This is a genomic window from Lentzea sp. CC55 (assembly GCF_021056325.1).
Classification (GTDB): Bacteria; Actinomycetota; Actinomycetes; order Mycobacteriales; family Pseudonocardiaceae; genus Lentzea; species Lentzea jiangxiensis.
In genome coordinates this window covers 345,644-399,935 of the sequence record NZ_JAJCXE010000054.1, presented here as the reverse complement: position 1 = coordinate 399,935, position 54,292 = coordinate 345,644, and the positions used below count along the sequence as shown (strand labels likewise).

Genomic DNA, 54,292 nt, shown 5'->3' with positions numbered 1-54,292 from the left:
TATGCCGGGGTCGAGCGGTTGAAGACCGAGTTCGGCGAGCGCGTCACGTTCGACGTGCGGCACTTCCCCATTCCCAGCCACCGCAACTCCGAACTGGCCGCCGTCGCGGTCGAGGCGGCGGGGGCGCAGGGCAAGCGGGACGACATGTTCCGGCTGGTGTTCGACGCGCAGCAGGAGTGGGCCGGGCAGCAGACGTCGCAGCGCGCGGTGTTCAGCGGGTTCGCGCGGGAGCTCGGGCTCGACGCCGCGGCGTTCGAGAAGGCTCTGGACGACCCGGCGCTGCGGGAGCGCGTTCTCGCCCAGCGGTCGGAGGGCTCGCAGGCCGGGGTGCAGGCCACGCCGACGTTCTTCGTCAACGGCACCAAGTTCACCGGGGCGCCGAGCTACGACAACCTGAAGGCCGCCATCGAGAAGGTGCTGCCGTGAACCGGATCGTCGCGTGGGTGCTCGCGGTCGGCGGGGCGGTCGGCTTCGTCGCCTCCCTCGTGCTGACGATCGAGAAGATCGCGCTGCTCAAGGATCCGTTCTACGTGCCGACGTGCAGCATCAACCCGGTGCTGAGCTGCGGCTCGATCATGAAGACCGCGCAGGCCGAGCTGTTCGGGTTCCCGAACCCGCTGCTCGGCATCGCGGGCTTCGCGGTGGTGACGACGCTCGGTGTGCTGCTGCTCGCGGGCGTCGAGCTGCCGTCATGGGTGTGGATCGGGCTGCAGGTCGGCGCCACGGCCGGGGTGGCGTTCGTGCACTGGCTGATCGTCGAGTCGCTGTACGTGATCGGTGCGCTGTGCCCGTACTGCATGGTGGTGTGGGTCGTGACGATCCCGATCTTCTGGTACACGACGCTGCGCAACATCAAGCCGACGTTCCAGTACCACAGCGCCGTGCTGCTGCTGTGGTACCTGCTGGTCGCGGCCGCGGTGCTGCAGGCGTTCTGGTTCTACTTCTCGTCGCTGGTCTAGAGGCGGGCCCCTGGGCCGAGGACGCCGAGCAACGCGAGCGCCTCGGCATCAGGGGATCCCTGCGGCGCGCTGTAGAGCACGAGGTGCTGGTCGCGGTCGGTGAGGGCGAGCGAGTCGCAGTCGACGGCGACCTCGCCGACGACCGGGTGGCGGAAGGTCTTGCGGAGCGTGGGCGCGGCCTGCACGTCGTTGCGCTCCCAGAGGCGGGCGAAGTCGGGGCTGCCGGTGCGCAGTTCCTCGACCAGACCGGTCACCTCGGGGTCGGACGGGTAGCGCGCGGCGGTGGCGCGCAGCTGCATGACGACGTGCAGGCGGAACTCGGCCGCGTCGGAGATCCCGTAGAGCGGGGTGCCGGCCGGTGCCGGTCCGAGGAACGCGCGGCGGGCGAGGTTGCGGTCGCGCGGGCTGACCTCGGCGAAGTCCTCCATCAGGGCGGCCGCGAGGTCGTTCCACGCGAGCACCTCGAACACCGCCGACGTCACGAACCCGGCCGTCTGCGGCAGTCGTTCCAGCAGCGCCAGGATGCTCGGGTGCACGTCACGGCGGTGCGTGCGGGTGCGGATCGGCGCGGTGCCCGCCAGCAGGTGCAGGTGGTCGGACTCGGCGTCGGTGAGCTTCAACGCGCCCGCGATCCCGGCCAGCACGTCACCGGACGGCCACGGCGCCCTGCCCTGCTCCAGCCGCACGTAGTACTCGGTGGAAATGTGCGCGAGCACCGCGACCTCCTCGCGGCGCAGGCCCGGTGTGCGGCGGCGTGGTCCGGACGGCAGGCCGACGTCCTCCGGGCGCAGCCGCTCGCGGCGGCTGCGGAGGAACTCCCCGAGCTCCTGTTTGCTCATACCCCGAGTCTGCCCTCCGAACGGCCGCGGATCCTGGTACAGCCTGTACCTGAATGCGCTCCGGCGAACGCGGTGACATGGGTGCCATGATCAACGACATCGCACCCATCGGACTGCTGACCGGCAAGGTCGTCTTCATCACCGGCGCCAGCCGCGGCATCGGGGAGGCCGCGGCCAGGCTCTTCGCCGCCGAAGGAGCCTCGGTCGTGCTCGCCGCCCGCGGCACGGCCGCCCTGGACAAGATCGTCGGCGAGATCCGCGCCGACGGCGGCGTCGCGGACGCCGTGGGGCTCGACCTCGCCGACCGGGCGAGCGTCCGCGCCGCCGTCGGCCGGGTGGAGGAGCTGCACGGACGGCTCGACGGCGCGTTCAACAACGGCGCGGCGATCCAGCAGCCCGGTCCGCTCGACACCACCAGCGACGACGACATCGACCTGCAGTTCGCCGTGAACTTCCGGTCGCACTGGACCGCGATGAACGCCGAGGCCGCGCTCATGCGCCGCGGCGGTGGCGGCGCGATCGTCAACACCTCGAGCATCGGCAGCCGCCGCGCCAACCCCGTCCTGCCCGCCTACGGCGCCATGAAGCGAGCGCTCAACAGCATCACCGAGTCGGCCGCCGTCACGTGGGGCCCCGAGGGCATCCGGGTCAACGGCATCACCCCCGGCGGCACCGACACGCGGATGATCGAGGAGTGGGAGGCCGCGACCCCCGGGGTCGCCGGGCACATCACGGCCACGACCCCGCTCGGGCGCATGGCCGAACCCCGCGAGGTCGCCGAGGTCGCCGCGTGGCTGCTCAGCGACCGCGCGTCGATGGTGAGCGGCGCGATCGTGCCGGTGGACGGCGCCGCCGGCGCGTGAGTCAGGGGTGCGCGGCGAGGAGCGTGCGCAGGCCGTCGATCCCGGTGAAGTGGTGGCCTCGCATGCCGACCAGTTCGGCGGCGCGCACGTTCTCGAGCCGGTCGTCGACGAACAGGATGTCGTCGTCGCCGAGCCGGTCGCGGCACCACTCGAAGGCGCCGCGCTCCGGCTTGGCGTGGCCGATGCGGCACGAGAACGCGCAGACCTCGAACAGGTCGAGCCACGCGTGCGTGCGTTCGAAGTTGCGTGCGAGGTCCTCGGGGATGTTCGACAGCAACGCGATGCGCCGGCCCGCGTTGGACAGCTCGTGCAGCAGGGCGACCATCTCGTAGTCGACGCGGCTCCAGCTGGCGACGTCCTGCTCCACCAGCGGCGGGTGGCCGACGCGCTGCCAGTACTCCTGCGCGGTGACGTCGCCGCGGTCGTAGGCGGGGCGGTGCGCCCAGTAGGCGTCCCAGAACTCCGGCGCGGTGCTCATCTCGCGCATGACCTCGGGCGACTGGTCGCGGGCGATCACGCCGAACATGTCGAACAGCACGATCATGCCGTCACCACCGGAACACCCGCGGCCGTCAGTCCCGCGTCGCCCTCGGCGTCGGTCACCACGGCGTCCAGCGCGGACACCGGTGCGACGAACGCCAGCGCGGTGCGGGTCAGCTTCGAGGCGTCGACCGCGGCGATCACGCGCCGGGCCGAGGCGATGGCGGTGCGCTTCACCGAGGCGTCCTCCAGGTCGAAGGCGGTCAGGCCGTGTTCGGCGGACAGGCCGCAGCAGCCGATCACGGCCGTGTCGAAGCGCAGGGCCTGCAGCGAGGCCAGGGTCAGCGGGCCGGTCAGCGCGAGTTCGCCGGGCCGGGGACGGCCGCCGGGCACGAGCAGCGTGAGCGTGACCGACGACGACAGCGCGTTCACGGCGTGCAGCGACAACGGCATGACGGTGAGCCGTCGGTCGTGCAGCAGCCGGGCCACCTCCAGGCAGGTGGTGCCGCTGTCGAGCACGACGGACTCGCCGTCGGCGATCAGGCCGGCGACGGTGGCGGCGATGCGGCGCTTGGCGTCCATGTTCTCGTCGGCGCGGAGCGCGAACGGGGGCTCCTCGCCGCGCAGCAGCAGGCTGCGCGCGCCGCCCCGGTAGCGTTCGAGGACGCCCTGGGCCGCGAGGACCTCCAGGTCGCGGCGGATGGTCATCTCGGAGGCGCCGGTCAGCGACGCCAGCTCCGCGACGCCGAGGGAGCCGGCGTCGCGGACCGCCTCGGAGATCTGCTTCAGTCGGGACACGATCGCGATTGAACAACAGTGACGTTCGAAACTCAACCTTTCGAACATTCGACGCGTTCGTTAGCGTGGGCGTGTGAACGCTCTCAGGGCCGCGCGGGCCGCCACCTTCACCTACTTCGCCCTCAACGGGTTCCTGCTCGGGCTCTGGCTCGTGCACATCCCGACGGTCGAGGACCGCACCGGCATCACCCACGCGGAGCTCGGCCGGTTGCTGCTGCTGCTCGGGCTGGGCGCGTTCCTCGGCATGCGCGCGGGCGGCAAGGTGACCGACCGCATCGGCGTGAAGCTGATGGTGCCGATCGCCGGTGTCGTGTGCAGCGTGACGGCGTTCCTTCCCGGCGTCGCCGTCAACCAGTGGACCCTCGGCGCGGCACTGCTCATCTTCGGCTTCGGCAACGGCCTGATCGACGTCACCATGAACGCGCACGCCGTCGTCGTGGAGCGGCACTACCGGCGTCCGGTCATGTCGGCCTTCCACGCCACCTGGTCCCTCGGCGGGGTGGCCGCGGCGCTGACCGGCGCACGCTCGTTGAGCTGGGAGCTCTCCCCCGGCACCACCCTCGGCGCCGCCGCGGTGCTCGGTGTCGTCGTCAGCCTGGCGACCGCGAGGTTCCTGCTCGACGAGAAGGAGGAGCAGCACGCCGCCGCCGAGCAGACCGGCAAGCGCAAGGTGCCGCGCAAGATCTGGGTCATGGCGGTGCTGGCCCTGCTGGTGATGCTCAGCGAGGGCGCCGCGAACGACTGGAGCGTGCTGCACCTGCAGGACGTCCTGGACGCCTCGCCGCAGATCGCGGCCCTCGCCTACGGCGCGTTCGCCACGACGATGACCATCGGCCGCCTGCTCGCGGACCGCGTCACCGCGAAGATCGGCCCGATGGCGGTGCTGCGCTGGGGTTCGGTGATCGGCGCCGCCGGCATCGCGACCGCCGCGCTCTCGCCGTGGATCTGGCTCGCGCTGGTGGGCTGGGCGATCGCGGGCATCGGCCTGTCGGGCACCGTGCCGCAGCTGTTCAGCGCGGCGGGCCACCACGAACCGGGTGCCGCGGCGGCCAACGTCTCCCGCGTCGCCGGGCTCGGCTACCTCGGCGTGCTGGCCGGACCGGCGGTGATCGGCTGGCTGACCCACGTCGTGCCGCTCAACATCGCGTTCCTGCTCCCGGTCGCGCTGTGCCTGGTCGCCGCGCTGTCCGCAGGCGTTTTGCGCACCGAACCCTCCGAGGAGAAGGTCTCGGCGTGACAATGCCCGCATGGATCTCACCGAGACGGATCTCACCGCGCTGGACCTCACCACCGCGCACCTGACCGATGCCTGCATCCGGGCGAACATCCCGGTCCGCACGGTCAGCCTGACACCGGTCATCCCCGGCACCAGGACCTCCGGCCGCGTCCTGCCCGCCCGGCACGCGGGCAGCGTCGACGTCTTCCTCGAGGCCGTCGAGCGCGCTCAGCCCGGCGACGTGCTCGTCGTCGACAACGACGGCCGGACCGACGAGGCCTGCGTGGGCGACCTGATCGTGCTCGAAGCACAGCAGGCGGGCCTCGCGGGCGTCGTCATCTGGGGCCTGCACCGAGACACCCAGGACATCCGCGCGATCGGACTGCCGGTGTTCAGCCTCGGCGCCAACCCGACCGGCCCGCTGAGCCTGCGCGACCGCGCCCCCGAGGCCCTCTCGACCGCCGAGGTCGACCAGTGGACCGTCACGTCCGACGACGTGGTGTTCGGCGACGACGACGGCGTGCTGTTCGTGCCCGCCGCGGACGCCGCCGCGCTCATCGAGAAGGCGCGCGGCATCCGTGACGTCGAACGAGCGCAGGCCGAGCGCGTGCGGCAGGGTGAGTCCCTGCGCAGCCAGCTGCGGTTCGCCGACTACCTGGCGAGCGGGCTCACGTTCCGCGAGCACCTGCGCAAGATCGGCGGCGCGGTCGAGGAGTGAGCGACATGATCGCGGACAGGTACGCGGCCCGTGCCGACGCCTTCGAGGCCAAGGTCGCGAGGGTGCGGGACGACCAGTGGGACAACCCGTCGCCGTGCGCGAAGTGGACCGCGCGCGAGGTGGTCGACCACGTCATCGACATGCACGGCGTGATGCTCGGTGCGGCCATCCCGCGCACCGGCAGTCCGCTGGACGACTTCCGCGAGGCCCGGCGGCAGGTCCACGCCGCCCTGACCTCGGACCGCGCTTGTTCGGAGGTCGCCACGCCCGCCGGCCCGATGACGCTCGAGGACCACATCGACCAGGTCGTGAGCGACGACCTGGTCCTGCACGGCTGGGACCTCGCCCGCGCCACCGGCCAGGACGAGACCATCCCGCCCGCCGACGTGCAGCGCCTCTGGGCGACGGCGACCTCCGTGCCGCCCGAGCTGATGCAACGCTTCCGCACCCCCGGCGCGTTCGGTCCCGGCATCGAGGTCTACGGCGCCGAGGTCCCGGTGCCCGCCGACGCTCCGCTGCAGGACAGGCTGCTCGGGTATGTGGGCAGGGACCCCATGTCGAAAAAGTCCTGAGCACTTCGACGACTGTTCGGAAGGCCACCGCTCGAGAGGAGCTCAGCAACATGGACTGGACCCTGGAAGTCGTCGTCGTGCCCGTGTCCGACGTGGACCGGGCGAAGCACTTCTACGCCGAGCAGCTCGGCTTCACCGTCGATCACGACACGGCGTTCGGCGAGGACACCCGCGTCGTCCAGCTCACGCCGCCCGGATCGGCCTGTTCGATCGTGATGGGTCGCGGCATCGCGAAGGGCGAACCCGGCTCGCTCAAGGGCGTGCAACTCGTCGTCTCCGACCTGGAGAAGGCCCGTGCGCAGCTGCTCGAACGCGGCGTCGAGGTGGGCGAGATCGTGCGCATGAACGACGTGGACGGAGGGTCGTTCGTCTTCTTCGACGACCCGGACGGCAACAGCTGGGCCGTGCAGGAGATCAAGGCCCGCGCGGCCGGTGGGGAGTGGAAGTGAAGTACGTGCTGGTCAGCTACGGCGGCAGCCAGGAGGACTGGGAGGGCCTCGCCGCCTGGTCCGACGAGGACATGCACCGCATGATCGCCTACATGCGCGACCTGGACGCCGAGCTGCGCGCGTCCGGCGAGCTGCTGCAGTCCGAGGGGCTCAGCGGTCCGGCGCGGGCTTTCGTGGTGCGCGGCAGTGACTCCGGACCCGTCGTGGTGGACGGGCCGTTCGCGGAGTCCAAGGAGGTCATCGCCGGGTACTGGGTCGTGGACGTCGCCAGCCGCGATCGGGTGCTGGAGATCGCGCAGAAGTGCTCGGCCTGTCCCGGGCCGGGTGGGAAGGTGCTGAACCAGCCGATCGAGGTCCACCCGGTCATGGGAGCGCCGGACGTGGACGCCCAGACGCTGGCGCCGTACCAGCGGTGAGCGGTGAGGGGCCGGGTGCGCACCCGGCCCCTCACCGCTCACCTCAGGTCGTAGGCGCGGATGATCGTCTGCCGCACCTCACCCCCGGCGTCCGCGACCTGGGCCTGGAACGACACGTTCTTGGCCCCGTGCGGGTGGATCAGCGTGACCTCCCAGCCGCCACGGGTCTTGCGCAGCGGCACCGGCTTCCACGAGACACCCTCGTCGTAGGACACCCGCACCGCCGGCGTCTTGACGTCGGTGACCTTGCCCGTCCCGTTGCGCTCCACCGTGATCGGCACGGTGACGACACGACCGGCGCGGTTGTGCTCGTCGAGCCTCGGCGCGAACCGGACGGCCAGCAGCGGCACCGGCTGGTAGTCCTCGCCGGCGACGTGCTGCGAGGTGAACGTCCAGTCGATGGTGATCCGCGACGACTGCGAGTCGCGGGCCGACTCGGTGTGCACCTGGTAGCGCTTCTTCTCCGCCGGCAGGCCCGGCAGGTAGGCGTAGCCGGAGTAGGGCTGGTCGGAGATGACCTCTCCGTCGAGCGTCACGGTGGTGCGGGCGGCCGTCTCCCGGGCGTGGCCGATCATGTTCTCGGCGCCGTGCAGGCCCACGTCCAGGCGCAGCAGGTCGCCGTAGCGGCCGGCGTGGCGGACGTAGCGGGCGTCGTGCGGCAGGCTCGGGCCGTAGACGGCGCTGTTCCAGTGCTCGGTGACGGTGCGGCCGAGCCGGAACACGCGGCCGGCGCCGGAGTACTGGCTGCCGTGGGACGGGTACTCGCCGAGCTTCGCGAACTCCACCAGCGAGCCGTCCCAGGCGACGCCGGGCGTGTAGTACTCCTCCAGCCGCAACGGCAGCGGGCCCGAGGCGCCGTTGTCGCGCTGGCCGATCGAACCCGGTATGCGGGCGTGCGTGATCGAATCGACCTTGGCCAGTTCGCGGTCCTTCACCGAACGCTGCAGGTCCACGGGCACGCGGGTCGTCTCGGCGATCCGCACGTGGTACTGGTACGGGCTGCCCGCGAAGCCGCCGTTGCCGTCGGGCCGGGCCAGGACGCTCTGGGCGTGGAACCGGAACTTCGGCCACGACGTCGTGGACGGGCGGACCATGATGCCCTCGAAGTTGTTGAGGAAGTACGAACCGCCGGTGGCGCCCCAGTTGGCCTGCATGTCGAAGACCAGCTCCGAGGACGCCGGAGCGGCTTGTTTCTCCACCGTGATCGCCGGCTGGACGCCCTGCCGTGCGTCGAGGACGAGGTCCACGGGGCCGTTGACCTGCAGCGCCGGTTCGGTCAGCACGGTCGTCGAGCCGCGCTTGGTCGGGTCGGCGTCCGGGGTGTAGATGGAGCCGTCGAGGAAGAACGTGCCCTTGGGCAGGCGCTGCACGAGCGTGTCCGCCGGCAGCGACCGGAAGTAGGCCTTGGGCTGGTTCACGTCCACGAAGCGGTAGGTGTAGTTCGTGGTCGGCTGGCCGGTGGCGTCGACGAACCGGACCTTGACGTCGTAGCTCTCGACCTCCTTGTTCACGCCGATGGTCACGCGCGCGCCGTCGGCGGAGACGATCGCCGCGCCGTACACGCCGTCGGGCACGTTGGCGCGCGTGTCGGCGGTGATGGTGGCGTCGGCGGTGCCGCCCGCGGGGATCGTCAGCTTGGCGGGCGTGACGCTGAACAGGCCCTCGACCGCGGGCTTCACGTCGGCGACGCGCAGGTCGAGCGTCACGTCGGTGGAGCCGGTGTTGCGGTAAGTCACCTTCTGCGTGATGGGCTTGTCGTCGTCGTGCGGCCACTGCGCGGTGCCGAGCGAGAAGCCGCCGTGGTCGGTGGAGACCGCCGCGGACGCGCCACGGCCGATGTCGAGCCGGCCCGCGCCCTGGTCGTAGACCGTGAGCGACGGATTGGGCCGGGCGCTGTTCATCAGCGCCGCCTTGAGGTCCTCGGCCTTCCACGTCGGGTTCTTCGCGGCCAGGACCGCGGCCGCGCCCGCCACGTGCGGGGTGGCCATCGAGGTGCCGGACAGTGCGACGTGCGCCTCGCCGACGGGCGTGCCGATGCGGCCGTTCTTCGCCTTGGCGGCGACGATGTCGACGCCCGGCGCGGTGATGTCGGGTTTGACGGCGTTGTCGACCCAGCGCGGGCCTCGCGAGGAGAACTCGGCGAGCTTGTCCTCGCGGTCGACGGCGCCGACGGTGAGGGCGGCGTCGGCGGCGGCGGGCGAGCCGATCGGGCCGCCGGAGTTGCCCGCGGCGACGACGAACAGCGCGCCGGTCTGCGCGGTGATGCGGTTGAGCGCGAGCGACATCGGGTCGGTGCCCTCGTCGGGCCACGAGCTGCCGAGGCTCATGTTGACGATCTTGGCCTTGGTGGCGGCCCACTCCATGCCGGCGATGATGTCGCTTTCGTAGCCGCCGCCGTGGTCGCCGAGCACCTTGCCGTTGACGATCTTCGAGTCGGGCGCGACGCCCCGGTACCTCCCGTCGCCACCGACGGTCGCGGCGACGTGCGTGCCGTGGCCGACGCGGTCGTCGGTGGTGTCGCTGTCGCTGAAGTTCTTCGACTCCACGACCGCACCGGCGAGGTCGGGGTGTGTCTCGTCGACGCCGGTGTCGAGGACGGCGACGGTGACGTCCTTGCCGGTGAAGCCCTTTTCCCACGCCAGGGGCGCGCCGACCTGCGCGGCGCTGCGGTCCAGTGACGCGGTGACCCTGCCGTCCAGCCAGATCCTGCCGGTGCCCGCCGTCCGCGCACCGGCCCAGAACCCGCCGTCCTTGCCGACCGCGAACGCGCGGGCGTCGATGCTGGGCAACGACTCGGCGCCCGCCGCGCTGATCCCCTGCCCCTGCACGATCAGCGGGATGGTCCGGCTCGACACGTCGTCGTAGCCGGAGCGGGCGAGCAGCGACACGTCGAACAGCCGCTCGTCCAGTTCGCCGGAGCTCAGCCGGGCCTGGGCGTCGAGCGGGACGACGTGCAGGTCGCCCCGCGGGTCCTTGAACGTGCGGAACCCGACGTCCTCCCGGCCGCGGGCGGCTCTGGCCCGCACCTTGCCGTTGTCGACGGTGACCTCGTCACCGGTGATGAGCGTGACCTTGGTGGTCAGCCCGTCGGCACGCACCTCTTGCGGCGGTGGTGCCGCCGAAGCCGGGACGGCCGCCGTGGCGGCCACGACGGCAGCCGTCAGGCCTGCGGCCAGATGTGATCGTTTCAACGCGAACTCCCCTAGTTCACCGAAGCAGGAATAGCTCTCGGTGATTAGGACACTTCGCACAGTGGCGGAGTTGCAGCGTCCGGCCCGTCAGGTGTTCACAGAACTGTCTGGACGGCCCGTTCGACGGCGGCCTCGATGTGCAGGCGGGTGGTCGGGAACACCGGCAACGGCACGTCTGCCTGCGAGATCAGCAGTTCGATCTCCGTGCAGCCGAGGATGACGCCCTCCGCGCCTTCGAACCGGGCGATCACGTCTCGATAGGCGCGGCGGGACTCCTCACGGACGATGCCGACGCACAGCTCGTCGTAGATGATCCGGTGCACGGTCGCGCGGTCCTCGGGCGACGGGAGCAGCACTTCCAGCCCGTGCGACTCCAGCCGTTCGCGGTAGAACGGCTGGTCCATCGTGAACCCGGTGCCGAGCAGCCCGACGGTGGTGAGCCCCGCGGCCTTGATCGCGTCGGCGGTCGTGTCGCCGAGGTGGACGACCGGGATGTCGACGGCGGCGTTGACCTGGTCGTAGACCTTGTGCATGGTGTTGGTGCAGATCAGCAGGAGGTCGGCTCCGCCGGCCTGCACCCGTGCGGCAGCCTGCGCGAGTGCCTTGCCCGCGTCGTCCCACCGGCCCTCGACCTGCATGCGCTCGATCCCGGCGAAGTCGACGGAGTGCAGCACGACCTTCGCCGAGTGCAGTCCGCCGAGCCGTTCGCGCACGAGCACGTTCGCCAGCCGGTAGTACTCCGCGCTGCTCTCCCAGCTCATCCCGCCCAGCATCCCGATCGTCAGCATGGCGCCAGTCAAGCACTCCAGCGCGGGTCGCGGCCGGTGGTGGCCAGCAGCCGCTCGAACGGCGACGCGTCCGCGGGCACCTCGGCGGGCTCCTTGAAGACCTTCCACCCGACGGCCATCGGCCCCATCTGACCGACCAGGTCCGAGACCGCGGCGAACACCTCGGGGTCGGGCTCGAAGCGCTGCCCCGTGGCCTGCGCGAGGTCGGAGGCGTGGATGGTGAGGTCGAGCAGCGCCAGGCCGCCGACGGTCCGCGCGGGCAGGTTCATGTTCCCGGCGATGCCCTCGGTCGCGCCGGGCTGCCCCCACGCCTGCACGAGCTTCGCGGACTCGGCCGGATAGCGCTCGCGCCAGTCCGGGTAGGTCGGGGTGTGGCTGAAGTCGGCGTCCTGCTTCGCGGCGAGCTGCTGGAACTCGACGACGACGTGCAGCAGGTGGTCGAGCAGGGCGCGGACGTCGTAGTCGGCGCACGGGGTGGGCTTGGTCAGATCTTCGTCGGTGATGTTCGCGATGATGGGCAACGCGTGGTCGCGCGCGCGATCGAGCAGAACGCTGAGCTTCATGCCGTAGACGCTATTTCGGCGTGTGCGGGCGTTCTTGAAAAAACGCGCCAACCTAGGATCGCGCTGTGCAGGGGCCGCGCCGGGACACTCGGGGGATCGTGGACGCGCGCGAGCTGTTCGCCCGTGTCCGGTTCCGCCGACGTCTGCCGTGCGCCGAGCTTCAGCCGTACCTGGAGCACTACTGGCTCGTCGACGGTGAGCTCGACACGCCCTACACCACACACGTCGTGCCGCATCCGTGCGTGAACATCGTCTTCGAGCACGGGCACGCACAGCCGGAGCTCGCGGGCGTCGGGCTGGGGTTGTTCAGCCGCGTGCTGGACGGACGGGTCCGGGTGGCGGGCGTGCAGTTCCGGCCAGGCGGGTTCCGGCCGTTCCGCCCGGAGCCGGTGTCGGAGTGGACCGGCCGGCACGTGAGGCTCGACGTCCCGTCCGCACTGGTGCTGGACGTCGAGGACGAGGACGATCGGGTGGCCGCGCTCGACGGGTTCCTGCTGGGTCTCGGGCCGACTCCCGATCCGCAGGCGACGCTGGCGATGGAGCTGGTCCACCGCATCCGGGCCGACCGGGAGATCCGGAAGGTCGCCGACTTCGCGCGGACGTGCGGCGTGGCGGTGCGGACGTTGCAACGGCTGTTCGCGGACTACGTCGGTGTGAGCCCGAAGTGGGTCATCCTGCGGTACCGCATCCACGAGGCGTTGGAGCGCGCCGAGTCGGAGGTCGAGTGGGCCCGGCTGGCCGCTGACCTCGGCTACAGCGACCAGGCCCACCTCGTCCGTGACTTCACGCAGACCGTGGGTGTCTCGCCCACGGCGTACGCGCGCGCTCTCACCTGAAGTACTCGCACAGCTCGATGAGGATGCCCTCGGGTCCACGGACGTAGCAGGTCTTCAGCATCTCCTGGTAGGTCTCGACGTTGCGGACGACTTCGGCGCCGTGCGGCTTGATGCGGGTGAGGGTGGCGTCGAGGTCGTCGACGACGAACGCGACGTGCCGCAGGCCCAGGGCGTTGATCGGTGCGTCGGAGCTGCCGTCGACGCTCCGCGGGGTCCGGAACTGGCTGAACTCGATCCGGTACCGCTCGTCCGGCGTCTTGAGCATGGCGATCTCGCTGACCGAGCCGTCGAGCCCGATGACGCCGTCGACGAACTCGCCCTCCATGTGCGCCTTGCCCTCGAGCTCCATGCCGAGCGCCTCGAAGAACGCGACGGCGGCCGCGAGGTCGCTGACCGTGATGCCCACGTGGTGCATGCTCTTGATGCTCATGTCCTGGAGACGGAGCCGCCGCCGCGTTCTCGACGTCGAAAGTGGACCAGTTTCGCGAGCGGGTTTTGGCTCTCCTGGCTGGACCGCTTCGGCGGCAGAGTCGTCGGCATGACTCTCGCCTTCCTGCTCACGACGTTGCTCGCCGTCGCCACCCCCGGCACCGGTGTGCTCTACACGCTCTCGGCCGGTCTCGCGCACGGCCGCAAGGCGAGCGTGATCGCCGCGTTCGGCTGCACGCTGGGGATCGTGCCGCACGTGCTGGCCACCATCACGGGCCTGGCGGCGCTGCTGCACGCGAGCGCGCTGGCGTTCGAGGTCGTGAAGTACCTCGGTGTCGCCTATCTCCTCTACCTGGCGTGGGCGACGTGGAGGGACAGGGCCGACCTGGTCGTCGACACCTCGGCCGCCCCGGCGTCCGCGCGCAAGGTCGTCGTGTCGGCGGTGTTGCTCAACCTGCTCAACCCGAAGCTGACGATCTTCTTCGTGGCGTTCCTGCCGCAGTTCGCGACCGGGTTCGGTCCGATGCTCGCGTTGAGCGGGGTGTTCATGGCGCTGACGTTCGTGGTGTTCGCGGTCTACGGCGTGTTCGCCGCGTCGATGCGCGACCGGGTGCTGGCGCGGCCGCGCGTGGTGGTGTGGCTGCGGCGGTTCTTCGCCGCGTCATTCGCGGCGCTGGGCCTCAAGCTCGCTCTGGCCTAACCGCAGGCGGCGGCGCGGTCGAGCAGCAGGACCTTCTCCCGTTCGTTGCGGGTGAGCGCGGCGGCCTTCTCGAACTCGGCCCTCGCCTCCTTCGTGCGGCCGAGCTTGACGAGGAGGTCGCCGCGCACGCTGGGCAGCAGGTGGTAGCCCTGCAACGCCTTCTCGCCGGCGATCTCGTCGACCAGCGCGAGTCCGGCGGCGGGCCCGAAGGCCATCGACAGCGCCACCGCGCGGTTGAGCTCGACGACCGGGGACGGCGAGATCCGCGCGAGCACCTGGTAGAGCGCGGCGATGCGCTGCCAGTCGGTGTCCTCGGCGCGGCGCGCACGGCCGTGGCACGCGGCGAGGGCGGCCTGCACGTAGTACGGGCCGGGTGGCTGGTTGAGCGCTTCGGCGCGTTCCAGTGCCTTCAGGCCGCGGCCGATGAGCAGCCAGTCCCACTTGCCGCGGTCCTGCTCCAGCAGCAGCACGGGTTCACCGCCGGGGCCGGTGCGGGCGCGGGAGCGCGAGGCCTGGATCTCCATCAGCGCGACCAGGCCGTGGACCTCGGCCTCCTTCGGCGCGAGCTCGGCCAGCACGCGGCCGAGCCGCAGCGCCTCGGCGCACAGCTCCGGCCGCATCCAGTGGTCGCCCCTGGTGGCGGAGTAGCCCTCGTTGAAGATCAGGTACAGGACCTCGAGGACGCTCGCGAGCCGGGTCGCCAGCTCGGGACCCTCCGGCACCTCGAACGGCACCCCGGCGTCGGCGAGGGCCTTCTTGGCGCGCACGATCCGCTGCGCCACGGTCGACTCGCTGACCAGGAACGCGCGGGCGATCTCCTCGGTCTTGAGGCCGCCGAGCATCTTCAGCGTCAGCGCGACCCTGGCCTCGGTGCCGAGCACCGGGTGGCAGGCGGTGAAGATGAGGCTCAGCAGGTCGTCGCCGATCTCGTCGTCGACGCCCTCACTGGCGTCCGGCGTGGCCTCCCGGACCTCCCGGCCGATCTCCTCGACCTTGCGGTGCAGGTTCTCGCGCCGCCGGATCTGGTCGATCGCCCGGCGCTTGGCCGTGGTCGTGAGCCACGCTCCGGGGTTGCGCGGCACGCCTTCGGCCGGCCACTGCTCCAGCGCCGCGACCAGCGCGTCCTGCGCCATCTCCTCGGCCAGGCCGACATCGCGCGTGTACCGGGCCAGCGCGGCGATGACCTTCGCCGACTCCATCCGCCAGACCGCGTCGATGGTGCGGTGCACCGAGGTGGTAGCCCCCATGGAGGCATCAGACCACAGCCACCTGACGTATTTCCACGACGCACGCCGGGAGGTGGACGCGCTTGACCCGCTCGAGGGCCTCGGCGGCGTCGCGGACGTCGATCAGCCAGTACCCGGACACCCCGCAGGCGTCCGGCACCAGGTCACCCGCGTCGAGCAGGACGCCCGCGCGGACGAGGGCCTCGCCGTGCAGCGCCGCCAACGGGACCGGGCTCCTGACGAACACCATGAACCGCACCGGACCTCCTCGTTCGCCTCTCACCGGGACGTCGAACGAGGAGGTGCCGCAATCGACGGCATGATCGGTGGCGCAGGCCGTCAGGCCGTGAAGTCGGCCCTGTGGTCGCGAGCCCACTGCGCGAACGTCCGGTAAGGCCGTCCCATCAGCCGTTCGTAGTCCTCGGTCACGACGAACTCGTAGTCGGAGAAGTCGTCGGCGTCCCCGCCCTCGTAGCCGCCGAGCCCGAGGACGTACCGCGCGATCTCCTCGGGCCAGCCAACGCTGACGTAGTACGCGAGCGCCTCCTCCACGGTGACGTCGCGGAAGGTCAGCGTCCGGCCGAGCACCTCGCCGAGCGCCGCGGCCATCTGCCGTTGCGTGATCGGCGGCGGCCCGGTCAGCGTGTAGGCCCGCCCGGCGTGGCCGTCCTCCCGCAACGCCTTCAGCGCCACGTCGGCGATGTCGGCCTCGTGGATCGGCTGGCCGAGCTCGTCGGGGTTCGGGTGCACGATCGTGCCGTCCTCGCGGATCGACGGACCCCACAGGTCGATCTTGTTGACCGCGAACTCACCGGGCCGCACGTGGGTCCACTCGACGCCGGAGGCCTCCACGGCCTGTTCGACCGGCAGGTGGTGGGTCTTGTCGTACCCGTGCGTCACCGCGCCCGAGGACAGGGTGACGATGCGCCGCACACCCGCTCGCACCGCGCGGTCGACGACCTCCTGGGCCGTCGGCGGGTGCACGAACAGGTACAGCTTCTCGACGCCGTCGAACGGCAGGCCATCCGGGTCGTCGAGGTCCGCCTGCACGACCTCCACGCCGGCCGGGAACCGCGCCTTGGCCGGGTCGCGGGTGATGGCCCGCACCGGTCCGGCGAGCCCGGCCACCACCAGCCGCCCGACGTTGCCCGTCGCCCCGGTCACCAGCGTCGTCATCGCAGACCCCCTTCGATGCCGTCGAGCAGCTTGTCGAGCCCGTAGTCGAACGAGCCGCGCACGTGGTCGGCGAGCGAGCCCTCGATGTCGTAGGCGTCGGCGTTCCACAGCGCCGTCATGGTCGGGTAGCGCTCGACGTCGAAGTAGTCGTCCCAGAACACCTGCCGGGCACCCCACCAGGAGTCGCCGGACTCCCCGGTCGCCGCCGCGAGCTGCTGGTCGTCGACCTCCGACGCCGCCACGCCGTGCACGAACCCCTCGACGGCGACGTGCGCGACGGTCACCTGCCGGGGCTCGAGCCCCGAGTCGGCCAGCGCGGCGAGCAGGAACTCCTGCCCGTCCATCAGCCCGGGCCCGAGCGGAGGCCGCACCATCGACACGTCCCGCATCCACGGGTGCGCCCGGTAGACCTCGCGCGTGCGCTCGGCGTAGTGCTTGACCCGTTCCCGCCACGTGCCCGCGGCGCTCAGCTCCCGTTCCTGCAGCACCGCGTCGGTCATCAGGTCGATCAGCTCGGCCTTGCCGGGCACGTGCGTGTAGAGCGACATCGTGCCGACGGTCAGCTCCTGTGCGACGCGGGCCATCGACATCGCGCCGAGCCCCTCGCGGTCGGCCACCGCGATCGCCGCGCTGACGATCTGGTCGACGCTCACCTTGGGCCTCCTGCCGACCGGCTTCGGCTCCTGCGGCGTGCGCCAGAGCAGTGCGAGCGTCCTGGCCGGGTCTCCCCCACCGCTGCGTTCGGCGGCCATCCGTCCACCCCATTTCCGTAGGCCATACGGAAACATTACCGTACGCCCTACGGAAATGGGGTCCGGGTGAGGTACCAGGTGACTTCGGCCAGGTCGGGGTCGGTGGGGTCAGCTCGGCGCACATCTCGCGGACGATGAGAAGTCCCACCGCCCGGCACCTCCGCTCACCGCCGCCCAGCGGTGGTCGGGCCGAGAACCCGCTGGACGCGAGGTGCTCGCGCAGGGCCTCGGCGGCACGGTCGCCGGTCGCGGTCACCTCCCGCGCGCAGGAGCCGGAGCCGCAATGCCCCTCACCTTCCGCCACCCGCAGCCCGGCCGGCGCCGGCGGCACGCCCAGCCCGGTCAACGCCACCAGCCGGAGCAACCCCCTCGGCCATTGCCGCTCCCCGAGCACACCGATCACGCAGACGACCGCGTACAGCCAGTACGACTCGGCCTCCGACGGCACCCACGCCCCGGACGCCCACAGCGCCCGCGGCACCACCGGTCCGCGGCGAGCGGGACAACCAGGCCCACAGTGCGATCGGCGGCATCCCGAAGAGCAGCGCCCCCGGCATCGACATGATCGTCAGTGAAGCGGAAACGCCGCCCCGGTCAGCCGGGACGGCGTTTCTCTTGTGGTGGGAGCCGGGAACTAGGAGCGCCAGGCCAGCGCGGTGAGCATCTCCCTGCCGCGCTCGGCGCTGCGCGGGTGGCTCAGGACGTCGTAACGACCGGCCACGAGCTGGGTGGTCGAGGCGAAGTCGCGCTTGCCGCGCGTCGCCGCGTAGCGGGTGGCGGCACTGGCCAGGCCGAATACCGTACCGACGACCAGACCCGTGACGATCGGGGCGAGGGCGCCGCCGGGCGAGAACAGGCCCAGCAGCAGACCGACGAACAGACCGAACCAGGCACCCGACGCGGCACCCGCGCCGAGGACGCGGCCCCAGGTCAGGCGTCCGGTGACGCGTTCGACGATCATCGGCTCGACGCCGACGATGGTGACGTCCGCGACCGGGAAGTCGTTGTCCGCCAGGTGGTCGACCGCGCGCTGTGCCTCTTCGTACGTCGCGTACGAGCCGATGGGCCAGCCCGTGGGCGGGGTGGGCAGTGCGTTGACGCCGGTGGAATTGGCTCCGGTGGCGAACGGAGTCGCGGTGGTCATTTCCAACACCTCCGAAATGCGATCCCCTACACCCGGTACTACGAACGCGGCGCCGATTCTGTTCCCGGAGTCGAGCCGATGTGACTCAGCTCCCTGTCGGTCAGCGTGATGTCCAGCGATTCCAGCGTTTTCCCGAGGTCTTCCACCTGAGAAATCTCAGGTTCCTCCCCCGCGTGCTCGACGGTGAGCTGCCGGCCGACCAATCGGCGGCTCAGACCCGGTTCCAGACGCATGACGACGAGCTGGCGGCTGAACGGCGAACGCTCGTGCGTGGCGACGTAGTAGTTGGCGGCCGTGTAGTCGACGGGGCGTTGCTCGACGTCGTCCTCGAACGCGTGCTGCAGCTCCCACTGGCCCGCGACCTGCTTCTCCAGCACCCACCGGCGGTCCTCGCGGCGCAGCCGGTGGGGCCAGCCGGCCTGGTCGACGACCGCGCCGTCGGCCAGCGGCATCGGGTGCAGCATCCCGGCGCCGAACCCGACGTCGACGAGGTGGTCGTCCACGATCGACATCATGTGCGTGCGCGGTCCTGTCATCACGCGGCTCATGCGCCGTGCGACGGTGTAGCCGAGACGTTCCAGCACGGCGGTGAACAACAATTGGTGTTCGTAGCAGTAACCGCCGCGGCGGCGCCGGACCAACTTGTCCTGGATGTCGGCGAGGTCGAGTGACGGCACGATGCCGAGCATCACGTCAATGTTCTCGAATGGAATGGCGCGCACATGCGCTTCGTGCAACTCCGTCAACGAACTGGATGCCGATGCTCCCGTGCGCGCGAGGTATGCGTCTAAATCAAGCAATTCCGTCTGCCACATGGCGTTCCCCCTGAGTCAGTTGCCACTCTTCTCTCGTCAGCGCGTACTCGACCTCTCCGTATTCCGAGCCGGGCAACGGGTCGGGGAAGTCGACGTGGAAGGTGCGGACGTGGCGCAGCCCGCACTTGTGCAGCACGCGCCGCGAACCGGCGTTGACGAACATCGTGGTGGCGACGACGCGCCGCACGCCGCCGGTGGTGAAACCGCGTGCGATCAGGGCCGACGAACCTTCGGTGGCGTAGCCGAGGCCCCAGAACGCGCGGTGCAGCCGGTAGCCGAGTTCCACGACGTCGGTGCCGTGGAACTCGAACCAGCCGACGAACGCTCCGGTGGCCTTCTCGAAGGCCAGGTGGAAGCCGGGGCCGAGGTAGTTCCCGACCGGTGCCGGGTCGAGGAACCGCATGACCTCGGGGTCGGCGTGCAGCGCCGTCAGCGCGCCGGCGTCGGAGGCACGGGCCGGACGCAGGATCAGGCGTTCGGTCTCCACGCCCTGAATCCTGTCCCGCCCGTCCACCGCTTTTCGGCTACGGCACGTCCTTGGGCTTGATGGTCTCGAGCACGGCGCCCTTCGCGTCCCGCACGACCACGCGCGAGTCGGGGTGGCGGTCGATCAGGGGCGCGGCCAGCACGAACGTGCCGCCGCCGATCGACGCGGGCACGTCGGCCAGGCCCGGACGGGTGTAGGTGATCGATGCGGCCCTGGGGTCGGTGACCAGGCCGACGGCCGCGAAGGTCGAGCTCGCCATCGCACCCACCTCGCCGGGTTCGGCCGGCTCGCGCAGCGTGAAGTCGTAGAACGCGGCGAACGCGGCGACGGTCGTGCCGCGGACCTCGTCGAGGTCCTCGGCCTCGTGCACGGTGGCGGCCGCCGTCCGGTCCTCCTGCCCGCAGTAGAGCAGCAGGTCGCCGAAACGCCCGAGGCGCATCGTGGTGGTGGCGCCGAGGCGGACGGTGAGGGCGTGCGCGAACTGGTCGGCGTCGGGGACGGGCCGATCGCGCAGGCACCGGGCGAACTCCCGCTCTTCCTCGGTGTCGCGCTCCGCGGGCGGCAGCGGCCGGTCGACGACCGCCTCCGTCGGTCCCGGCACCCCCCGCACGGCGAACTCCGTTCCGCTGACCAGTGCTTTCGTCCCGGTCTCGGCGTGGGTGTAGCCGCTGGGGTCGAGGAACAGGCCGTCGACGACGGCGGGCAGCGCGGTGTTGCTGGCCGGGTCGGAGATCCGCGAGAGGCTGACGATCCGCACGTCGCGCGACACCAGGCCCGCCATCGCGCCGGTCCGCGTGGTGAACAGGACCTTCACCTCGCGCGGCCCGTCGCCCACGGCTGCCGGGTCCGGTGCCGACACGGTCGTGGTGGTGGCGGTGTTCGCGCAGAAGAAGACGCCGGCGGGCACCCGGAACGCGGTGAGCGTCGTGCCGTTCTTGCGGCTGGTGGCGATGGCCTGCCAGTCGGCGGCCGGCGGGTGGGCCCTGGCGGCACCGGTGCAGCGCGCGAGGACGTCCGGGGTGACCTTGCCGCGTTCGACGTGGTTGACGACCGCGCGGTCCTTGCCGGCGAACTCGCCGTTGTGCTGCATCGGCGGCGCGGCGGGCTCGGCCGTGCCGCCGAGCAGGGTCTGGCTCGCGACGAGGGCGCCCGCGGCGAGCGTGCTGACGGCGGCGGCGATCAGGACCGCCCTGCCGTTGCGCGCGGGCGGGTCCATGCCCTCGGACAGGCGCTGCCGTGCCCGCAGGCGGACGTCGTCGGGCAAGGGCCGGTGTTCTGGGAGGTGGTCGATCACGGGGTGTCCTCGGGGGTCAGGTCGCGCAGCCGGGCACGGGTGCGGGAGACGCGGGCGCGGACGGACGACTCGGCGATGCCGAGCAGGGCGGCGGCGTCGGCGGTGGACACGTCGCCCAGCAGGCACAGCTGGGCGATCTCGCGTTCGGACGAGGGCAACGTCGCGATGACGGCCACCACCGCGGCGAGGCGGCGTTGCGCGTCGGTGCGGGCGGCGACCTCGTCGGCGTGGTCGCGCTCGTCGTGCGGGGTCAGCCGCGTGAGCAGTCGCACCGCCCTGCGCGAGGCGCGCCATTCGGTGCGGGCCCGGTTCGCGGTCACGGTGTAGAGCCACGGCAGGGCGGAGTCGCGCAGCAGCCGGGCCTCGCCGCGCTTGCGCCAGGCCGTCAGGAACGTCGCGGAGAGCAGGTCCTCGGCCTGCGACCACGAGGCCGTCAGCCGGTAGGCGTAGTTCCAGACAGCTTCGGCGTGGCGTTCGAACAGCTCGGTGAACGCGGCGTGGTCGCCTTGCGCGATCCGCTCCCACAGGTGCGCGTCCGGCGGCCCGACGTCCGCGCAGTGGGTCGTCTCAGTCATCACACTCCGCCTGGGGCCGTCACCGGCCAGTGTGTTGCGTGACACCGCTCACACACTTGTGGGGGAGGCGCCCCTCGTTCGAGGCGCGGACGACATCGATGGCAAGATCGTCGTGTGCCGATCGAGCAGCAGCAGTCCGGCTATGCCGAGCCGGAGACCCAGGTGTTCGCGAAGATCTCGACCGAGGACACGGACGCGGCGACCATTCCCGGTGTCCCGCCGGTGACGCCCGCACCGGCCGTGCCCGCCGCGGCGGCAGCCGCCGTCGTGGCGCCTCCCGCGGTGGCGGCGCCCGCGCGCAAGCCCAAGTCGCTGACCCGGCGGCTGGCCCGCAGGATCCTCGGCCCGACCCTGATGACGAAGAAGTAGGCCCTAGCGGTCGGGGACCTGGCCCAGTCCACCGCAGACCCGGCAGGCGGACCGGTCCTCGTTGAGCCCAGACCCATGGCAACGGCTGCACTCTTTCACGGAAGAACAGTGTCCGCTTCTACCGGGAGTGAGGGCAGCCGCCAAAAAGGGACCCTCACGGCAATAATGGGTGACCCCCACCGTTCACGCTCGGTGATCAAGCCTGCGTGGACGGTGCCGCCGGGATCTCGTTGGCACGTGCGACATTGCCTGCGACGACGCCCCTGCGTTCGGCGTGCGGGAGTCTCCACCAGCCCGAGCAGCCGCGCGGGCACGGATGTGTCATCTCGTGCAGCACAAGGCCTTGCGGGCCGGGGACGGGTTGCTGCCACGACATCGTTCCGGACCCCGCGCACAACGGGCAGGTGTCCTCTTCTCGCTCCACACCAGGTAAGTACTCCACATGGGACACTGTGGGCAATCGCTGGATCGAGGGGAGATCACCGATGGCGGTCGCGGTCGTGACGGGAGCGGGGTCCGGGGTCGGGCGCGCGGCGGCGCGCACCCTCCTGGAGGCGGGGTTCCGGGTGGCGCTGGCCGGACGGCGCGAGGACGCGCTGACCGAGACCGGAGAGGGCTTTCCCGAGACGGCGCTCGTCGTGCCCACGGACGTGTCGCGTGAGGACTCGGTCGTCGCGCTGTTCGAGACCGTCGTGTCGCAGTGGGACCGTGTGGACGTGTTGTTCAACAACGCCGGGATGAACGTGCGCGCGACACCGGTCGAGGAGTTCAGCCTCAGCGCGTGGGAGAAGGTCGTCGGCGTGAACCTCACAGGTGCTTTCCTGTGCGCCCGTGAGGCGTTCAAGGTGATGAAGACCCACGGCGGTGGCCGGATCATCAACAACGGCTCGATCTCGGCGTCGGTGCCGCGGCCGCACGCGGTGGCGTACAACGCGACCAAGCACGCGATCACGGGACTGACGAAGTCGCTGTCGCTGGAGGGCCGTGCGCACAACATCGCGTGCGGGCAGATCGACATCGGCAACGCCGCGACGGAGATGACCGAGCGGATGGGTCAGGGCGTGCTGCAGGCGGACTTCGAAACCAGGGCGGAACCGACGTTCGACGTGCGGCACGTGGCCGACGCCGTGCTGTACCAGGCCCAGTTGCCGCTCGACGCGAACGTGCAGTTCATGACCGTGATGGCCACGGCCATGCCCTACATCGGCAGGGGCTGAGCCTGGTAGAGGCCGCCGCCGCGTTCGAGCAGGCCGAGGTCGACGAGGTAGCGGCGCAGGGTGACGTGGTCGAGCTCTCCCCCGTCGCACCACGCCCGCAGCCGCTCGTTGATCTCGGTCTCCTCGTAGTAGGTCCGCGCGGTGAAGGCGTGCGAGGCGACGTGCTCGAGGATCTTGCGGCGGCGTTCGTGCGCGACCGGCAGCGAGACGAGCTTGTCGCCGCGCACGAACGGTGCGAGCCCGTCGGCGGGCATCGCCTCGGTGAGCGTCGCCGCGAGGGGCTTGAGGTCGGCCGGGCGGGCCGGCTCCCCCTCGACCAGGCCCGCCTCGCGGAGCTTCCGCAGCGCGATGCCCGCGTCTTTGACCTCGAGCCCGGCCGCGGCGGCGATGTCGGCCAGGGTCGCCGCGCCGAGGACGACGGCGGCGAAGGCCCGCAGCCTCGCGGGTTCGGCCAGCACGCGCACCACGGTTTCCGGAGTGGTCATGCCTGCGAACCTAACGCCGCCGTCCACTCGTTTTCAGCGCGAGGGCGCGCCCTGCCAGTCGGGGCTCATCGGCCCACCAGGCCTTCGGCCATGACGTCGGCGAGGTAGCCGTCGAGGTCGGGTTCGCCGGGCTCCAGCACGTGCCGCACCCACGCGCGGCGCTCGTGCTCGAGCGGCGGGAGCTCCCAGACGCAGCCGATGAGGTCCTTGGGGATGACGCCGAAGCGGGTGAGGTCGGGGTCGGTCGAGCCGAGGAACGGCTGGTCGCCGGAGACGGCGGTGCGGCAGTGCAGGACGTTGTCCCAGACCCAGTTGTAGGCGTTGAGGTACATGCCCGCGGCGCTGCGGTGCAGCACCGTCACCGTGGCCGGCGGGGTGGGGTCCTCGAAGTCCGGGTAGATCGTCGGTAGGAACGCGTAGGCGGCCTCGCGGATCTCGTCGGTGATCACCAGCCCGGGGGTGACCACCTCGTAGCGCTTGACGTGCCTGCCCGCGACGACCAGCGGTTTCCTGACCGCCAGCTGCTTCTCGTAGAAAGCCATGCATCGAACATATGAGCTATCCCTGACAGCTTGTGGCAGTGTGTTCGCGTGCGTGCGAGCCGGTTGGTGTCGTTGCTGCTGCTGTTGCAGACCAAGGGCCGGATGACGGCCCAGGCGCTGGCCGACGAGCTGGAGGTGTCGGTTCGCACGATCTACCGCGACGTCGACTCGCTGCACGCCGCCGGGGTGCCGCTGTACGGCGACGCGGGCCCGTCCGGCGGCTACCGGCTGCTCGACGGCTACCGCACGCGGCTGACCGGGCTGACCGAGCAGGAGGCGGAGTCGCTGTTCCTGGCCGGGCTGCCGGGACCGGCGGCGGAGCTCGGCCTCGGGGAGGCGGTGTCGGCGGCGCAGCTCAAGCTGATGGCGGCGCTGCCCTCGCCGATGCGCGACCGGGCCTCGCGCAGGGCGGAGCGGTTCCACCTCGACGCCCCGTCCTGGTACTACGACCCGGAGCGCTCACCGTTCCTCGAGGTCGTGGCGGACGCGGTGTGGCGCAGCCGCCTGCTGGAGGTCGGCTACCGGCGCTGGCGCGCGCCGGAGGACGTGACGCGGGTGCTGCGGCCGCTGGGCCTGGTGCTCAAGGCGGGCCGCTGGTACCTGGTCGCCCAGGGCCAGACGCGGATCTCGACGTACCGGGTGTCGCAGATCCGGTCGGTGACGGTGCTCGAGGAGTCGTTCGAGCGGCCGGAGGGCTTCGACCTCGCGGCGCACTGGGCGGCGTCGCTGGAGGAGTTCCAGGCGCGGCAGTACACCGGCGAGGCGGTCGTGCGGCTGTCGCCGCGGGGCTGGGAGTCGTTCTCCTCGCACGTGCTGCCGCTGGTCGCGCGCGCGGCCGAGGAGTCGGCTGTGGAGGACGGCGGTGGTGTGCGGGTGAGGATCCCGATCGAGTCGGTCGCGCACGCGACCGGGATGCTGCTGCGGATGGCCGGTGAGGTGGAGGTGCTGGAGCCGGCGGAGCTGCGCGAGCAGGTGACGGAGGCGGTGCGGCGACTGGCGGCGATCTACCTGCCGCAACCGGGGGTGCACTTGCCCGCGCCGGCGACCGTCTCGTCCATAAGCTGAGGTTTATGGGGGATTACTCAAATTCAACTCGCCGTTCGTTCCTGCGCGCCGGTGCGGCCACCGCGGGCGGGGTCGGGGTGATGGCGCTGGCCGCCGCGCCCGCGCACGCCGCCGGTACCGCGCACGTGGTCAAGGTCGGTGACTTCGGCGCGCGGGGTGACGGCCAGACCGACGACACCGCGGCCGTGCAGCGCGCCATCGACGAGGCCTACCGGCTGGCCGCCGAGGGCGGCGGCTATGCCCGCGTCGAGTTCGGCGCGCAGACCTACCGGCTCGCGTCGCAGCCGGTCAGGCCCACGCCGGGCGGTCCGGGGGGCCAGCTGGTGTTCCCGGCGCGCACGTCCGGGCCGATGATCACGGTCGAACTGGCCGGAGCGGGCGTGCAGACGGGTCTGCAGTTCGTCTACGACGGCGAGCAGGCGCCGGCCGGCACCCTGCTGAAGTCGACCGTCACCACGACGTGGTCCGGTCACGCCGCCGGCCAGCCGCCTGCGGTGATCGCCTCGCCGAAGGGTGCCGACTGGGGCGGGTTCAACCGGGTCAGCGTGGCCGTCACGAATCTCGCGATCCAGGTGCCGTCCAACCCGACGGTGTCCGGCCTGAACCTGTTCTGGGCGCCGCAGGCCCGCCTGCAGAGCATCCGGATCAGCACGCCGGACCCGTTGCCCGCCGTCGTGGAGCCCACGCACCGGTGGTCGACCGGCGTCGTGCTGCCCGGCGGCGGCAACAACGCGGTGGTCTACCTGCGCGACGTGCACGTGTGCGGCTTCCACACCGGGGTGCTGTTCAGCGAGCACACCGACGGCTCCAGCCTGCTGGTCTTCGGCTGCAAGGTGGCGCTGGCGCCGCTGGGCAAGGTGCTGCACACCTCGCGGTTCGGCCTGGTGACCGTGGAGTGCTGCCCGGTGCTGATCTCGCAGGTCGACTGGGAGGCCGGTCCGATCGCGGCACCGCAGGGCGACCGGTTCCGCATCGAGCTGCTCGACGTGGAGGAGTTCAACGGCTTCGACGCGCGGCTGAACTGGACACGGCACCAGGTGCACGTCAACGATCCCGGCAACACCTACCGCGGCTGGATCTGGATGGCCCGCTCGGGCCGTGACCACCTCGGCATCCCGCTGACGCTCAGGGGCGCGCAGAACCTGCAGATCCACGAGATCCAGGACAGCTGATCCCGAACCGCGCCAGGTGGTGCCACAGGTGCTTCACCACCTGCGGCGGCGCGTCGCAGCCCTCCAGCAGGAGCGGGTCGAGGAACCCGTCGCGGGCGATCGCGAGTCCCCACTCGACGGACTCGGGTGTGCGGTAGTCGCGGTGGCGCAGCAGGTCCTGGGTGGACAGCCGGAAGCCGGGGTGGCGTTCGACCGGGCACGGCAGCTCGATCCCGGCGGACTCCGGATCGGGGAAGCTGGGGTCGAGCACCACGGCTTCGACGTCGTCGAGCGTGACGGGGCCGTGGACGTGGGCCTCGACGTAGTCGTCGAGCGGATCGGCCGCGTGGCCGGTGAGCTCGTGCAGCCGGAAGCGGCGGGCGGTGCCGAAGTCGACGGGGTCGAAGACGCTGTCGGGGTGGCAGAACGTCGTGCGGTCGAGCACGTCCTCCTTGAGCCGCAGGTGTGCCGACCCGAACCGCGGTGCGCCGCCGTGGGGCAGGCGGAGGTGGTTGAGGGCGCCGTACTTGGGGCGTTCGGCGGGGTCGGCGTGGTCGTAGGCGCCGCCGAACAGGCGGCTCTCCCACTCCCAGCGGGCGCCGCCGGGGTGTGCGGTGAGGCCGCCGTTGCCGGTGCCGGTCTCGAACTGCGAGCGGTAGACACCGTCGCGGGCGATGGCGGCGAGCACGCCGCGGCCGGGGTGGAAGTTGAGGGTGACGCGCAGGTCGCGCGGCAGCGGCCCGCCGGTGGAGCGGGCCTCGACGTGTGCGATGGCCCGCTCAGCGGACACGGGCGAGCTCGCGGTCGTGCACGCGCGCCAGGGTCAGCTGCGCGGCAATCGCGCCGAGCAGGGCCATGAACATGTCCCACTGGGTGTCCCACACGTCGCCCTGGGTGCCGAGGAAGTCCTCCGCGGCGGAGCCACCGGCCACCGCGGCGGCCCACTCCCCCAGCTCGTAGGTCGCGCTGAACGCCAGGCACACGCAGACCACGAGGAAGAACAGCCATCCGCCGGGGCGCAGCGGCGACGTGCGCAGCAGGATCTCGCGTGCCAGCAGGGCGGGCACGAATCCCTGCACGAGGTGGGCGAACCGGTCGTAGTGGTTGCGTGCCAGGTCGAGGAGGTCCTGCGCCCAGAACCCGGCCGGCACGCGGGCGTAGGTGTAGTGCCCGCCGAGGACGAGTACCAGGGCGTGCAGGAACAGCAGCCGGTACAGCAGGGGTGTGAGCGGGAACCGCCGGCCGGTGGTGATCAGCAGGGCCGCGCCGATCACGACCGGTGCCACCTCGAGGTACCAGGTCGTGCGGTCGTACGGGCCGACGCTCGACACGAGCAGGGCGACCACCGTCAGGCCGAGCAGCACCCACGGCTCGACGGTGCGCTTGTCACAGTTCACGGATCACCTTGCAGGGGTTGCCGACCGCGAGCACGCGCGGCGGGATGTCGCGCGTGACGACGCTACCGGCACCGATCACGGAGTTGTCGCCGATCGTGACGCCCGCGCAGACGATCACGCCGCCGCCGAGCCAGACGTTGTCGCCGATGGTGATCGGGGCGGCGGTCTCGAAGCGCCGGCGGCGCGCCTCGTGGTCCTCGATCGGGTGCAGGGCGGTGAGCAGCTGGGCGCGGGGGCCGATGGAGACGTCGTCGCCGATGGTGATCGTGGCGCAGTCCATGAGGATGGCGTCGTAGTTGAGGAAGCTGTTGGAGCCCATGTGGATCTGGTAGCCGTAGTCGCACTGGAACCGGGGCATGACCCACGAGCCCTCGCCGAGGGAGCCGAAGAGCTCCGCGATGACCGCGCCCTCGCGGGTGGCGTTGAACTCGTCCACGAGGGCTTGGCAGCGCCGGCGTTCGGCGACCAGTTCGGGGTCGGAGTCGCGGTAGAGCTGCCCGGTCGTCATCTTCTGCTTTTCGGTGATCACTCTTCGAGGGTGCCGCACCGCAGCAGGGCACGTGCTCTCTTCGCGGCGATCTCCATCAGGGCGGTGAGGTCGGCGGCGTCGAAACCGGGCGGCGGTTCCACCGCGACCACCACAGGTGTGGTGGCGGGGATCGGTGGTCTGGCCGGTAGTTGACCTGCGGTTTCGTGCGAAACCACCACAGGTGTTCTGGTGCCGACGGGTCCGGCGACGCGGTCGCGGACGGCGTCGAGGAGTTCCTGTTCCGGTTTTCCCTTGAGCAGCAGGAGCACGAACGGGTCGGCGTCGAGCAGCCAGCCGACCTGGAACGCCAGTGCGGCGGCGTGGCGGCAGGGCAGTTCCCAGCCGTCGCAGTCGCAGTCGGGTTCGAGGTCGCCGATGCCGGGCAGCAGGTCCACACCGGACTCCTGCGCGGCGGCGACGAGGTCGCGCGGGACGTCGTTGTCCAGCAGGGCGGCGATGTGCGCGGGGTTCTCGGCGACGCGGTCGAGGAACCGTCCCCATTGGACCTGCGAGAGCACGGGGACGCTGACGGTGGTGTTGTGGACGGTGTCGTCGTCGTGGACCTGGGCGTGCAGGCGGCCGGGGCTCACGGTGATCGGGCCGACGACGCCGGCGTGGGCGTAGCGGCGGCCCAGGCGGACCATGCCGGCGTCCAGGGCGGTGTCCTCGAGGGCCTTCACCCACTCCTTGCCCCACCACGTCGTGGCGACGCGGCGTTTCACCTTGGGGAACGCGGCGAATCCGCGTGCGGTCATCAGGCGCTCCTGAGCTGGACGAGTTCGGCGAGTTCGGCGTCGGTGAGTTCGGTGAACGCGGCGTCTCCGCCGTGCAGGACGGCGTCGGCGAGGTCGCGCTTGTCCTGCAGGAGCGCGGCGATGCGTTCCTCGACGGTGCCCTCGGTGACGAGCTTGTGCACCTGCACGGGCCTGGTCTGGCCGATGCGGTAGGCGCGGTCGGTGGCCTGGTCCTCCACGGCGGGGTTCCACCAGCGGTCGAAGTGGATCACGTGGTCGGCGCGGGTGAGGTTGAGGCCGGTGCCGGCGGCTTTGAGGGACAGCAGGAACACCGGTGCCCTGCCCTGCTGGAAGTCGTCGACCATCTGCTCGCGCCGCGGCACGGGCGTGCCGCCGTGCAGGAACCGCGTGGGCTGCTTGATGTGCTGTTCGAGGAGCCTGGCCATACCGACGTACTGGGTGAACACGAGCACCGAGCCGTCCTCGGCGACGATCGTGTCGAGCAGTTCGTCGAGCAGGTCGAGCTTGCCGGAGCCGCCGCGCAGCCGGTCGTGGCCGAGGTAGTGCGACGGGTGGTTGCAGATCTGCTTGAGGCCGGTGAGCAGCTTGAGCACGAGGCCGCGGCGGGCCATGCCGTCGCTGGAGGCGATCCGGTCGAGGGTCTCCCTGGTGAGTGCCTCGTAGAGCGCCGCCTGCTCGACAGACAGCCCGACGAACCGGTCGGTCTCGGTCTTGGGCGGCAGTTCGGGGGCGACGCCGGGGTCGGACTTGCGGCGGCGCAGCAGGAACGGCCGCACGACCTTGGCGAGGGTGTCGTCGGGTTCGGGCCAGCGGGTGCGGAACGCGCGGTGCGTGCCGAGCAGGCCCGGGGTCGTCCAGTCCAGGACGGACCACAGCTCCGACAGCGAGTTCTCGACCGGGGTGCCGGACAACGCGACGCGCGCCTGACCGGGCAGCGAGCGCAGCGCTTTGGCGGTGCCGGAGTGCGGGTTCTTGACGTGCTGGGCCTCGTCGGCGACGACCAGGCCCCACTCGTGGGCGCGCAGCGCCTCGACGTCCAGGCGCATGGTGCCGTAGGTGGTGAGCACGACGCCTTCGGCGGGCAGGGTCCGGTGTGGACCGTGGTAGCGGGTGACCGGCGTGCCGGGGGCGAAGCGGCGGATCTCGCGTTCCCAGTTGCCGAGCAGGGAGGCCGGGCACACGACGAGGGTGGGGCGGTCGGCGGCGCGGTGCAGGTGCAGGGCGATGACGGTGATGGTCTTGCCCAGGCCCATGTCGTCGGCGAGGCAGGCGCCCAGGCCGAGGCTGGTCATGTGGGCGAGCCAGCGCAGGCCGTGCAGCTGGTAGTCGCGCAGCCGGGCCCGCAACCGCGGCGGCTGCGGGAACTCCGGGATCGTGGTGAGGGCGGTGGTGAGGCTGTGCGGGGCGACGGTGACGAGCTCGCCGCCGATGAGCGCGGTGCCGGTGAGGGCGGCGGTGACGGCCTGCACGGCGGTGATGGGCTGCAGTTGCTCACGGGCCTTGCGGCGCAGCGCGGGGTCGACGAGGACCCACCGGTCGCGCAGTTTCACGATCGGGCGGGAGGCGTCGGCGACGAGGTCCATCTCGGCGTCGGTCAGCTCGTCGTCGCCCAGGGCGAGCCGCCAGTCGAACGTGAGCAGGTCGCCGGCGCCGAACCGGCCGGAGGTCTCGCCGATGACGGCCCTGGCGGTGAGGGTGGTGGTGAGGTTCGCGGGCCAGTGGACCTCGATGCCGGTGCCGAGCAGCTCGGTGACCTCGTCGTCGGTGAGTTCGGCCTGGTCGAGCAGGCGTTGCAGCGGGGGCCAGTCGATGCGGCTCATCGCCCGGATGGCGTCGAGCTCGCGGCCGGAGCCCCGCACGTCGCGCGGGTGCGGGTCGGTGACGGCGCGGACCTGGACGATCGCGCGCAGCCGCAGGTCCTCGGTCGTCTCGATGCGCAGGGAGATCGTGATCTGCTCGTCGGCCCACGCCTTGAGCTCGGGCACCTCGTGGCGCGCGGTGCCGGCGAACGGTCCTTCGCCGGTGCGGGGCAGCGTGTCGGCGACGGCGTCGAGGAACGCGCGGAGCTCGTCGTAGTCGCCGTGGGCGGCGAGCCGGCGCAGGTGCAGCTCGTCGGCGTGGTCGAGCGGTCCGACGCGCCAGGTGTCGTGGCCGCCCGCGGTCACGCCGGGCACGATGCGGCCGCGGGCGACGAACGCGAGCGCGGTGGCGGCGGCCACCGCCCAGTAGTCGTCTCGCCGCAGCGCCTCCGGGAGGGCTTCGAGCAGGGGTTTTCCGTCGAGCTGGCCGAAGCGGGGCGGGTCGGCAGGCGAGAACATACTCTGTACCGTACAGCATACGGTACGGTAGTGTGATGTTCGTGATCGAACACACGGGCAGTGGTGACCCGGCGCGGACGCTGGCGTTGCTGTGGCGCACCCAGGAGCGGGTGTCGCGCAAGGGCAAGCCGGACCTCAGCGTGGACCGCATCGTGCAGGCGGGCATCGCGCTGGCCGACGCCGACGGGCTCAAGGCGCTGTCGATGCGCCGCGTGGCCGAGTCGCTGGGCGTGGGGACGATGTCGCTCTACACCTACGTGCCGGGCAAGGGCGAGCTGGTCGACGTCATGGTCGACACCGTGCAGGCCGTGACCGGGCGTGAGCAGGCGCGGGGCTGGCGGGAGCACCTGGTGTACGTGGCGCGGGAGAACCTGCAGCTGCACCGGCGGCACCCGTGGCTGCTGCAGGTGGCGCCGTCGCGCACGGTGCTGGGCCCGCAGGTCGCGGCGAAGTACGACTTCGAGCTGCGCGGCCTGGAGGGGGTGGGCCTGTCGGACGTGGAGATGGACTCGGTGCTGAACCTGGTGCTCGGGCACGTGCAGAACTCGGCGCGCGGGCTGACGGCGGCGGCGGTGACGGAGAAGGAGACAGGGCTGACCGACCAGCAGTGGTGGGACGCGGCGGCGCCGGTGCTGATGACGGTGTTCGACCCGGCCCGCTACCCCGTGGCCGCCCGCGTCGGGGGCGCCGTCGGGCAGGCGCACCACAGCGCGTTCAGCCCGGAGCACTCGTTCGAGTTCGGGCTGGAGATGATCCTGGACGGGGTCGAACGGCTGATCGAGTCGCGCCGGTAGTTACAGGCGAGTGACACCTCGCGGGGAAGCGCCGCCAATCCCCACGCGGTGTCGGCGAGGTGCCTACAGTTACGCCACGCCGATCAACTCGCCGCTGGGAGGCACGCTCGTGGTGATCGACTCGCAGCCCCGGCAGGCGCTGCTGCGCCGGTTCACCGGACTGGCGCGGTCGACCCCTGGCCGGCTGACCGTGATCGCCGTGGTGCTGGTCGTGGCGGCGCTGGCCAGCGGCTGGCTGACGACGTGGAGCGTGAACCGGCAGGAACGGGCGCTGGAGGACCTGGCGACCCGCTCGGAGCCGCTGTCGCACGCGGCGCAGGAGGTCTACCGGGCGTTGCAGGACGCGGACGCGACCGCGGCCAGCGCGTTCCTGTCCGGTGGTCTGGAGCCCGCGCAGCTGCGGGAGCGCTACGAGGCCGACATCGCGCAGGCGCAGGCGGCGCTGTCGGTGGCGACGGCCTCCTCCCCCGACCTGACCGCGACGCTGTCCGCGCAGCTGCCGGTCTACACGGGGCTGATCGAGACGGCGCGCACGAACAACCGGCAGGGCTTCCCGGTCGGGGCGGCGTACCTGCGGGAGGCGTCGGGCCTGATGCGCACGCAGCTGCTGCCGGCGGCGCGGGAGCTGTACCGGGCGGAGACCGACCGGGTGGCCCGCGCGCAGGACGAGGCGGCTTTCCCGGTGGTGCCGGTGCTGGTGGCGCTGGCGTTCGTGGTCGCGCTCGTGCTGACCCAGCGGTACCTGACCCGCAAGACGAACCGGCTGCTCAACGTGGGCCTGCTGGTCGCCACGGGCGCGGCGGTGCTGTCGCTGCTGTGGGTGACGACGGTGTCGGTGCTGGTGATGCGCGACGTCGGCGACTCGCGCACGGCCTCGCAGAAGGTCGACGTGCTCGCGCAGGCGCGGATCGCGACGCTGACCGCGCGCGGCGAGGAGACGCTGACGCTGGTCGCGCGGGGTGCGGGCCACACCTACGAGAAGAACTTCGTGGAGGTCTCGCAGCGGCTGGAGGGCCTGCTGGAGGACGCGAGGCGCCTGGAGGGCGGCGAGGCGGTGGACTCGGCGGTGCGCCACTTCCGCGAGTGGCAGCAGGTGCACCAGCGCGTCCGCGAGGCCGACGACTCCGGCCAGTACGCGGAGGCGGTCGCGCTGGTCGCCACCCCGTACTTCGACTCGCTGGACGAGGACCTGGTGCGAGCGATCGGGCAGGCCAGGCAGGACTTCAGCGACGAGGTGGCGGTCGCGCGGGCCTCGCTCGCGGGCACGGCGGTCGGGGTGCTGGTGCTCGCGGTGATCGCCGCGGCGGGGGCGGTGATGGGGTTGTGGCAGCGACTCAAGGAGTACCGGTGAGGCGACTGGCACTGGCGGCGGTGCTGCTGCTCGGAGCGTGTTCGGCGGGCCCGGCGCCCAGCGAGGTGGTGCCGCGCAGCGCGCCGGTGCCGCAGCCGGCCGGGGCGAGCACGGTGTCGGCGGCCCCGAGCAGCCCGGGCGCCGCCGCACCGGCGTGCGACGCGACGGCGAGCCTGCGGCCGGGCCCGCTGCCCCCGGCCGGGCAGATGCCCGGCGGGTCGGCGATGGCGCGGATCCAGCAGCGCGGCCGGCTGATCGCCGGGGTGGACCAGAACTCCTACCTGATGGGGTTCCGCAACTCCTTCACCGGCGAGATCGAGGGCTTCGACGTCGACGTGGCGCGGCAGATCGCGAAGGCGGTGTTCGGTGACGAGAAGAAGGTGCAGTTCAAGGTCGTCACCGCGGCCGAGCGGATCCCGGTGCTGAAGTCCGGCGAGGTCGACGTCGTGGTGCGCACGATGACCATCACGTGCGAGCGGCTGCGCGACGTGGACTTCTCGCAGGTCTACTACCAGGCCGGGCAGCGGGTGCTGGTGCGCCGCAACTCCGGCATCACCGGTGTGGACGGTCTGAAAGACAAGAGCGTGTGCGTGGCGTCGGGGTCGACGTCGCTGGGCAACGTGGTCAACCGGGCGCGCACGACGGTGAGCGTGCCGAACTGGACCGACTGCCTGGTCATGCTGCAGCAGGGACAGACCGACGCGATCTCCACCGACGACACGATCCTGGCCGGCCTGGCGGCGCAGGACCCGTACACCGAGGTGGTGGGCGCGCGGTTCACCGACGAGTCCTACGGGGTGGGGATCCCGAAGGGGCAGGAGGACCTGGTCCGGTTCGTCAACGGCGTGCTGGAGCGGATGCGCGCGGACGGCACGTGGAACGGGATGTACCGGCGGTGGCTCACCACGCTGGGCCCGGCACCCACGCCGCCGGCCGGCCGTTATCGGGACTAGGGAGGGGTCACGATGGCTGACGAGGTGGACCTGCCCGTGACGGGGCCGGCGACGGCCCCGGGCACGGCGCCGTGGTCGGTGTCGCGGGAGATGTCACGGCCCGGTTCGGCACGCGCCCGGCGCGGCAGCACGCGGTCGATGAGCCGAGGCCGGCTCGGGGCGGGCCTGGTCGAGGTGCCGCGGGTGCCGTACCGCGACCCGAAGACCGCGGTGCTGCCGCACCCGGAGGTGCCGGAGGCGAAGCGGTTCTGCTCGAAGTGCGGCAAGAAGGTCGGCCGCGCCAAGAACGGCGGACCGGGCCGGGTGGAGGGGTTCTGCCCGCAGTGCGGCCACGCCTACTCGTTCACGCCGAAGCTCGCGCCCGGCGAGGTGCTGCACGACCAGTACGAGGTGCTGGGGTGCCTGGCGCACGGCGGCCTGGGGTGGCTGTACCTGGCGCTGGACCACGCGGTGAGCGACCGGTGGGTGGTCCTGAAAGGCCTGCTCGACTCGGGTGACGCCGACGCGATGGCGGCGGCGCTGGCGGAGCGGCGGTTCCTCGCCGAGGTCGAACACCCCAACATCGTCAAGATCCACAACTTCATCCGCCACGAGAACAAGGCCAGCGGCAAGCTCGTCGAGTACATCGTGATGGAGTACGTCGGCGGCGAGTCCATCAAGGACATGATCACGCGCCGGCGCCGGGAGGGCCGCGGCGACGAGGCGCTGCCGCTGGCGCAAGCGATCGCGTACGTGCTGGAGATCCTGCCCGCGCTGGGCTACCTGCACGGGGTGGGGCTGCTGTACTGCGACTTCAAACCGGACAACATGATCCACACCGAGGAGCAGCTCAAGCTGATCGACCTGGGCGCGGTGCGGCGCATCGACGACCACCACTCCCCCATCTACGGCACGGTCGGCTACCAGGCGCCGGAGATCGGCACGATCGGGCCGTCGGTGTTCTCCGACATCTACACCGTCGGGCGGGCGCTGGCGGTGATGAGCTTCCCGTTCGACTTCCGGGGCGCGTGCAGGGACCGGCTGCCCGCGGAGCGCGAGCAGCCGCTGCTGGCGCGGTTCGAGTCGTTCCACCGGCTGCTGCTGCGCGCGACGAACCCGAACCCGGAGCTGCGGTTCTGCTCGGCCGAGGACATGGCCGAGCAGCTCACCGGGGTGCTGCGCGAGGTGCTGGCGCTCGAGGACGGCGTGCCGCGGCCGGGCCCGTCCAAGCAGTTCACCCCGGAACGCCGCCGCTTCGGCGTGGAGGGCGACCTGGACCTGCGCGAGGTGGCGGTGGCGTTGCCGGCGCCGAGCGTGAGCACCTCCGACGCGGCCGCGTCGTGGCTCGCCACGGCAACCGCGACGGACCCGGCGGGGCTGCGCAAGGCCCCCGAGGTGACGGTGGAGGTGCGGCTGCGGATCGTGCGCGTGCTGATCGAGTCCGGCGACACCGCGGCCGCGCGCGAGGAGCTGGCGGCGCTGACGGCGCCGTCGATGTTCGACGAGCCGGAGCTCGACCCCGCCGAGGACTGGCGGCCCGACTGGTACCGCGGTCTCGCGGCGCTGGTGGACCGGCGGCCGGGCGAGGCGCTGGGGTTCTTCGACGCGGTGTGCTCGGCGGTGCCCGGCGAGGCGGCCCCGAAGCTCGCGCTGGGCGTGTGCTGGGAGGCCACCGGGGACCTGAAGGCGGCGGCGGGCTGGTACGAGGTGGTGTGGCGCACCGACCACGCGTACGTGTCGGCGGCGTTCGGCCTGGCGCGGGTGCTGCTGGCGTGCGGGGACCGGGCGCGGGCGGTCGAGGTGCTGCTGTCGGTCCCGGACACGTCTTCACAACACTTGGCGGCGCAGATCGCGGCGGTGCGCGCGCAGCTCGGCCACGGTGACGCCGACGACCTCGTCGCGGCCGGGGAACGGTTGCACGCCTTGGACATCGACGTCCACTCGCACACGCAGCTGTCGGCGGAGCTGCTGGAGGCGGCGTACGACTACGTGACCCGCAATCAAGCCGCCGAGGGCAGGGTGCTGGACTGTGCACTCTCCGAACACGAGCTTCGGCTGGGTCTCGAGCGGCGCTACCGCACGCTGGCCCGGTTCGCGGCCACGCCGGAGGAACGGATCGCATTGGTGGACCGCGCGAACGCGGTAAGGCCTAGGACGTTGGTTTGATGGACACCCTGAAGTGCCCGGAGTGCTTCGCGCCCGTCGCGGCGGAGGACCGGTTCTGCGAGGCGTGCGGACGCAACCTGCTGGTCCGCCGCACCCCGCTGGGCGGACCGACCGGTCCCGCGCAGGCCTCGTGCATCCTGTGCGGGTCGCCGGACATCGATGACGAGGACTACTGCACCCAGTGCGGCCGGCACCAGCCCTCGGCGCGCGACCGGGTCGAGTACACCCTCGGCGCGGTGTCCGGTGTGTCGGACCGGGGCAAGCGCCGCGCGCGCAACGAGGACTCGATGGCGTTCGGCCACGTCGCGGGCAAGGGCGTCGCGGCGGTGGTGTGCGACGGCGTGGCCTCCTCGGAACGCGCGGAGCAGGCCTCGCAGGCCGCCGCCGACGCCGCGGTGGACGTGCTGCTCAACGCGCTGATCGACACCGCCGACGCCGAGCAGGCCATGGTCGACGCGGTCGCGGCGGCGTGCTTCGCGGTGGAGCAGCTGGTGGAGAACGAGCCGCTCGAGCCGGGAGGCCGGGGTGTGGCTCCGTCGTGCACGTTCGTCTCGGCGCTGGCCACGGACTCCTCGGTGACGATCGGCTGGGTCGGCGACTCGCGTGCCTACTGGCTGTCCGACGAGGGCTCCAAGCAGCTGACCACGGACGACACGTGGGCGGCGCAGCTGGTCGCCGAGGGCGTGCTCACCGAGGAGCAGGCGCGCACCGACCGCCGCGCGCACGTGCTGTCGCGGTGGATCGGCGCGGACGCGGGCCAGGTGGTGCCGCAGGTGGTGACGCTGCAGCCGACCTCGCCGGGGGTGTTCCTGCTGTGCTCGGACGGCCTGCACAACTACCGGCCCGAGCCGGAGGACCTGCAGCCGCTGCTGCCGTGCGGGCCGGAGGAGTTCGTGAAGGTGGCGCTGGAGGCGGGCGGGCACGACAACATCACCGTGGTGCTGGTGCCGTTCGCTCCCGCCGCCCCTTAGTTCACCCCTTGTGGTGAACTTCAGCGGCTGTGGCGGCGGAACACACCGTCGTGGAACGTCAGCCACGTCCCGTCGCCGGCGGGGATGACCCCGTACGGGTCGTCGGTGCGGGCGTCGAACGAGCCGAGGTGCGCGCCGGTGCGCGCGTCGGCGAGGTGGTGGTGGAACCACTTCTCGTCGTCGTTCTCACCGGTGACGACGACGTAGGCGGTGTCGGCGTCGAGGTAGCCGCCGGTCCACGCCAGCCAGGCGTCCTCGTCGTAGCCGAGGTCGGTCGCGCGGACGCGGGCGACGACGTCGCCGCCGGGGTAGGTGTGGAAGGCGGCGTCGTCCTGGCCGTGGTGGACGGTCATGAAGTGCCGGCCGTCCGCGGTGAGCGCCACCAGCACGCGGTCGTTCCACGGGTAGGGCCGCACGTCGAGGGTGGAGCCGTCGAGGCGGCCGCGGAACAGCAGCGACCCGTCCTACCCCTCGCCGACGTCGAGCAGGACGTCGGTGCCGTTGGGGTGGACGTGGTGGTCACCGCCGTGGCCGGCGGTGCCGAGACCGGCGCCGGCGAGCAGCGCCCCGGTGGTCGCGTCCAGGACGTGCCAGGTGTCCCTGCTGTCGTTGCAGTGGCCCATCGCGTCGGGACGGAACAGCCACACGGTCGTGCCGTCGTGCGAGAAGGCGCATCCGGCCCGGACGCCTGACACCTCGTGCTGGGCGGTGCCGAAGGCGTGCCGCCACCGCACCTCGCCGGCGCGGTCGACGCAGACCAGGTCGTTGTCGGTCGTGTGGACCGCGCTCGTGAGGTCCGGCGCGACGGCCCGTCCCCTCGGTTCGGTGGCGACGGGGAAGGTGACGCCGCCGGGACGTGCAGGGCGCCGCCGGCGCAGCGGACCGCGGTGATCATGCCCGCACCGCAGTCGGCGGCGAGCCGTCATCATGGGCGGATGAGGAGGGCGGTGTTGATCGCGCTGGCGGTGGTTGTCACCATCGTCGCCGTGGTCTTCGGCTTCCAGAGCAAACTCGTGTACTTCCCCTCCCCCGGTCCGCTGCCGGGCGCGGACGAGGTGATGCCCGGCGGCCGGGACGTCCGGCTGGTGACGGCGGACGGGCTGGTGCTGGGCGGCTGGCACTTCGAGCTGCCCGACGCGCCCGCGACGGTCGTGGTGTTCCCGGGCAACGGAGGCAACCGCTCCGGGCGGTTGTCGCTGGCGCGGGGGCTCACGGCGCGCGGGCTGTCGGTGCTGCTGTTCGACTACCGCGGTTACGGCGGCAATCCGGGCTCGCCGTCGGAGGAAGGGCTCACCTACGACGCGCGGGCGGCGCTGGACCTGATCGACGGGCCGGTCGTGTACTTCGGCGAGTCGCTGGGCGCGGCGGTGGCCGCGGAGCTCGCGACGTTCCGCGCACCGAAAGCCATGGTGCTGCGGTCGCCGTTCACGTCGCTGGCGGCGGCCGGGTCGCACCACTACCCGTGGCTGCCGGTGAAGGTGCTGTTGCGGGACAAGTACCCGGTTGTCGAACGGGTGTCCGCTGTGGACGTGCCGACCGTGGTGGTGCTGGGGACGGCGGACTCGGTCGTGCCGCCCGCGCAGAGCCGCGAGGTCGCGACGGCGGCGCGGGCGCGGCTGGTCGAGGTCGCGGGCGCCGACCACAACGACGAGGTGCTGGTGTCCGGGCCGCAGGTGGTCGACGCGGTGCTGTCGGTCAGCCGGTAGGCGCGATCTCGCCCGGCTTCGCGGCGGGGCACCACCCGGTCAGGCGGTGCCGAAGGGGTTGTCGATCACGTACCGCCACCGGCCGTCCGCGTTCCTGCGGGCGACGTCGGTGGCGGTGCCGTGCACGTCGCCGATGGTCCAGTCGACGATGAGCAACGCGATGCCGTCGTGTTCGTAGACGTGCCGCGGCCGGATGTCGATCGGCAGGCCGAGGTCGAGGAACCGCTGGTTGGCGGCTTGGCGTGCGGCCGCGGTGACGGTGGTGCCGGGTTCGGGGACGAACAGGCCGGCGGGTTCGTAGACGGCGTCGACGGCGGTGGCGTCGCGGGAGTTGAAGGCGCGGGCGAACTCGTGGGCCACACTGGCGGGATGCATGCCGACAGCGTCGCGTCCACTCGAATGGGTCACCAAACGGTGACCTGGGATCGCCCGTCCGAGGACTGCCCGGTGGAGGTGGCGCTGGCGGCGATCAGCGGCCGGTGGGCGACGCTGGTGCTGCGCGACCTGCTGGGCGGTCCGCGGTCGTTCTCGCAGCTGCGGGCGGGGTTGCCGTCGTTGAGCGCGAAGGTGCTGACCGAGAGGCTGGAGTCGCTGCTGGCGCAGGGTCTGGTGGAGCGCACCCGCTGCCCCGGCTTCCCGGTGCGCACCTCTTATGCGGTGACGGCGAAGGGGCGGTTGCTGCGGCCGTTGCTGGAGCAGCTGTACCGCACGGGTGAGGCGTTACTGGGCGAGCTCGCGCAGGAGTGACTCCAGCGGCGCGATGACGGTGCGGGAGCCTTTGAGCTCCTCGGAGATCAGCGCGGCCCGCGGGCCGACGCGCTGCCAGAACTTGCCCTGGACCGGTAGCTCGGTGAGGTCGAGGGTGAACCGCGGCGGGTGGCCGAGCTCGCCGGTGAGCTGGGCGACGACCTCCACGAGCACCTCGTGGAACACCGTCCGCGCGGCGTCGCGCCTGTCGGACTCCTCGGGCGAGGCGGGGTCGGGCCGCCACGCCTCGAAGGCGGGCTTGAGCTGCGCGGGTGTGCCGACGGGCCAGCGGAGGGGCACGGACTCGGCGCCGCTGTTCGTCAGCGACCGCGTCCACCACCGGTCCCACGCCGCCCCGAAGGTCTCCGGCACCACGGCGCCGGACAGCCGCGGGACCGGCGGGGTCAGCGCGGGGATGGCGTCGGCTGTCGGTGTGCTGACCCCGAGCGCGTCACGGACGTAGAGGGCGAAGGTGCCGCCGTCGCGGCTGGACACCTGCCATGTGGAATCCCCCGGGAAGTGCATGGTCCACGATAGCGGCTCACAGCGGCACGGCGTCGAGTGCTTTGTAGATGCGCTTGTCGCTGACGGTGTAGCGGGTGCCGATGGTCTGGGCGAAGTAGGACAGGCGCAGTTCCTCGATCATCCAGCGGATCTCGTCCAGTTCCGGCGCGGGTTCGTCGGCCGGGGTCTGGGCGCGCAGCTCCCGGTACTCGGCGTGGACCTGGTGGACCCTGTCGGTCCAGTCGAGGTCGCGGCGCGGGTTCTCGGGCAGCTTCTCGATGCGCCGGGAGATGCCCTTGAGGTACCGCACGAGGTCGGGCAGCCGGTCGTAGCCGGTGTCGGTCACGAAACCCTTGTACACCAGGCCGTTGAGCTGGCCGCGGATGTCGTTGGCCGAGTCGGGTGCGCCCTTGAGACCGCCGAGTTTCAGCTCCGCTTCGTGGGCGGCTTCGAGGACCTTGCGGACTTCCTGCACGACGACCCAGGTGGTGTCGTTGAGCGCGGCCTGCACCTTCTTGAGCTGCGCGGCGTAGGACTTGGCGTCCCAGGCCGGTTCGCCCATGAGCCGGTCGACCGCCGCGGTGATGCAGTCCGACAGCAGCGCGGCGACGCCGCCGTGGGGGTTGCGGGTCAGGGCGAGTTTGGCGGCGTTGTCGAGGTGGCGCTGCAGGTGCTTGACCGGTGAGTTGATGCCCAGCAGCAGCAGCCGGCGCACGCCGCGGCGGTGCGCGTGGGCCTGCCGGCCGGGGGTGTCGAGGACCTTGATCGCGGCGCTGTCGCCGCGGTCGACCAGCGACGGGTAGGCGGTGACGGTGATGCCGGACTGGCGTTGCTCGATGGTCCTGGGCAGCGCGTCGAAGTCCCAGGTGGTGATGCCGGTGCGTTCGAGGTGCCCGGCGGCCTGCGACAGCGACTCGCGGACCTCGTCGCGCAGCTTCTCCTTGAGCGCCGCGATGTCCTTGCCCTCGGCGAGGGTGCGGTTGTTGTCGTCGACGACCTGGAAGGTGAGCTTGAGGTGGTCGGGCACGGCGTCGAACTGCCAGTCCTCGCGGTGCACCGTCACCCCGGTCAACGCCCTGAGCTCGCGTTCGACGCCGGTGAGCAGCGACGTCTCCTGCGGGGTGATGCGGGCCAGCACGGCGGTGGCGACGTCGGGGACGGGCACGAAGTTGCGGCGGATCTGCTTGGGCAGCGACCGGATGAGCGCGACGACGAGGTCGTGGCGCAGGCCGGGGATCTGCCAGGAGAACGCGTCGTCGTCCAGCGTCGTGAGCGCGGGCAGCGGCAGCTGGACGGTGACGCCGTCGTTCTTCGTGCCGGGCTCGAAGTGGTAGCTCAGCGGCAGCGTGAGCTCGCCCTGGCGCCACTGGTCGGGATAGGCCTCGGGGCTGACGTCGGCGCGGTCGTTGACCAGCATCTCCTTGGTGAAGGTGAGCTGGTCCTTGTCCTTCTGCTTCTTCCACCACGAGTCGAAGTGCCGCGCGGACACGACCTCGGGGGCGACGCGCTGGTCGTAGAACTCGAACAGCGTCTCCTCGTCGACGACGATGTCGCGGCGGCGGGCGCGGTTCTCCAGCTCGCCGACTTCCTCGAGCAGCGCGCGGTTGGTGTGGAAGAACCGGTGGTGGGTGGTCCACTCGCCCTGCACGAGGGCGTGGCGGATGAACAGCTCGCGGCTCAGCCCGGGGTCGATGCGGCCGTAGTTGACCTTGCGGCCGGCGACGATCGGCACCCCGTAGAGGGTGACCTTCTCCAGGGCGACGACGCTGCCGCGTTTGGCCTCCCAGTGCGGTTCGGAGTACTGGCGCTTGACGACGTGCTCACCGAGGCGTTCGGCCCACTCGGGTTCGATCTTGGCGACGATGCGGCCCCACAGCCGGCTGGTCTCGACGAGCTCGGCGGCCATCACCCACTGCGGTGGTTTCCTGGCCAGCGCGGAGCCGGGGAAGATCGCGAACTTGGCGTTGCGGGCGCCGAGGAACTCCGTCATGGGGCGGCGTTTCTCGCCTGGCGCCTGCTTGGTGACGATGTCCTTGACGCCGATGTGGCTGAGCAGGCCGGACAGCAGGGCGATGTGGATGTTGCGCGGGTCGCCGGGCCGGTCGTCGAGGTGCATGCCGATCTGCTTGGCCACCTGCCGCAGCTGCAGGTAGATGTCCTGCCATTCGCGCACGCGCAGGTAGTTGAGGAACTCGGCCTTGCAGCGCTTGCGGAACTGGTTGCCCGACAGTTCCTTCTGCTGTTCCTTGAGGTACTGCCACAGGTTGAGGAACGTGACGAAGTCCGATTCCTTGTCGACGAACCTCGCGTGCTGCTGGGTGGCGGCTTCCTGCTGGTCGGCGGGACGTTCGCGGGGGTCCTGGATGGACAGCGCCGCGGCGATGATCATGACTTCCCTGAGGCAGCCGGTGGTGTCGGCCTCGAGCACCATGCGGCCCAGCCGCGGGTCGACGGGCAGCGCGGCGAGCTTGCGGCCGGTGGGGGTGAGCTTCTTCTCGGCGGCGTTGATGGCGCCGAGCTCCTGCAGCAGGCCGATGCCGTCGTTGATGTTGCGGGCGTCGGGCGGGTCGATGAACGGGAACTTCGCCACGTCGCCGAGGCCGATGTTGGTCATCTGCAGGATGACGCTGGCGAGGTTGGTGCGCAGGATCTCCGCGTCGGTGAATTCCGGGCGCGCCTCGAAGTCCTCCTCGGAGTACAGGCGGATGCAGATGCCCTCGCTGACGCGGCCGCAGCGGCCCTTGCGCTGGTTCGCGCTGGCCTGGCTGATCGGCTCGATCGGCAGGCGCTGGACCTTGAGGCGGTGGCTGTAGCGGGAGATGCGGGCGGTGCCGGGGTCGATGACGTACTTGATGCCCGGCACGGTGAGGCTGGTCTCGGCGACGTTGGTGGCGAGCACGACGCGGCGCCCGGTGTGGCGCTGGAAGACCCGGTGCTGCTCACCGACGCTCAGCCGGGCGTAGAGCGGCAGGATCTCGGTGTTGCGCAGGTCCTCGGCCTTGAGGGCGTCGGCGGTGTCGCGGATCTCGCGTTCGCCGGAGAGGAACACGAGGATGTCGCCGGGGCCTTCGGCCTGCAGCTCGTGGACGGCGCCCACGATGCCCTGGATCTGGTCGTCGTCCTCCTCCAGGGGCCGGTAGCGGGTCTCGACGGGGTAGGTGCGGCCGGAGACCTCGATGACCGGGGCGTCGTCGAAGTGCTGGCTGAAGCGCTGCGGGTCGATCGTGGCGCTCGTGATGACGATCTTGAGGTCGGGGCGGCGCGGCAGCAGCTGCTTGAGGTAGCCGAGCAGGAAGTCGACGTTGAGGCTGCGTTCGTGGGCCTCGTCGATGATGATCGTGTCGTAGCGCGACAGGGTCCTGTCGGTCTGGATCTCGGCGAGCAGGATGCCGTCGGTCATGAGCTTGACCAGCGTCTCGTCACCGGACTGGTCGGTGAACCGGACCTTGTAGCCGACCGTGTCGCCGAGCTTGGTGCCCAGCTCCTCCGCGACGCGTTCGGCGACGGTGCGCGCGGCGATGCGGCGCGGCTGGGTGTGGCCGATCTGGCCGGTGATGCCGCGGCCGAGCTCGAGGCAGATCTTGGGCAGCTGCGTGGTCTTGCCCGACCCGGTCTCCCCGGCCACGATCACGACCTGGTGGTTCGCGATCAGCTCTTTGATGTCGTCCTTGTGCTGGCTGACCGGCAGCTCTGCGGGATAGCTGATCTTCGGGACGGACTCCCTGCGCAGCGCGACCTTGAGCGCGGCCTCGTCGATCTGGGCGGCGATGTCCTCGAAGATCTTCTTGCGCGCCAGCGGGTCCTTGACCTTGCGTGCGCCGTCGAGGCGCCTGGCGAGCCTGCGGTGATCACGCGGCATGAGCTCGGGCAGGCGTTTGTGCAGTTCAGCGTGCGGGGTGTCCATTTGGGTTCAAGGATAGTCAGGCGGTGCGAATCGTTCGCGTCAATAACCGCCGGACCCGGTGGCCGGTGGCGGCGCAGGGACGCGGACGGCTTCCGGGAGCTGATCGACGTCGGTGCCGCGCAGGTATCTGACCTGGAGGAACGCGGCGAGTGGCGGTGTGGTCGGCCGGCTTTGCCGCCCGCGGGTGAGATCGCCGACTCCGCCGACACCGCGGACTCCTGCGTTCGACCTCCGGCTAACTCGTCCCTGCCCACTCGTCCGTGCCCACTCGTCCCTGTCTGCCCTCCCCGGCTGGCTTCTCACCCCACCTGCCTTCGCCGCCTCCTTCTCCCCGGTCTCCTCCCCCGGCCGCCCTCCTGGCCCCTTGACCTGCACCGATGCCGACCTTCCGAAAATTGTCAGACCCCCTCGCTAGCGTGCTCGGCATGGACCTGAACGCGTTCTGGGTCTTGGTCGAGTCCTCCGGTGCGGAGGCCTCCGATCAGGACGATCGGCTGGAGCGGCTGACCGCCGCCGTGGCCGCGCTGCCTGCGGACGAGGTGGTGGAGTTCGCGGTGCGGCTCGACGAGGTGCGTCGTCGGGTCGACACGTGGGCGCATTGGCACGCGGCTGATCTGATCTGCGGCGGGTGGTGCTCGGACGACGGGTTCTTCTACTTCCAGGCGTGGCTGGTGGGTCAGGGGCGTGCGGTGTTCGAGGCGTTCGCGGCCTCGCCGGACGCGCTGGCCGACCTTGCGCACGTGCGTTACCTGGCGTCGCGCGGCGGCGTGCACGCGTGGGCGGACGAGGACTGGCCGGACTGGGAGGGTCTCGACTACGTGGCCGCCGAGGCGTTCGGCGGCGATCTGGAGTCGGAGCTGGAGGCGCGCGGGCTGCAGGTGCTGGTGTCGCCTGATCCGGTCGGTGAGCAGTGGGACTTCGCCGATCCGGCGGAGATCTCGGCGCGGATTCCGCGGTTGGGTGCGTTGTTCGGGAAGGTGGCGTGATGGACGTGCCGGTCGATGTGGTGGTGTGGCGGGCTCCCGGTCCGGCGACCTTCCCGGAGGCGGCGGCCCGGTACGCGGAGTTGCGTGCCTCGCCGCTGGGCGCGTTCGAGCCGTCGGTGGCGGCGTTCGTGCGCGAGCTGAGGCAGACCTCGCCTGATCCGTCGTCGCCGGTGTCGTGGGACGAGGCGCTGACGGTGGGGGTGGACGCGGTGATCGTGCACGTGGTGTGGCCGGAGCAGCGCCGGGTGCTGGACCTGGTGGAGCTGCTGGCGCGCAAGCACGGTCTGGTGTGTTACGAGCCGGCCCGCCAGGTGGCGATGTCCTGACGCAGCCGCGCTTTCGTGTCCTCGGGCGCGAAAGAGGCGTCGACGGCGTCGGTGGCGATGCGCGCGAGCGTGTCGTCGTCGAAACCGAGGTCGTGGCGCAGCAGCCGGTACTCGTCGGTGAGCGTGGTGCCGGTGGAGGCGGGGATGTCGGTGCTGAGCGTGACGGTCAGCCCGGCGTCCATGAGCAGTGGCAACGGATGAGAGGAGACGGACTCGACCAGTCCCAGAGCGACGTTGGACGACGGACACGCTTCGAGCGGTATGGCGCGGTCCCGCAGCAGCGCGACGACTTCCGGGTCGTCGAGCGCCCGGAACCCGTGCCCGATCCGATCGGCGAGCCCGACGGTCACGGCTTCGGCGACACTCGGCGCTCCGCAGCACTCCCCGGCGTGGTGCACGAGCCCGACACCCGCCTCGCGAGCCGCGCGGAACACCGCGGCGAAGGGCGTGAGCGGGTGGTCCTCGGCGCCGGCGGTGCCGATCGCCACGACCCGAGGGTGCGCGAGCGCGAGCCGGAGCGAGGCCTCGAACCGTTCGACCGACCGCTTCCTGGGGTGGTCCACGATCACACGGCATTCGATGCCGTGGGCGGCCTGTCCTGCGGCGAGCCCGGACAACACCGCCTCGAGCGGCATGTCCGGATCCCCGAGCCGTTCCCCGTGCGCTGCCGCGGTGAACGTCACCTCGGCGTACCGGGTCCCCTGCGCTGCTTCCTCGGCGCAGAACTCGTACGCGATCCGGTGGAAGTCCTCGGCTCGCCGCAGGCAGTCCCGCACGGCCCCGTTGTGCGCGGCGAACTGCGCGAACCCCTCGAACACCCCTTCAGGCGCCGCCGGCACGTCGACGCCGTAGGTGTCGGCGAGTTCGGCCACGGTCCCCGGCAGCACGGTGCTCTCCAGGTGCACGTGCAGATGGGCTTTGGGCAAAGCCGCAAGATCACGCATGACCGCCGACGCTACCCAGCCGCCCCCATCGGGCGCGCGAGGTTTTCCGCCCCCCGGCACCCACTCGAACGGGTGATCGTCGTCCGGATCCACGCCTGGGGCCGTCCGGTGGATGTCCTGAAACCATGATCAACCGCCTCCCCGCGAGGGAGGCGGAGCGCGGGGTCGCGGACGGAAGTCGTCGGGCGCCGGGCTTCACGGTGAGAGGAGGGGGCCGGGGAGGATCGGAACGGTTTTCAGCGGTAGGTCGGGGGCAGCCCAAAGCAAGGAGTGTGTGGAGCACGGATCCCTGGTTGTGGCGCGGTCATGGGGGGGGCGCCCGGCTCGGGCGCAAACTCGTTCTGAACTGATCACTTACTTGTGGGACGACTTCTGGGATGGTTCTGAACCGGGCGTGTGTGATCGGCGCCGATACCGGCAGGCCGCCTGCACATCCCGCCCTTGCGGTGGAAGCTAGGGCGAAACCTGGCGGGCGAAGTCACCGCTGTCCGATCGAGACCGTTGCCCGCTGAGGGTCCGTGCCCAGGGCTCGTCGATGTCGGCCAGGCCGAGGGTCAGCGTGACATTTTCGAGCATGCCGGCGCCGAACCAGTGCCGGACCGCAGCGTCGTCGTGGTTCAGGAGCTCGCTGACGAGTTCGACCTGCCGGGCGTAGCACGTGCGCACCGCCTCGGCCACGAGCGGCTCATCAGCGGCGCAACTGGCCTGCATGAGGAACCGCATGACGTCCCGGTCCTGGATCAGGGTGCTGTAGGCGGACCGGATCGCACGCATCACCTCCTCCGCCTGCCGGGGCGACCCGGCCTCGTCGGTGCCGGCTCCGGTCAGAGCGTCCGAGAGCAGCTCGGACACGTGGAGGACGGCACCGGCGAACAGCGTCTCCTTGCTGGCGAAGAGGCGGTAGACGTAGGGCTGGGAGATTCCGGCCCGTTCGGCGATCTCACCGGTTGTCGTGCCGTAGTAGCCCTTGCGCGCGAAACAGGCCACGGCAGCGTCCAGCACGACTCGACGGCGTTGATCGCTTTTCACGCTGGAGCCGGGGGCGGGCATGTCTGCCAGTCTTTCACCGCGGGGTGAGACGTGGTGGGAGGGGGCAAGACGGCTGGGTGACCCGTCTTGCCCCCTCCCACCACGTCGAGTCGGGATCAGTGCCCTGCGGGCCACGACACGTCGTGGCCACCGGTGGCCTGGTCGGGGGTCATGGCCTCGATGACCACGAGAGGGTTCCAGTAGTCGACGAACCGCTCGACCAGGCCCGCCTCGTCGAGGCGGATCACCGTGATGACCGTCTGCTCGTACGGCTTGCCGGTGCCGAGGACGCTTCCCTCCGAGTGGTATTCGGCGACCGCGGTGCGGGGGTCGGTCGTCTCGATGAACTTCACGTCGACGAACTCCACGTCGAAGGTCTGCGGGAAGCCGCGCATGTGGGCGATCAGCGCCTCGCGTCCCTGCACCCGGGTAGGCACACCGGCGGGTGCGAAGGGGAACTCGACCGTGCCGTCCGCGGCGTACAGCTCGATCCACTCGTCGATCCGGCCGGAGGACACCAGCCGCAGGTGCTCTGCCAGGGCGTGCTGTGCGGGGGTGAGTTCGCGGGCCGGGTTGGCGTTCATGGTCGCTCCTTGGTTAGTGATTGAACAATAACAAACCTGACCGGGAGGCCGCCGAGGAGTAAGGGTGAGGACCGTCACGGGCCAGCCAAGACAGACGTGGGCAGTTCGCGTGGCGATCAGGACCGAAGGTCACCGAGGTTCCGGGCCGGCAGCGGAGGTGTCCGGCTCGCGAAGTGATCGCAGGGTGGTGATGTCAGGTTGCGTGAAGGCGTACCGGCCGAGGAAGTTGATGTGCTCGAACCGCAGGGGCGACAGGCGGGCGATCATCTCGTCTGTGGCGGGAAACTTCTTTCCCGTCAGGGTTTTGACCGTTGCGTCGATGTGGCGGCTGTTCCACAGCACGACGGCGTTCAGGGCCAGGCCGAGGGCGCCGAGCTGGTCTTTCCCTCCCCTGGCGGTAATGCCGGCACAGTTCGCCTCGATGGCCGAAGAAGATCCGCCGGGCCAGGGGTGTGGCGGCCCTCGGAGATGTTCAGTTGGGTGGTGAGCATCCGCCGGTAGTCGCCGTCGGTGATCGCCTGTAGGACATGCAGGGACTGGAAGGTCCGCCCGTGCCGCGCGAACGCGTCGCCCAGGCCGGTGGGGCGTACCTCGCGTGAGAGCATCCGGATCAGGTCGTAGCCGCGGACCTCACCTGGGCTCGGGGAATCGGCTGCCCGCAGCATGTCGGGCCAGTGCCGGGCGATGCGGTCGGTGTGGACCAGATGCCGGGAGGTCTGCTGCTGCGGCGGCGGGGTGCACGAAGCCGCGTTCGGTGACGCCGTCGGGAAGCGTCGTGGCGGAGGTGACACGCAGGGTTGCGGAAGTCATGGCCGGGTCGCCTTCCGGGAGGGTGCCGGAGCGCTCCCGCGGCGACGCGTCTCGAGGCGTCAGGCCGGCTGCGAGCAGGAGCGCCCATCCAGCCCGGCACGCCGTGATCACCCGCCGCGCCGGAATTGGGGGCGACACCGAGCCGGGGACGCCGTTAGGTTTCCGTGCCATGCCTGATGTTGTGCAGACGCGCCACGGCGCGACGGTTCTCATGTGCGCCCCGGACGGTCCGCCGATCGCCGACGAGCAGTCCGCTGTGGACCTGATCGGCACGTTGTGGGGCCAGGACGTGCAGTGGATCGTGCTGCCGGTGGCGCGGCTGACCGAGGACTTCTTCGTGTTGCGCACGCGGGTGGCGGGCGCGGTGGTGCAGAAGCTGCAGCAGTACGGGTTCCGGGTCGTGGTGCTGGGGGACGTCTCGGCGCAGGTGGCGGCGAGCACGGCGTTGCGCGACTTCGTCTACGAGTCGGACAAGGGCCGGCAGTTGTGGTTCGTGCGGGACGAGGCCGAGTTGGACGCGCGCCTGAGCGCCGCCGCGTGATCCCTCGGCCGTAAAACCACTGCGCACCCCGTTCCTGCGCCCGACCGGAGCTCGAAGACGGTCGGGCGCAGCCGTGCAACCGTCCGCAAGCCACGAAACCCCTCCTCCGCGAAGGCAGCGGCCCGATCACGACAAACGGCGCTATTGCAAGTTAGTGGCAATAGCTAGGCTGGCGGGCATGGACCTCCGTCGTTCGCTCTCCCACCACAGCGGCCCGCGCCGCTCACCCCGCGAAGTCGCGCGCCGCCTGGCCGAGTACCTCTCGCCGGACACCGCCCCGGCGGATCCGGTGCGGGAGCTGGAATCCCGGATCGCCGCACTGCTGGGCAAACCCGCGGCGCTGTTCTTCCCGACAGGGACGATGGCGCAGCAGACAGCGCTGAGAGTCCACGCGGAACGCACGGGCAGAAGGGCGTTCGCGGGCCACCCGCAGACGCATCTGCACGTCTGGGAGAACCAGGGCTACAACGCCGTGCATGGCCTGCGGTTCCACCCGGCGGGCGACCGCAACGAGCTGTTCACGCTCGAAGACCTGCAAGCGGTGCACGAACCCCTGGCCGCGGTGGTGTTCGAACTGCCGCAACGCGACATCGGCGGCCTGCTGCCCACCTTCGACGACCTTCGGGAGCAGACCGGTTGGGCCAGGGACCACGGCGCGGCCGCGCACTGCGACGGCGCACGGCTGTGGGAAGCGCACACCGGCTACGACGCGCCGCTGGACCAACTGGCCGGCTTGTTCGACACGGTCTACGTGTCGCTCTACAAAGGACTCGAAGGCACCAGGGGCGCCGTGCTCGCCGGAGACGAGGACACGATCAGGCAGGCCGCCGTGTGGCGCCGCAGGCTCGGCGGCGCGATCCCGGACGCCTGGCCGCTGGCGGCGATCGCGCTGATGGGCCTGGAGGCGAACCTGCCCAGGATGACCGAGTTCCGCGACCACGCGCGGGCGATCGCGAAGGCCGTCAACGAGGACGGCTTCGCCCACACCACGCCGGAGGTGCCGAGCACTCCCCTGTTCCACGTCCACCTGCCGATGTCGCGTCACGACGCCCAGCGCGCGGCCGGGAACCTTCAGGACGAGACCGGCATCAAGCTGTTCCTGTACGCGCGGTCCAACCCGGACCCGGCCAGGTGCAGCTTCGAGGTGAGCGTGGGGATCAGCGGACTGGAGTTCTCGCCGGCCGAGGTGGCGGAGTTGATCAGAGGGCTACCATCGCGGGTGTGAGCCTGCCCGAACCGGTCCAGCACGCGCTGGTCAGGGTGTCGCACTCGGTGCTGATCGACACCGAGGCCCTGGCGCGGGTGCGGGAGCGGTTCGACGACGAGCAGGCGGCGTCGCTGAGCGGCTACCTGCGCAGCGCGCAGTCGCCGAACACGGTGCGGGCGTACCGGTCGGACTGGATCGCGTGGGCCGGGTGGTGCCAGGCCGAGGGCAGGCAGGCGTTGCCGGCGGATCCGCTGGACGTGGCGGTGTACCTGGCGGCCGCGGCGGACACGGTGAAGCCGGACGGGTCGCCCGCGTTCGGGGCCTCGACGCTGGAGCGCAAGTCGGCGGCGATCTCGGCGGTGCACGCGGCCAACGGGGTGCCGAGCCCGACGCGCAGCGACGTCGTGCGCCTGACGTTGCGGGGTATCCGGCGCACGCGCAAGGCCGCCCCGCGGCGCAAGCGGCCGGTGCTGCTCGACACCCTGCAGGCGCTGCTGGACGAACGGCCGCAGCAAGGGCCCGCTCGGGCCCGCGACGCGTTGCTGCTGCTGGTGGGGTTCGCGGGGGCGTTGCGCCGCAGCGAGCTGGCGGGCATCGAGTTCGACGACGTCGCGGTGGACGTGGATCCGCGCACGCACGAGCCGTTGCTGCTGATCAGGCTGGGCACGACGAAGACCGACCAGACGGGCCGGCACCAGCAGTCGGTGGTGCTGCCGCGGGGCAGCCGGCGCCCGACGTGCCCGGTGTGCGCGTTCGCCGACTGGGCCGACGTGCTCGACGGGCGGGAGGTCTGCGACACCGGGCCGCACCGCTGCCACTCCTACCGGCCCGCGCAGCGGGCGGGCGCGGTGTTCCCGGTGATCAACCGGCACGGCGGCATCGGCACGAAGGCGATGTCGGGACGCGCGGTGGCGGAACTGGTGAAGCGCTACGCGCTCAAGGCGGGACTGGACCCGGCGTTGTTCGGCGGGCACTCGCTGCGGGCGGGGTTCGCGACGCAGGCGGCGCTGGGCGGGGCGAGCGACCGGGAGATCATGCGGCAGGGCCGGTGGACCAACCCGCGCACGGTGCACCGCTACATCCGCACGGCGAACCCGCTGGAGGACAACGCCGTGACCCGCCTGGGCCTGTGAACCTGTGACCCACCTCGCACTCGGCGCAGTTAACTGTAAACAAGATCCCCGCCGATGGAGCCGCGCCGGACGGAGCAGTGCTCTACTCCGGCAGGACGTACGCGCCGGTACGTTTCGGCCGTGTTTCCAGGCCCCCTGAGCTGCTCTTTTATCCCACTCCTCGGACAAATCGCGGTGTCCTGACCAGCGACGCGACCACAATCGTGAACAGATCTCGCATCATGGGAGTGGCTGGTCGGGTGCACCGAGAGCAATACGATCACCACACCCGGTCAACGACGATGGTCGGGAGATCGGCTCGGCACCCCTGTAACGCCGGAACGACTCCCCCGCGGCAAGGCCACCGCACCACCGCCGCCCGCCAGACGCCGAGGTCCGGACCGACCCCCTGCACGGTCCGGACCTCGGCACGTTCTCACGGCCGCAGGTCGGTCGCCGCCAGGAACGACCCGTCCATGTGGAACGGCACCGACTGGTGCTCGTGCACCACCAGCCACCGCCCTTCCCGCCACCGCAGCCCCACCGTCACGCGCATCCACAGCGAGAACCCGTCCGGGTAGCCGACCGGCACCGCCGCCAGCCGCGCCAGCCCGTGCACGAACGCCACGTCCCCCGACACCACCACCGCCAGGTCGCGGTGCTCGAGCGTGATCGGCCCGGTGAACCCGGCCATCCACCCCGCCAGCGCCTCCGGGTCCCGCGCGTGCACACCCGTGTTGCGCAGCGGCGGCGCCAGCGTGCACGTCACCGCGTCCTGCGCGTACCGGGCGACGATCCGCTCCGGCGACCGCAGCCGCATCCCCTCCTCGTGCTCGGTGAACAACGCCAGGATCGCCGTCTCGTCCCGCAGCAGCGTCTGCGTCATCGCGCAACCTCCGTCGAAGTGCCTGCAAAGTGGCCGACACCCCGATGTCGAAGCACGGCCCGCGGTCTCGACATGGCGGTGAGAAGATTTCCGCAAGCCAGCCCCTGAGCCGGGAGGCCGCACGTGAAGTACCTGATCCTCATCTACAGCAACCCGAAGTCCCGGGCCGCGTGGGACAAGCTCACCGAAGAACAGCAGATGCAGTTCGGCAAGGCGCACTACGACCTCACCGACACACTGCGCGCCTCCGGCGAACTCGTCGTCAGCGAAGGCCTCCCCGGACCGGAGACCGGCAAGGGCGTCAGCATCAGAAACGGCGAACTCGTCGTCACCGACGGGCCGTTCGCCGAGGCCAAGGAATACCTCGCCGGCTTCTACCTCGTCGAAGCCGACTCCATCGACCAGGTCATCGCCCACGCCGCCACCCTGCCCGACGCCCACAACGACGGCATCGAGGTCCGGCCCGTCTGGGACATGTCGATGCTGGACGACCTGTGACCACACCGATCGAGGACCTGCTGCGGGAACTGGCGCCGCAGGTCCTCGGCGTGCTCGTACGCCGTCACGGCCAGTTCGACGTCTGCGAGGACGCCGTGCAGGAAGCGCTGCTCGCCGCCACCCGGCAGTGGCCGACCCAAGGCATCCCCGACAACCCGAAAGGCTGGCTCATCACCGCCGCCTCACGACGCTGGATAGAGCAGTACCGCTCCGAACTCGCGCGCTGGCACCGCGAGGACAAGGCCGCCGCCCTCACACCCCCACCCGCGGACCCCGCGCCCGCCCGCGACGACACCCTCACCATCCTCGCGCTGTGCTGCCACGACAGCCTCACCACCGCCTCCCAGATCGCCCTCACCCTCAGAGCGGTCGGCGGCCTCACCACCGCGGAGATCGCCCGCGCCTTCCTCGTCCCCGAAACCACCGTCGCCCAGCGCATCAGCCGCGCGAAACAGAAGATCAAACAGTCCGGCGCCAAGTTCCGGCCCCCGGAAGACCTCACCGCCGTCCTGCACGTGCTCTACCTGATCTTCACCGAAGGCTCCACCGCCAGCTCCGGCGACGACCTCCTCCGCGTCGACCTCACCGCCGAGGCGATCAGACTCACCCGCCAGCTGCACCGCCGACGCCCCGACGACGGAGAACTCACCGGCCTGCTCGCCCTCATGCTGCTCACCGACGCACGCCGCCCCGCCCGCACCGACACCCACGGCACCCTCATCCCGCTCGCCGAGCAGGACCGCACCCGATGGGACCACCAAGCGATCGACGAAGGCACCACCCTCATCCGCACCGCCCTGCAAACCGCCCCGATCGGCCCCTACCAGCTGCAAGCCGCCATCGCCGCCGTCCACGCCGACGCGAAAACCGCCGACGACACCGACTGGCACGAAATCCTCGGCCTCTACGAACTGCTCACCGCCACCGCACCCGGCCCCATGGTCGCGCTCAACCGCATCGTCGCCGTCGCCATGGTCCACGGCCCCGACCAGGCACTACGGCAACTGTCCACCCTGCGACTCGACCACCACCGCGTCCACGCCGTGAAAGCACACCTGCTCGACCTGCAGGGCAACCACGACGAAGCACGAACCGAATACGACAAAGCCGCCAAACTCACCCTCAGCGCACCCGAACAGCGCTACCTCAGGTCCCGGTCGCGCCACCCACGGTAGCGTCC

The 54,292-nt window shown here is 71.2% G+C and carries 62 protein-coding genes (1 of these 62 only partly in view); 28 read left to right on the top strand and 34 right to left on the bottom strand.

The features are described 5' to 3' along the window. Both L6E10_RS34635 and L6E10_RS34630 read left to right on the top strand, forming a co-directional pair. A protein-coding gene (locus L6E10_RS34635; RefSeq protein WP_236224362.1) for a thioredoxin domain-containing protein crosses the window boundary here: on the top strand, positions 1-426 show its 3' portion. The gene continues 171 nt to the left of window position 1, outside the view; only the last 426 of its 597 coding nucleotides appear in the window; the start codon falls outside the window, past its left edge; it ends in the stop codon at positions 424-426. Beyond that, positions 423-959: a vitamin K epoxide reductase family protein gene (locus L6E10_RS34630; protein WP_236224361.1), complete on the top strand. Its 537-nt coding sequence runs from the start codon at positions 423-425 to the stop codon at positions 957-959. Before L6E10_RS34635 ends, L6E10_RS34630 begins: the two co-directional genes overlap by 4 nt. Here the strand turns inward: L6E10_RS34630 and L6E10_RS34625 are convergent. Next, the gene (locus tag L6E10_RS34625; protein WP_236224360.1) at positions 956-1,798 is read right to left on the bottom strand and encodes a helix-turn-helix transcriptional regulator; all 843 of its coding nucleotides are present in this window, start codon (positions 1,796-1,798) and stop codon (positions 956-958) included. The two genes, L6E10_RS34630 and L6E10_RS34625, sit on opposite strands and share 4 nt — an antisense overlap. A gap of 86 nt (positions 1,799-1,884) precedes the next feature. On the opposite strand from L6E10_RS34625, the gene L6E10_RS34620 reads away from it, so the two are divergent. Next, positions 1,885-2,661, top strand: coding sequence for an SDR family NAD(P)-dependent oxidoreductase (locus tag L6E10_RS34620; RefSeq protein ID WP_236224359.1), 777 nt, complete (start codon positions 1,885-1,887; stop codon positions 2,659-2,661). Position 2,662: 1 nt separating this feature from the next. On the opposite strand, the gene L6E10_RS34615 is transcribed toward L6E10_RS34620, so the two are convergent. Then, positions 2,663-3,205 (bottom strand): HAD-IA family hydrolase, encoded by a 543-nt coding sequence (locus tag L6E10_RS34615; RefSeq protein ID WP_236224358.1) that lies wholly within the window; start codon positions 3,203-3,205, stop codon positions 2,663-2,665. Beyond that, the gene (locus L6E10_RS34610; RefSeq protein WP_236224357.1) at positions 3,202-3,939 is read right to left on the bottom strand and encodes a DeoR/GlpR family DNA-binding transcription regulator; all 738 of its coding nucleotides are present in this window, start codon (positions 3,937-3,939) and stop codon (positions 3,202-3,204) included. Before L6E10_RS34610 ends, L6E10_RS34615 begins: the two co-directional genes overlap by 4 nt. A gap of 73 nt (positions 3,940-4,012) precedes the next feature. Between L6E10_RS34610 and L6E10_RS34605 the strand changes: the two genes are divergently transcribed. Genes L6E10_RS34605 through L6E10_RS34585 form a run of 5 tightly spaced genes read left to right on the top strand, consistent with a single transcriptional unit; the run spans position 4,013 to position 7,310 of the window. After that, on the top strand, positions 4,013-5,176 hold the full coding sequence (locus tag L6E10_RS34605; protein WP_236224356.1) for an MFS transporter: 1,164 nt from the start codon (positions 4,013-4,015) through the stop codon (positions 5,174-5,176). Between the two features lie 10 nt (positions 5,177-5,186). Next, entirely contained in the window at positions 5,187-5,873 is a 687-nt protein-coding gene (locus L6E10_RS34600) for an RraA family protein (protein ID WP_236224355.1), read from the top strand. 5 nt (positions 5,874-5,878) lie between these two features. Beyond that, on the top strand, positions 5,879-6,445 hold the full coding sequence (locus L6E10_RS34595; RefSeq protein WP_236224354.1) for a TIGR03086 family metal-binding protein: 567 nt from the start codon (positions 5,879-5,881) through the stop codon (positions 6,443-6,445). 50 nt (positions 6,446-6,495) lie between these two features. After that, on the top strand, positions 6,496-6,894 hold the full coding sequence (locus tag L6E10_RS34590) for a VOC family protein (RefSeq protein ID WP_236224353.1): 399 nt from the start codon (positions 6,496-6,498) through the stop codon (positions 6,892-6,894). Further along, positions 6,891-7,310 (top strand): YciI family protein, encoded by a 420-nt coding sequence (locus L6E10_RS34585; protein ID WP_236224352.1) that lies wholly within the window; start codon positions 6,891-6,893, stop codon positions 7,308-7,310. Before L6E10_RS34590 ends, L6E10_RS34585 begins: the two co-directional genes overlap by 4 nt. A gap of 38 nt (positions 7,311-7,348) precedes the next feature. Here L6E10_RS34585 and L6E10_RS34580 read toward each other — a convergent pair whose 3' ends face one another. The 3 genes from L6E10_RS34580 to L6E10_RS34570 all read right to left on the bottom strand — a co-directional run bounded on the left by L6E10_RS34580 (position 7,349) and on the right by L6E10_RS34570 (position 11,852). Next, positions 7,349-10,501, bottom strand: a complete 3,153-nt coding sequence (locus L6E10_RS34580; RefSeq protein ID WP_236224351.1) for a S8 family serine peptidase — start codon at positions 10,499-10,501, stop codon at positions 7,349-7,351. A gap of 95 nt (positions 10,502-10,596) precedes the next feature. Continuing rightward, positions 10,597-11,289 (bottom strand): aspartate/glutamate racemase family protein, encoded by a 693-nt coding sequence (locus L6E10_RS34575; protein ID WP_236224350.1) that lies wholly within the window; start codon positions 11,287-11,289, stop codon positions 10,597-10,599. 8 nt (positions 11,290-11,297) lie between these two features. Beyond that, positions 11,298-11,852: a TIGR03086 family metal-binding protein gene (locus L6E10_RS34570; RefSeq protein WP_236224349.1), complete on the bottom strand. Its 555-nt coding sequence runs from the start codon at positions 11,850-11,852 to the stop codon at positions 11,298-11,300. Between the two features lie 98 nt (positions 11,853-11,950). Here L6E10_RS34570 and L6E10_RS41025 point away from each other — a divergent pair, with 98 nt between their 5' ends. Then, a complete protein-coding gene (locus tag L6E10_RS41025) occupies positions 11,951-12,688 on the top strand; it encodes an AraC family transcriptional regulator (protein WP_236224348.1) in 738 nt (245 codons plus the stop codon). Here L6E10_RS41025 and L6E10_RS34560 read toward each other — a convergent pair. Beyond that, positions 12,681-13,118: a VOC family protein gene (locus L6E10_RS34560; protein WP_236224347.1), complete on the bottom strand. Its 438-nt coding sequence runs from the start codon at positions 13,116-13,118 to the stop codon at positions 12,681-12,683. The two genes, L6E10_RS41025 and L6E10_RS34560, sit on opposite strands and share 8 nt — an antisense overlap. A gap of 108 nt (positions 13,119-13,226) precedes the next feature. Here L6E10_RS34560 and L6E10_RS34555 point away from each other — a divergent pair, with 108 nt between their 5' ends. Further along, entirely contained in the window at positions 13,227-13,817 is a 591-nt protein-coding gene (locus tag L6E10_RS34555) for a LysE family translocator (RefSeq protein ID WP_236224346.1), read from the top strand. On the opposite strand, the gene L6E10_RS34550 is transcribed toward L6E10_RS34555, so the two are convergent. The 9 genes from L6E10_RS34550 to L6E10_RS34510 form a co-directional block, all read right to left on the bottom strand. Next, positions 13,814-15,064: an RNA polymerase sigma factor gene (locus L6E10_RS34550; protein ID WP_236224345.1), complete on the bottom strand. Its 1,251-nt coding sequence runs from the start codon at positions 15,062-15,064 to the stop codon at positions 13,814-13,816. The two genes, L6E10_RS34555 and L6E10_RS34550, sit on opposite strands and share 4 nt — an antisense overlap. 7 nt (positions 15,065-15,071) lie before the next feature. Beyond that, positions 15,072-15,302: a hypothetical protein gene (locus tag L6E10_RS34545; RefSeq protein ID WP_236224344.1), complete on the bottom strand. Its 231-nt coding sequence runs from the start codon at positions 15,300-15,302 to the stop codon at positions 15,072-15,074. A gap of 80 nt (positions 15,303-15,382) precedes the next feature. Next, a complete protein-coding gene (locus L6E10_RS34540; protein WP_236224343.1) occupies positions 15,383-16,219 on the bottom strand; it encodes an NAD(P)H-binding protein in 837 nt (278 codons plus the stop codon). After that, positions 16,216-16,971 (bottom strand): TetR/AcrR family transcriptional regulator, encoded by a 756-nt coding sequence (locus L6E10_RS34535; protein WP_236224342.1) that lies wholly within the window; start codon positions 16,969-16,971, stop codon positions 16,216-16,218. The genes L6E10_RS34540 and L6E10_RS34535 overlap by 4 nt, the downstream gene beginning before the upstream one ends. 634 nt (positions 16,972-17,605) lie before the next feature. Further along, the gene (locus tag L6E10_RS34530) at positions 17,606-18,115 is read right to left on the bottom strand and encodes a general stress protein (RefSeq protein WP_236224341.1); all 510 of its coding nucleotides are present in this window, start codon (positions 18,113-18,115) and stop codon (positions 17,606-17,608) included. 38 nt (positions 18,116-18,153) lie between these two features. After that, positions 18,154-18,930, bottom strand: a complete 777-nt coding sequence (locus L6E10_RS34525) for an arylamine N-acetyltransferase (RefSeq protein ID WP_236224340.1) — start codon at positions 18,928-18,930, stop codon at positions 18,154-18,156. After that, on the bottom strand, positions 18,908-19,417 hold the full coding sequence (locus L6E10_RS34520) for a GNAT family N-acetyltransferase (protein ID WP_236224339.1): 510 nt from the start codon (positions 19,415-19,417) through the stop codon (positions 18,908-18,910). Before L6E10_RS34520 ends, L6E10_RS34525 begins: the two co-directional genes overlap by 23 nt. 37 nt (positions 19,418-19,454) lie before the next feature. After that, positions 19,455-20,711 carry a hypothetical protein gene (locus L6E10_RS34515; RefSeq protein WP_236224338.1) on the bottom strand — a complete coding sequence of 419 codons (1,257 nt, stop codon included), beginning with the start codon at positions 20,709-20,711 and terminating at the stop codon, positions 19,455-19,457. After that, entirely contained in the window at positions 20,708-21,286 is a 579-nt protein-coding gene (locus L6E10_RS34510) for an RNA polymerase sigma factor (RefSeq protein ID WP_236224337.1), read from the bottom strand. The genes L6E10_RS34515 and L6E10_RS34510 overlap by 4 nt, the downstream gene beginning before the upstream one ends. A 114-nt stretch (positions 21,287-21,400) precedes the next feature. Between L6E10_RS34510 and L6E10_RS34505 the strand changes: the two genes are divergently transcribed. Together L6E10_RS34505 and L6E10_RS34500 are read left to right on the top strand one after the other, a co-directional pair. Beyond that, positions 21,401-21,655 carry a hypothetical protein gene (locus L6E10_RS34505; RefSeq protein WP_236224336.1) on the top strand — a complete coding sequence of 85 codons (255 nt, stop codon included), beginning with the start codon at positions 21,401-21,403 and terminating at the stop codon, positions 21,653-21,655. Positions 21,656-22,140: 485 nt separating this feature from the next. Further along, positions 22,141-22,872 carry an SDR family oxidoreductase gene (locus L6E10_RS34500; RefSeq protein ID WP_236224335.1) on the top strand — a complete coding sequence of 244 codons (732 nt, stop codon included), beginning with the start codon at positions 22,141-22,143 and terminating at the stop codon, positions 22,870-22,872. Here L6E10_RS34500 and L6E10_RS34495 read toward each other — a convergent pair. Both L6E10_RS34495 and L6E10_RS34490 read right to left on the bottom strand, forming a co-directional pair. Beyond that, positions 22,854-23,357, bottom strand: coding sequence for a DUF2087 domain-containing protein (locus tag L6E10_RS34495; protein WP_236224334.1), 504 nt, complete (start codon positions 23,355-23,357; stop codon positions 22,854-22,856). The genes L6E10_RS34500 and L6E10_RS34495 overlap by 19 nt on opposite strands. A gap of 65 nt (positions 23,358-23,422) precedes the next feature. Continuing rightward, a complete protein-coding gene (locus tag L6E10_RS34490; RefSeq protein ID WP_236224333.1) occupies positions 23,423-23,899 on the bottom strand; it encodes a hypothetical protein in 477 nt (158 codons plus the stop codon). Positions 23,900-23,947: 48 nt separating this feature from the next. On the opposite strand from L6E10_RS34490, the gene L6E10_RS34485 reads away from it, so the two are divergent. Then, on the top strand, positions 23,948-24,964 hold the full coding sequence (locus L6E10_RS34485; RefSeq protein WP_236224332.1) for a YafY family protein: 1,017 nt from the start codon (positions 23,948-23,950) through the stop codon (positions 24,962-24,964). Positions 24,965-24,969: 5 nt separating this feature from the next. After that, the gene (locus tag L6E10_RS34480; RefSeq protein ID WP_236224331.1) at positions 24,970-26,136 is read left to right on the top strand and encodes a glycoside hydrolase family 55 protein; all 1,167 of its coding nucleotides are present in this window, start codon (positions 24,970-24,972) and stop codon (positions 26,134-26,136) included. Here L6E10_RS34480 and L6E10_RS34475 read toward each other — a convergent pair. From L6E10_RS34475 to L6E10_RS34455, 5 genes are read right to left on the bottom strand one after another with little or no spacing between them, the layout of a single operon-like run. Then, positions 26,090-26,905, bottom strand: a complete 816-nt coding sequence (locus L6E10_RS34475; protein ID WP_236224330.1) for a DUF3626 domain-containing protein — start codon at positions 26,903-26,905, stop codon at positions 26,090-26,092. The two genes, L6E10_RS34480 and L6E10_RS34475, sit on opposite strands and share 47 nt — an antisense overlap. Next, positions 26,895-27,512 (bottom strand): DUF2238 domain-containing protein, encoded by a 618-nt coding sequence (locus tag L6E10_RS34470; protein ID WP_236224329.1) that lies wholly within the window; start codon positions 27,510-27,512, stop codon positions 26,895-26,897. The genes L6E10_RS34475 and L6E10_RS34470 overlap by 11 nt, the downstream gene beginning before the upstream one ends. After that, positions 27,502-28,020, bottom strand: a complete 519-nt coding sequence (locus tag L6E10_RS34465) for a sugar O-acetyltransferase (protein ID WP_240011824.1) — start codon at positions 28,018-28,020, stop codon at positions 27,502-27,504. Before L6E10_RS34465 ends, L6E10_RS34470 begins: the two co-directional genes overlap by 11 nt. A gap of 17 nt (positions 28,021-28,037) precedes the next feature. Then, positions 28,038-28,796 carry an SWIM zinc finger family protein gene (locus L6E10_RS34460; RefSeq protein ID WP_236224327.1) on the bottom strand — a complete coding sequence of 253 codons (759 nt, stop codon included), beginning with the start codon at positions 28,794-28,796 and terminating at the stop codon, positions 28,038-28,040. Further along, positions 28,796-31,114 carry a DEAD/DEAH box helicase gene (locus L6E10_RS34455; RefSeq protein ID WP_236224326.1) on the bottom strand — a complete coding sequence of 773 codons (2,319 nt, stop codon included), beginning with the start codon at positions 31,112-31,114 and terminating at the stop codon, positions 28,796-28,798. Before L6E10_RS34455 ends, L6E10_RS34460 begins: the two co-directional genes overlap by 1 nt. 35 nt (positions 31,115-31,149) lie before the next feature. On the opposite strand from L6E10_RS34455, the gene L6E10_RS34450 reads away from it, so the two are divergent. The 5 genes from L6E10_RS34450 (at position 31,150) to L6E10_RS34430 (ending at position 37,328) form a co-directional block, all read left to right on the top strand. Continuing rightward, positions 31,150-31,908, top strand: coding sequence for a TetR/AcrR family transcriptional regulator (locus tag L6E10_RS34450; RefSeq protein ID WP_236224325.1), 759 nt, complete (start codon positions 31,150-31,152; stop codon positions 31,906-31,908). A 109-nt stretch (positions 31,909-32,017) separates the two neighbouring features. Continuing rightward, entirely contained in the window at positions 32,018-33,259 is a 1,242-nt protein-coding gene (locus tag L6E10_RS34445; RefSeq protein ID WP_236224324.1) for a hypothetical protein, read from the top strand. Beyond that, on the top strand, positions 33,256-34,212 hold the full coding sequence (locus L6E10_RS34440) for a glutamate ABC transporter substrate-binding protein (RefSeq protein ID WP_236224323.1): 957 nt from the start codon (positions 33,256-33,258) through the stop codon (positions 34,210-34,212). Before L6E10_RS34445 ends, L6E10_RS34440 begins: the two co-directional genes overlap by 4 nt. A 12-nt stretch (positions 34,213-34,224) precedes the next feature. Further along, on the top strand, positions 34,225-36,357 hold the full coding sequence (locus L6E10_RS34435) for a serine/threonine-protein kinase (RefSeq protein ID WP_236224322.1): 2,133 nt from the start codon (positions 34,225-34,227) through the stop codon (positions 36,355-36,357). Further along, a complete protein-coding gene (locus tag L6E10_RS34430) occupies positions 36,357-37,328 on the top strand; it encodes a PP2C family serine/threonine-protein phosphatase (protein WP_236224321.1) in 972 nt (323 codons plus the stop codon). The genes L6E10_RS34435 and L6E10_RS34430 overlap by 1 nt, the downstream gene beginning before the upstream one ends. A 20-nt stretch (positions 37,329-37,348) precedes the next feature. Here the strand turns inward: L6E10_RS34430 and L6E10_RS34425 are convergent, their stop codons facing one another. After that, the gene (locus L6E10_RS34425; protein WP_236224320.1) at positions 37,349-37,744 is read right to left on the bottom strand and encodes a hypothetical protein; all 396 of its coding nucleotides are present in this window, start codon (positions 37,742-37,744) and stop codon (positions 37,349-37,351) included. A 48-nt stretch (positions 37,745-37,792) separates the two neighbouring features. Next, positions 37,793-38,257, bottom strand: coding sequence for a hypothetical protein (locus L6E10_RS34420; RefSeq protein ID WP_236224319.1), 465 nt, complete (start codon positions 38,255-38,257; stop codon positions 37,793-37,795). Positions 38,258-38,263: 6 nt separating this feature from the next. Here L6E10_RS34420 and L6E10_RS34415 point away from each other — a divergent pair, with 6 nt between their 5' ends. Further along, positions 38,264-39,034: an alpha/beta hydrolase gene (locus L6E10_RS34415; RefSeq protein ID WP_236224318.1), complete on the top strand. Its 771-nt coding sequence runs from the start codon at positions 38,264-38,266 to the stop codon at positions 39,032-39,034. A 39-nt stretch (positions 39,035-39,073) separates the two neighbouring features. Here the strand turns inward: L6E10_RS34415 and L6E10_RS34410 are convergent, their stop codons facing one another. Continuing rightward, positions 39,074-39,409 (bottom strand): DUF4440 domain-containing protein, encoded by a 336-nt coding sequence (locus L6E10_RS34410; protein WP_236224317.1) that lies wholly within the window; start codon positions 39,407-39,409, stop codon positions 39,074-39,076. Positions 39,410-39,448: 39 nt separating this feature from the next. On the opposite strand from L6E10_RS34410, the gene L6E10_RS34405 reads away from it, so the two are divergent. Then, positions 39,449-39,781, top strand: coding sequence for a helix-turn-helix domain-containing protein (locus tag L6E10_RS34405; protein WP_236224316.1), 333 nt, complete (start codon positions 39,449-39,451; stop codon positions 39,779-39,781). On the opposite strand, the gene L6E10_RS34400 is transcribed toward L6E10_RS34405, so the two are convergent. Next, on the bottom strand, positions 39,755-40,276 hold the full coding sequence (locus tag L6E10_RS34400) for a hypothetical protein (protein ID WP_236224315.1): 522 nt from the start codon (positions 40,274-40,276) through the stop codon (positions 39,755-39,757). The genes L6E10_RS34405 and L6E10_RS34400 overlap by 27 nt on opposite strands. Before the next feature lie 46 nt (positions 40,277-40,322). After that, positions 40,323-44,189, bottom strand: coding sequence for an ATP-dependent RNA helicase HrpA (hrpA, locus tag L6E10_RS34395; protein ID WP_236224314.1), 3,867 nt, complete (start codon positions 44,187-44,189; stop codon positions 40,323-40,325). Positions 44,190-44,614: 425 nt separating this feature from the next. Between hrpA and L6E10_RS34390 the strand changes: the two genes are divergently transcribed. Together L6E10_RS34390 and L6E10_RS34385 are read left to right on the top strand one after the other, a co-directional pair. After that, positions 44,615-45,175: a DUF4240 domain-containing protein gene (locus L6E10_RS34390; protein WP_236224313.1), complete on the top strand. Its 561-nt coding sequence runs from the start codon at positions 44,615-44,617 to the stop codon at positions 45,173-45,175. After that, a complete protein-coding gene (locus L6E10_RS34385; RefSeq protein WP_236224312.1) occupies positions 45,175-45,501 on the top strand; it encodes a hypothetical protein in 327 nt (108 codons plus the stop codon). Before L6E10_RS34390 ends, L6E10_RS34385 begins: the two co-directional genes overlap by 1 nt. On the opposite strand, the gene add is transcribed toward L6E10_RS34385, so the two are convergent. The 5 genes from add to L6E10_RS41315 all read right to left on the bottom strand — a co-directional run bounded on the left by add (position 45,468) and on the right by L6E10_RS41315 (position 48,849). Then, positions 45,468-46,445, bottom strand: a complete 978-nt coding sequence (add, locus tag L6E10_RS34380) for an adenosine deaminase (protein ID WP_236224311.1) — start codon at positions 46,443-46,445, stop codon at positions 45,468-45,470. The genes L6E10_RS34385 and add overlap by 34 nt on opposite strands. Positions 46,446-46,898: 453 nt before the next feature. Next, positions 46,899-47,447: a TetR/AcrR family transcriptional regulator gene (locus L6E10_RS34375; RefSeq protein ID WP_236224310.1), complete on the bottom strand. Its 549-nt coding sequence runs from the start codon at positions 47,445-47,447 to the stop codon at positions 46,899-46,901. Positions 47,448-47,590: 143 nt separating this feature from the next. After that, positions 47,591-48,058, bottom strand: a complete 468-nt coding sequence (locus L6E10_RS34370) for a nuclear transport factor 2 family protein (RefSeq protein WP_236224309.1) — start codon at positions 48,056-48,058, stop codon at positions 47,591-47,593. A gap of 129 nt (positions 48,059-48,187) precedes the next feature. After that, entirely contained in the window at positions 48,188-48,460 is a 273-nt protein-coding gene (locus tag L6E10_RS40525) for a Tn3 family transposase (RefSeq protein WP_308102940.1), read from the bottom strand. After that, positions 48,409-48,849 (bottom strand): Tn3 family transposase, encoded by a 441-nt coding sequence (locus tag L6E10_RS41315; protein ID WP_374237589.1) that lies wholly within the window; start codon positions 48,847-48,849, stop codon positions 48,409-48,411. Before L6E10_RS41315 ends, L6E10_RS40525 begins: the two co-directional genes overlap by 52 nt. A gap of 188 nt (positions 48,850-49,037) precedes the next feature. Between L6E10_RS41315 and L6E10_RS34360 the strand changes: the two genes are divergently transcribed. The 3 genes from L6E10_RS34360 (at position 49,038) to L6E10_RS34350 (ending at position 51,749) form a co-directional block, all read left to right on the top strand. Next, positions 49,038-49,409, top strand: coding sequence for a DUF4180 domain-containing protein (locus L6E10_RS34360; RefSeq protein ID WP_236224308.1), 372 nt, complete (start codon positions 49,038-49,040; stop codon positions 49,407-49,409). A gap of 178 nt (positions 49,410-49,587) precedes the next feature. Then, positions 49,588-50,634, top strand: a complete 1,047-nt coding sequence (locus tag L6E10_RS34355; protein ID WP_236224307.1) for a low specificity L-threonine aldolase — start codon at positions 49,588-49,590, stop codon at positions 50,632-50,634. Beyond that, positions 50,631-51,749, top strand: coding sequence for a tyrosine-type recombinase/integrase (locus L6E10_RS34350; RefSeq protein WP_236224306.1), 1,119 nt, complete (start codon positions 50,631-50,633; stop codon positions 51,747-51,749). The genes L6E10_RS34355 and L6E10_RS34350 overlap by 4 nt, the downstream gene beginning before the upstream one ends. Positions 51,750-52,164: 415 nt before the next feature. Here L6E10_RS34350 and L6E10_RS34345 read toward each other — a convergent pair whose 3' ends face one another. Further along, entirely contained in the window at positions 52,165-52,614 is a 450-nt protein-coding gene (locus L6E10_RS34345) for a nuclear transport factor 2 family protein (protein WP_236224305.1), read from the bottom strand. Between the two features lie 123 nt (positions 52,615-52,737). On the opposite strand from L6E10_RS34345, the gene L6E10_RS34340 reads away from it, so the two are divergent. After that, positions 52,738-53,112 (top strand): YciI family protein, encoded by a 375-nt coding sequence (locus tag L6E10_RS34340; protein WP_236224304.1) that lies wholly within the window; start codon positions 52,738-52,740, stop codon positions 53,110-53,112. An 8-nt stretch (positions 53,113-53,120) separates the two neighbouring features. Then, positions 53,121-54,287 (top strand): RNA polymerase sigma factor, encoded by a 1,167-nt coding sequence (locus L6E10_RS34335; RefSeq protein ID WP_236224424.1) that lies wholly within the window; start codon positions 53,121-53,123, stop codon positions 54,285-54,287. Positions 54,288-54,292: the final 5 nt, after the last annotated feature.

Excerpts from the sequence above, each read along its gene's own strand:
- L6E10_RS34625 (WP_236224360.1), bottom strand. The coding sequence starts at position 1,798 with ATGAGCAAACAGGAGCTCGGGGAGTTCCTCCGCAGCCGCCGCGAGCGG.
- L6E10_RS34620 (WP_236224359.1), top strand. The coding sequence starts at position 1,885 with ATGATCAACGACATCGCACCCATCGGACTGCTGACCGGCAAGGTCGTC.
- L6E10_RS34615 (WP_236224358.1), bottom strand. The coding sequence starts at position 3,205 with ATGATCGTGCTGTTCGACATGTTCGGCGTGATCGCCCGCGACCAGTCG.
- L6E10_RS34600 (WP_236224355.1), top strand. The coding sequence starts at position 5,187 with ATGGATCTCACCGAGACGGATCTCACCGCGCTGGACCTCACCACCGCG.
- L6E10_RS34595 (WP_236224354.1), top strand. The coding sequence starts at position 5,879 with ATGATCGCGGACAGGTACGCGGCCCGTGCCGACGCCTTCGAGGCCAAG.
- L6E10_RS34590 (WP_236224353.1), top strand. The coding sequence starts at position 6,496 with ATGGACTGGACCCTGGAAGTCGTCGTCGTGCCCGTGTCCGACGTGGAC.
- L6E10_RS34575 (WP_236224350.1), bottom strand. The coding sequence starts at position 11,289 with ATGCTGACGATCGGGATGCTGGGCGGGATGAGCTGGGAGAGCAGCGCG.
- L6E10_RS34570 (WP_236224349.1), bottom strand. The coding sequence starts at position 11,852 with ATGAAGCTCAGCGTTCTGCTCGATCGCGCGCGCGACCACGCGTTGCCC.
- L6E10_RS34560 (WP_236224347.1), bottom strand. The coding sequence starts at position 13,118 with ATGAGCATCAAGAGCATGCACCACGTGGGCATCACGGTCAGCGACCTC.
- L6E10_RS34555 (WP_236224346.1), top strand. The coding sequence starts at position 13,227 with ATGACTCTCGCCTTCCTGCTCACGACGTTGCTCGCCGTCGCCACCCCC.
- L6E10_RS34550 (WP_236224345.1), bottom strand. The coding sequence starts at position 15,064 with ATGGGGGCTACCACCTCGGTGCACCGCACCATCGACGCGGTCTGGCGG.
- L6E10_RS34540 (WP_236224343.1), bottom strand. The coding sequence starts at position 16,219 with ATGACGACGCTGGTGACCGGGGCGACGGGCAACGTCGGGCGGCTGGTG.
- L6E10_RS34535 (WP_236224342.1), bottom strand. The coding sequence starts at position 16,971 with ATGGCCGCCGAACGCAGCGGTGGGGGAGACCCGGCCAGGACGCTCGCA.
- L6E10_RS34530 (WP_236224341.1), bottom strand. The coding sequence starts at position 18,115 with ATGACCACCGCGACTCCGTTCGCCACCGGAGCCAATTCCACCGGCGTC.
- L6E10_RS34525 (WP_236224340.1), bottom strand. The coding sequence starts at position 18,930 with ATGTGGCAGACGGAATTGCTTGATTTAGACGCATACCTCGCGCGCACG.
- L6E10_RS34510 (WP_236224337.1), bottom strand. The coding sequence starts at position 21,286 with ATGACTGAGACGACCCACTGCGCGGACGTCGGGCCGCCGGACGCGCAC.
- L6E10_RS34500 (WP_236224335.1), top strand. The coding sequence starts at position 22,141 with ATGGCGGTCGCGGTCGTGACGGGAGCGGGGTCCGGGGTCGGGCGCGCG.
- L6E10_RS34495 (WP_236224334.1), bottom strand. The coding sequence starts at position 23,357 with ATGACCACTCCGGAAACCGTGGTGCGCGTGCTGGCCGAACCCGCGAGG.
- L6E10_RS34490 (WP_236224333.1), bottom strand. The coding sequence starts at position 23,899 with ATGGCTTTCTACGAGAAGCAGCTGGCGGTCAGGAAACCGCTGGTCGTC.
- L6E10_RS34480 (WP_236224331.1), top strand. The coding sequence starts at position 24,970 with ATGGGGGATTACTCAAATTCAACTCGCCGTTCGTTCCTGCGCGCCGGT.
- L6E10_RS34465 (WP_240011824.1), bottom strand. The coding sequence starts at position 28,020 with ATGACGACCGGGCAGCTCTACCGCGACTCCGACCCCGAACTGGTCGCC.
- L6E10_RS34460 (WP_236224327.1), bottom strand. The coding sequence starts at position 28,796 with ATGACCGCACGCGGATTCGCCGCGTTCCCCAAGGTGAAACGCCGCGTC.
- L6E10_RS34455 (WP_236224326.1), bottom strand. The coding sequence starts at position 31,114 with ATGTTCTCGCCTGCCGACCCGCCCCGCTTCGGCCAGCTCGACGGAAAA.
- L6E10_RS34450 (WP_236224325.1), top strand. The coding sequence starts at position 31,150 with ATGTTCGTGATCGAACACACGGGCAGTGGTGACCCGGCGCGGACGCTG.
- L6E10_RS34435 (WP_236224322.1), top strand. The coding sequence starts at position 34,225 with ATGGCTGACGAGGTGGACCTGCCCGTGACGGGGCCGGCGACGGCCCCG.
- L6E10_RS34430 (WP_236224321.1), top strand. The coding sequence starts at position 36,357 with ATGGACACCCTGAAGTGCCCGGAGTGCTTCGCGCCCGTCGCGGCGGAG.
- L6E10_RS34420 (WP_236224319.1), bottom strand. The coding sequence starts at position 38,257 with ATGATGACGGCTCGCCGCCGACTGCGGTGCGGGCATGATCACCGCGGT.
- L6E10_RS34415 (WP_236224318.1), top strand. The coding sequence starts at position 38,264 with ATGAGGAGGGCGGTGTTGATCGCGCTGGCGGTGGTTGTCACCATCGTC.
- L6E10_RS34410 (WP_236224317.1), bottom strand. The coding sequence starts at position 39,409 with ATGCATCCCGCCAGTGTGGCCCACGAGTTCGCCCGCGCCTTCAACTCC.
- hrpA (WP_236224314.1), bottom strand. The coding sequence starts at position 44,189 with ATGGACACCCCGCACGCTGAACTGCACAAACGCCTGCCCGAGCTCATG.
- L6E10_RS34390 (WP_236224313.1), top strand. The coding sequence starts at position 44,615 with ATGGACCTGAACGCGTTCTGGGTCTTGGTCGAGTCCTCCGGTGCGGAG.
- L6E10_RS34385 (WP_236224312.1), top strand. The coding sequence starts at position 45,175 with ATGGACGTGCCGGTCGATGTGGTGGTGTGGCGGGCTCCCGGTCCGGCG.
- add (WP_236224311.1), bottom strand. The coding sequence starts at position 46,445 with ATGCGTGATCTTGCGGCTTTGCCCAAAGCCCATCTGCACGTGCACCTG.
- L6E10_RS34370 (WP_236224309.1), bottom strand. The coding sequence starts at position 48,058 with ATGAACGCCAACCCGGCCCGCGAACTCACCCCCGCACAGCACGCCCTG.
- L6E10_RS34360 (WP_236224308.1), top strand. The coding sequence starts at position 49,038 with ATGCCTGATGTTGTGCAGACGCGCCACGGCGCGACGGTTCTCATGTGC.
- L6E10_RS34355 (WP_236224307.1), top strand. The coding sequence starts at position 49,588 with ATGGACCTCCGTCGTTCGCTCTCCCACCACAGCGGCCCGCGCCGCTCA.
- L6E10_RS34345 (WP_236224305.1), bottom strand. The coding sequence starts at position 52,614 with ATGACGCAGACGCTGCTGCGGGACGAGACGGCGATCCTGGCGTTGTTC.